Origin of the sequence: Collimonas sp., from assembly GCF_035566555.1 — a bacterium.
Taxonomy (GTDB): Bacteria; Pseudomonadota; Gammaproteobacteria; order Burkholderiales; family Burkholderiaceae_D; genus Collimonas.
Window position 1 is genome coordinate 1 of sequence record NZ_DATMRB010000111.1, and the last position, 50,951, is coordinate 50,951.

The following is a 50,951-nucleotide window of genomic DNA, read 5'->3' on the forward strand; positions in this document are numbered from 1 at the left end:
GAAGTAAGCGACGTCGAGCTGCTGCCACAGCGCTTCATGGGCGTCCGGCGGCAAGCCGTACAGGCGCAGGGTTTTCAGTGCTTCTTCCTGGCGGTTCTTCAGCTCGCGGTCGGCCGACGGCGTTTCGCCGCCCAGCACGCGCAAGGTCATGCGGTACAGGTCTTCCAGCAGCTTGCCTTTCCAGGCGTTCCATACTTTCGGGCTGGTGCCGCGGATGTCGGCCACGGTCAGCAGATAGAGAGCGGTCAGATGGCGCTCGTCCTTGACCGTGCCGGCGAAGTGCAGGATGACATCCGGATCGGATAAATCCTGTTTTTGCGCCACTTGCGACATGGTCAGGTGATGCTCCACCAGGAACACCACCAGCGCGGTGTCCTGCGGGGCCAGGCCATGGTGTTGGCAGAAATGCAGGGCGTCGGTCATGCCCAGCTTGGAATGATCGCCGCCGCGGCCTTTGGCGATGTCGTGGAACAGGGCTGCCACATACAGCAGCCACGGCCGTGGAAAATTGGCGATCAGCTGGCTGCAGAACGGATATTCGTGGGCGTGTTCGCTCATGGTGAAACGGCGCACATTGCGCACCACCATCAGGATGTGCTGGTCTACCGTGTAGACGTGAAACAGGTCGTGCTGCATCTGGCCGACGATGCGGCGGAAGTTCGGCAGGTAGCGGCCCAGGATGCTGGTCTGGTTCATGCCGCGCAGCGCATGGGTGATCCCTTGCGGGGCCTGGATGATCTGGATGAACAGCGAGCGGTTGACCGGATCGCGGCGAAAGGCGTTGTCGATCTTCACGCGCGCATGCCACAAGGCGCGCCGGGTGCGCGCGGTCATGTCGCGCAGTTCGCTGTGCTGGGCCAGCAGCAGGAACAGCTCCAGCATGGCCGACGGCGTGGTCTTGAACAGGTCGTCGTGGGCGATGTCGATCAGGCGGTTCAGGTGGTTGAAGCGCTCGTTGATACGCTGCGGCACCATCGGCTGCGGGAACAGCTGCACTTCGATGTTTTGCAGCAGAATGGTGTTGAGCTGGGTCACCGCCTTCGCGGCCCAGTAGTAGCGCTGCATCAGGTATTCGCTGGCGCGCCGCGTTTCGGTGGTCTGGAAGCCGAGCGCTTCGGCGATCGGCGTCTGCACGTCGAACACCAGGCGGTCTTCGCGCCGGTTGGTGTAAATGTGCAGACGGATGCGGATGTCCTTGAAGGCGCGCTCCTGGCGCGACAGCTGGCGCGCTTCCGCGGCCGTGATCAGGCCGTGCTTGGCCAGCTTGGGCCAGGACTCGCCCAGCCCGGCGGCCTTGGCCACCCACAGGATCACCTGCAAGTCGCGCAGGCCGCCCGGACTTTCCTTGCAATTCGGTTCCAGGCTGTAGGGCGTGTCTTCATACTTGACGTGGCGCTGACGCATTTCCAGGATTTTTTCCTGGAAAAAGGCGCAAGGGTCCATCGCCGCGTTGCAGCGTTCCTGCAACTGGTGGAACAAAGCGTGATTGCCCGTCACCAGACGGGCTTCCAGCAAGCTGGTCTGCACCGTGATGTCGGCGGCCGATTCGCTCAGGCATTCGTCGACGGTGCGGATGCTGTGGCCGATCTCCAGGCCGATGTCCCAGAACAGCTGGACCAGCTGCTCCAGGCGCGGTTTCAGTTCGGCGTCGGGCGCGGCACCGAGCAGTATCAGCACATCGACGTCGGAGTGGGGGAACAGTTCGCCGCGGCCGTAGCCGCCGACCGCCACCAGCGCTGCCGAGGCCGGCAGGCCGAGCATTTTCCAGGCCTGGGTGAGGGCGAGGTCGACGCTGCGCCGCAGCGCTGTCAGCAGTTCGCCGGGTTTGCCCTCCGCCAGGAAGGCAGAGATGATGACTTGCCGCTCGGTTCTCAGCTGTTGTTTCAGGGTCGCGGCAAGTGTCGTCATGTACGGCGTTCGGTGCTTAAGATAGGCGTGATCAGGCGGCAGCTGCTTGCTGGACGAATGCCGGCGGCGGCGGCGTACCGGCCGAGACAGTCAGCACTTCGTAGCCGGTTTCGGTCACCAGCACGGTATGTTCCCATTGCGCGGAGAGGCTGCGATCCTTGGTCTTGATGGTCCAGCCGTCGCCCATTTCGCGGATGTCGCGGCGGCCGGCGTTGATCATCGGCTCGACCGTGAAGATCATGCCGGCTTCCAGCCGCTCCAGCGTGCCGGGACGGCCGTAGTGCAAGACTTGCGGCTCTTCGTGGAATACCTTGCCGATGCCGTGGCCGCAGAATTCGCGCACCACGCTGTAGCCGGCTTTTTCGGCGTGCTGCTGGATGACATGGCCGATATCGCCCAGGTGCGCGCCGGGCTTGATCTTGGCGATCCCCAGCCACATGCATTCATAGGTGATGTCCCCCAGGCGCTTGGCCATGATCGACGGCTCGCCGACATAGAACATGCGGCTGGTGTCGCCGTGGTAGCCATGCTTGATGATGGTGATGTCGAGATTCACCACGTCGCCGTTCTTCAGTACCTTGTCGCCCGGGATGCCGTGGCAGATGACATCGTTGACCGAGGTGCAGATGGCTTTCGGATACGGGGTATAGCCTGGCGGGCAGTAGTTGAGCGGGGCCGGGATGGAATCTTGTACGTTTGTCATGAACTCATGGCACAAACGGTCCAGCTCGCCGGTGGTCACGCCGGCTTTGACAAAGGGCGTGATGTAGTCGAGCACCTCGGAGGCCAGCTTGCCGGCGATGCGCATGCCGGCGATGTCCTCGGCGGTTTTGATGGAAATAGTGGTCATAGGTAAGGAATAATTCTGAGAAATAAGGGCAAATCCGTGTTCAAGTGCGCAATAAGCGCACAAAACAGCCGTAAAAACAGGCGAAAACGGCCGGGATTCATTCAGGTAACGATTATAGACGAGCATCACAAGATGCGCTGAAAGATATGCCTGCCGGGACTTGAAGAAGTCCTGGGTTTTGGGTTACAATCTTGGGTTAGCTCGAATTGCTATCGGGCTATACCGTAGTTTCTAGTCTTAATTGTAAGTTTTAAAAACGCGAATCCGCTCGAAAAGGGTGCTGTTTCCGCCATCGGCAAAACAGTGACTGAGCAGATTCCAGACCCAACCCTGGAGAAAATTATGTCCGTAACAATGCGTGAAATGCTGGAAGCCGGTGTCCACTTCGGTCACCAAACCCGTTTCTGGAACCCAAAGATGGCGCCGTTCATCTTCGGTCACCGCAACAAAATTCATATCGTCAACCTGGAAAAAACCCTGGGTATGTACCAAGAGGCGATGAAGTACATTCGCCAATTGTCGTCCAACCGCGGCAACATCCTGTTTGTCGGCACCAAGCGCCAAGCGCGCGAAATCGTTGCTGCTGAAGCAGCACGTTCGGGTTCGCCTTTCGTCGACCAACGCTGGTTGGGCGGCATGCTGACCAACTTCAAGACCATCAAGACATCGATCAAGCGCCTGAAAGAAATGGAAGCTTCGATTGAAGACGGTTCGGTTGAGAAGCTGAGCAAAAAAGAAGGCCTGATGTTCCAACGCGAGCTGATCAAGCTGCAAAAAGCTATCGGCGGCATCAAGGACATGGGCGGCATTCCTGACGCAATTTTCGTGATCGACGTCGGCTACCACAAGGGCGCCATCACTGAAGCCGCCAAGCTGGGCATCCCGGTGATCGGCGTGGTTGACACCAACCACTCGCCAGACGGCGTGACTTATGTCATTCCTGGCAACGACGACTCGTCCAAGGCAATCGCTTTGTACGCTCGCGGTGTTGCCGATGCGATCCTGGAAGGCCGCGCCAATGCAGTCAACGACGTAGTTGAAGCCATCAAGGGCGCAGCTGGCGACGAATTCGTTGAAGTCAACGACCAGGCTTAAGCCCTGCATCTGAGGTTTCATACTCAGAAGAAAAAAAGGGGGCGTGGTTGCCCCTTTTTTTGTATCACTTGCACGTGTTTTACCCGAATTTATACTTGAATATATTTTGAATGATGGCGCTGGAAGGCCGGTTGCAGAATACTGTGGCGGATAGCTGTAAATAATCGCCAGTACTGCGCACCAGTACTGCGGCCGGCACGGCGCCACTTGTTAGGAGAATAGTATGGCAGCAATTACAGCAGCACTGGTAGGCGAACTGCGCGCAAAGACTGATGCGCCAATGATGGAATGCAAGAAGGCGCTGACCGAAGCCGGCGGCGACATGGACAAGGCAGAAGAAATCCTGCGCGTCAAACTGGGCGGCAAGGCTTCCAAGGCTGCTTCCCGCGTGACGGCTGAAGGCGTTGTGGCTGCCTACATCGCCGGCGGCGTCGGCGCCCTGGTGGAAGTCAACTGCGAAACCGACTTCGTCACCAAGAACGACGACTTCCTGGCCCTGGCGAATGCCTGCGCCAAGCTGGTTGCAGAAAAGAATCCTGCTGACGTGGCGGCCCTGTCGGCTCTGCCTCTCGACGGCAGCACCGTTGAAGAGACCCGTGCTGCCCTGATCGGCCGTATCGGCGAAAACATGTCGATCCGTCGTTTCACCCGTTTCGACACTGCCGCCAAGCTGGTTTCCTACCTGCATGGCACACGCATCGGCGTGATGGTCGAATTCGACGGCGCTGACGAGCAAGTCGGTAAAGACGTGGCCATGCACATCGCTGCGATGAAGCCTGTTTCGCTGTCGTCCGAGCAAGTGCCGGCCGATCTGATCGAAAAAGAGCGTTCGGTGGCAACCCTGAAGGCCGCCGAATCCGGCAAGCCTGCAGATATCGCTGCCAAGATGATCGAAGGTTCGGTGCAGAAATTCCTGAAGGAAGTTTCCCTGCTGAACCAGACTTTCGTCAAGAACGACAAGCAGACTGTTGAGCAGATGCTGAAGGCGACCAACACCAGCGTCAAAGCGTTCACCATGTTTGTGGTCGGTGAAGGCATCGAGAAGAAACAAGATGACTTCGCTGCAGAAGTTGCAGCGACAGTTGCTGCGGCCAAGCAGGCGTAAGCAAGAATACGGGCCGAAAGGCCCGTTTTTTTGGCTCTGCGGAATTTTCTTCCCAAGCCACGGACTAAGGAATGCCTTGCCGGATCGTTGCAGCCAAAAGGGTGTAACGAAAACGCAGGAGCCGGCTCCGATTATCCAAAAAAGAGCCTGATAGTAGATTTTGCTGCAGTTTGGCCTGACAATGGCGCTGCAGTGCTTCAGCTAGGCGTGAACAACACACATATCAATCGGAAGCCACAAGGGGCCCAGACCATGACAAAACCAGCTTACAAGCGTGTTCTCCTGAAACTCTCCGGTGAAGCCCTGATGGGCGATGACGCCTACGGCATCAACCGTGCGACGATTGAGCGCATGGTGGCCGATGTCGCCGAAGTCGCCAAACTGGGCGTCGAACTGGCGATCGTGATCGGCGGCGGCAATATTTTCCGCGGCGTCGCGCCAGGCGCCCAGGGCATGGACCGCGCTACCGCAGATTACATGGGGATGCTGGCGACGGTGATGAATTCGCTGGCGCTGGCCGATGCCATGCGCCAGATCGGCCTGACGGCACGCGTCATGTCGGCCATCAGCATTGAGCAGGTGGTGGAGCCATACGTGCGGCCCAAGGCGTTGCAATACCTGGAAGAAGACAAGGTTGTCATTTTTGCAGCAGGCACCGGCAATCCTTTCTTCACCACCGACACTGCAGCGGCCTTGCGCGGTTCGGAAATCGGCGCCGAGATCGTCCTCAAGGCGACCAAGGTCGACGGCGTCTACAGCGCGGATCCAAACAAGGATCCGACCGCGACCCGCTATTCGCACATCACTTTCGACGAAGCGATCACCAAGCACCTGCAGGTCATGGACGCTACCGCCTTTGCGCTGTGCCGTGACCAGAAGCTGCCGATCAAGGTGTTTTCGATCATCAAGCCGGGCGCGCTGAAGCGCGTCATCCTGGGCGAAGATGAAGGCACGCTGGTACACGTATAAAATATTTAGCCGATTTGTAAAAATTGTGCACATCTGTTGCGCAATTCCCTTACGTAGATAAGATTTAGTCAACTTAATACAATTTGTTTTAGTAGAGGAGAGCAGCATGAGCATTGCTGACGTGAAAAAGAATACCGATCAAAGAATGCAAAAGTCGCGGGAAACCTTGCGGGCCGACCTGGCCAAGGTACGTACCGGGCGCGCTCACACCGGCATCCTTGACCACATCACTGTCGACTATTACGGCAGCCCGGCCAATCTGAGCCAGGTCGCCAACGTCACCCTGATCGATGCGCGCACCATCGGCGTGCAGCCGTTTGAAAAGAAGATGCTCGCAGTGGTCGAAAAAGCCATCCGCGAATCCGATCTCGGCCTGAACCCGTCGACCCAGGGTGAACTGGTGCGCGTGCCGACGCCGGCGCTGACGGAAGAACGCCGCAAGGAAATGGTCAAGCTGGTCAAGGGCGAAGCAGAAGATGCTAAGATTGCAATCCGCAATATCCGCCGCGACGCCAACGAAGGCTTGAAGAAGCTGGTCAAGGACAAGGAATGTTCGGAAGACGACGAGCGTCGTGCACAAGACGAAATCCAGAAGCTGACTGACAAGTTCGTTGCCGAAATTGACAAGCAAGTGGTCGATAAAGAAAAAGAGATCCTGACGGTTTAAGCCATTCCCTGTGTAGGGTGGGCACAACGTGCCCACGCTGTCTGTACTCCGCTTATCGCGGTAACGCGTGGGCACGCTGTGCCCACCCTACGCATTCTTTCTTACTCATTATTTATGGCCCATTCAAGTTCCACGCAAACGCTGCCTGCCAGCCCGACAGTGCCGCGGCACGTCGCCATCATCATGGACGGCAACGGCCGCTGGGCGACCAGCCGCTTTCTGCCGCGCGTCGCCGGCCACGGCAAGGGCGTCGAAGCAGTGCGTGCAGCGGTGGAAGCCTGCGCCGCGCGTGGCGTTGAATACCTGACCCTGTTTGCCTTCAGTTCCGAGAACTGGCGCCGCCCGGCCGATGAAGTGTCGCTGCTGATGCGCTTGTTCATGGTGGCGCTGGAGCGCGAAGTAGGCAAGATGCACGCCAACGGCATCCGCCTGAAAGTGGTGGGCGACCTCAGCCGTTTCGACGACAAGCTGCAGCAGATGATCGACAACGCCGAGCGCAAGACCGCCGGCAATACCGCCATGACGGTCACCGTCTGCGCCAACTACGGCGGCCGCTGGGATGTCATGCAGGCGGTGCAGAAGATGCTGGCTGCGCGTGCCGCCAGCGGCGCTCCGGCGCTTGCCGGGGCAGACATGTTTTCCGAGGATGAGCTGGCGCAGTACCTGGCGATGGCCTACGCGCCCGAGCCGGATCTGTTCATCCGCACCGGCGGCGAGCAGCGCATTTCCAACTTCCTGCTGTGGCAACTGGCCTACAGCGAGCTTTACTTTACCGATACCTACTGGCCGGATTTCGGCGCCGACGAGCTGGACAAGGCAATTGCCTCTTATCAGCAGCGCGAACGGCGTTTCGGGCGCACCAGCGCGCAACTGGTTGAACAGGCTACCTGATGCTAAGAACACGTGTCATCACGGCGTTACTGTTGTTGGCGGTGCTGCTGCCAATCTTGTATTTCAATTATTACCCTGCCTTTGCCCTGGTCTCGACGCTGTTTTTCGGCGCGGCGATCTGGGAAAGCGCCCGCATATTCGGCGCCTCGGCCAAGGCCGCGCTGGTCTGGGGGCTGGCGGCGCTGATCCTGTTCGGCGCGGTGCTGTACGCCGGCAGCGGTCCCAATATCCGTTTGCTGTTTACGCTGTGCGTGGCAATCTGGTGCTTCCGTTTCGTGCCGGCCCTGGGATTCGGATTGCCGCCCCTGGCCAGCCTGGCTAACCGGCTGATTGCGGCGACTTACGCCATCGCCATATTTGGCTGTTTCCTCGCAATTGTCGTATTGTTCCATCATTCGCCTCTGTATCTGCTGTCGGTGCTGGTGATTGTCTGGGCGGCGGATATCGGCGCTTATTTTTCCGGCAAGGCTTTCGGCAAGCATAAACTGGCGCCGTCCATCTCCCCAGGCAAGTCCTGGGAGGGCGCCGTCGGCGGCTGGATCCTGGTGCTGCTCATGGCGCTCGGCTTCAGCTTCACACCGGCGCTGGCGGACACCTTCCCGATGCGCCTGCTGGCGACCTGGGGCTGGGCCGGGCTGTTGGCAGCCATGAGCGTACTGGTGGCGGCCAGCGTCGCCGGCGACTTGTTCGAATCCATGCTCAAGCGCCGCGCCGGCATCAAGGACAGCAGCAATCTGCTGCCCGGCCATGGCGGCGTGCTCGATCGCGTCGATGCGCTGATCCCGGTGCTGCCGCTGGCAGCCTTGTTGAGTTTCTGGTTCTAGGCTTTATGCAAAATATTACTATCCTCGGCTCCACTGGTTCGATCGGCATGTCCACCCTGGATGTGCTGGCGCGCCATCCCGAGCGTTATTCGGTGTATGCCCTGACCGCTCATAGCAGGGTCGAGCAGCTTGCGGAACAATGTCTGAAGTTCAAGCCGCAGGTAGCAGTGGTCGGCAGCGCCGACGCCGCCCTGCGCTTAAGCCGCCTGCTGCAGGAGGCGCCGCAGATCGAAGTGCTGCACGGCGCCGAGGCCCTATGCCAGGTTGCCAGTGCGCCGGCATGCGATGCGGTGATGGCGGCGATTGTCGGCGCTGCCGGGCTGGCATCGACCCTGGCAGCGGCCAAGGCCGGCAAGAAGGTGCTGCTGGCGAACAAGGAAGCGCTGGTGATGTCGGGCCAGCTGTTCATCGACGCCGTCAAGCAGAGCGGCGCGGTGCTGCTGCCGATCGACAGCGAACACAACGCGATTTTCCAGTGCCTGCCGCATAACTACGACCGTTCGCCGGCCGCGCTCGGGGTCGAAAAGATCCTGTTGACGGCATCCGGCGGTCCGTTCCTGACGCGGCCGCTGGACACCATGGATGCGGTGACGCCGGCGCAAGCCATCGCTCATCCGAAGTGGGTCATGGGACGCAAGATTTCGGTCGATTCCGCCACCATGATGAACAAGGGGCTGGAAGTGATCGAGGCCCACTGGCTGTTCGGCGCCGCCGCCAGCCAGATCGAAGTCGTGATCCATCCGCAAAGCGTGATCCATTCGATGGTGTCGTATATCGACGGTTCGGTGCTGGCGCAGCTCGGCAATCCCGACATGCGCACGCCCATCGCCCATGCGCTGGCCTATCCGGAGCGGATTGCCTCCGGCGTCGGCGCGCTCGACCTGACCGTGATCGGGCAGCTGCAGTTCAGCCGGCCCGACCTGCAACGTTTTCCCTGCCTGAAACTCGCGTATGATGCATTGTTGGCCGGCGGTTCGGCTGCAACCATATTGAACGCCGCGAATGAAGTCGCGGTCCAAGCTTTCCTGGATGAAAAAATCGGATTCGGCATGATTGCTCAATTAATCGCTCGCACTATGGACAGCCTGCCGCTGTGCGCGGTGACCGATATCGAGATGCTGCTTGAGCAAGACCGGCTGGCGCGCCAGACGGTCAATGCCCTGATATCCTGACCGAATTTACCGCACACACATATACGGCAATGGCCTTTCTGCAAACAATCCTCGCATTTGTCGTCGCCCTTGGCTCGCTGGTCATCATCCACGAGCTTGGCCACTATTGGGTCGCGCGCTTGTGCGGCGTCAAGGTGCTGCGCTTTTCGGTAGGCATGGGCAAGATTGTCTGGTCGCGCCGCTTCGGCCCCGACCAGACGGAGTGGGCGATTTCGATCTTGCCGTTAGGCGGCTACGTCAAAATGCTGGATGCCCGCGAGCAAGATATCTCCGGCATTTCCGCGCAAGACATGAAACGGGAATTCACCAGCCAGTCGGTATGGCGGCGCATCGCGATTGTCGCCGCCGGTCCGCTGGCGAATTTCATTCTTGCCATTTTGCTATTCGCAGGCTTGTACAGCTATGGCGAAATGGAGCCGACCCCGAGGGTGCGGGCCGTGCCGGAGAATAGTGCTGCCTACCAGGCCGGCTTGCGTGCCGATGACCTGATTACCGGCGTCAACGGCGAAGCGGTCCAGACCTGGAATGAATTGCGCTGGAAAGTGATGCAGGCGGTAGTCGACAAGGCGCCGGTGAGGCTTGACGTGCGCCATGCCAATCCAGCTGCCGCGGGCGGCGCACTGCTGGCTACGGTCAATTTGTCGACCGGCGGCGTGTCTACCAAGGATCTGGAGGGCGATTATCTCGGCAAGCTGGGCATCAAGCTGGCGCTGGGCAAGGCGATCCTCGGCAAGGTTCAGCCTGACGGACCCGCCATGAAAGCGGGTTTGCAGGATGGCGACCTGATCACTGCAATCAATGGCGAGACCATTGCCGATAGCGCGGCGTTCATCGCTAAGGTAAGCGCCTCGCCGGGCAAGCCTTTGACGCTGACAGGATTGCGGAGTGGCAATTCCTTTACCCTGAATGTCACGCCGGAGGCGCAGCAGTCCAAAGACGGGACGATCGGCCGCATCAAGGTTGAATTATTGTCTACGATGCCGGAAATGGTGCTGTCCAGCAGCCCGCCGCTGCAAGCGCTTGCCAAAGGGGCAAAACGGACCTGGGACAGCAGTGTCCTGACCCTGAAAATGCTGGGTAAAATGATTGTCGGCGAGGTTTCCTGGAAGAATATCACCGGTCCGATCACGATTGCCGACTATGCCGGCCAGACCGCGCGCATCGGTGCATTCAGCTATTTGAGCTTTATTGCCTTTATCAGCATCAGCCTGGGCGTCATGAATTTGCTCCCCATTCCGGTTCTAGATGGTGGTCTTTTGCTGTATTATTCGCTGGAAGTTTTGACCGGACGCCCCATTCCTGAACGGGTTGGTGCAATTGCACAGCGCGCAGGCATCGGCATTTTGATGACGTTGATGATGGTCGCCATGTTTAACGACATCGTTCGGCTCCTATTTTAAACTCCTTTAAGTTCGGCTCTCTTGTCTGACAATCGTGGCGGACAAGGACATTGATAAAAAACGATCGCTAATGAAATTACATTCCGAGCACTTCCCTTTGTCGATTCTTCCCCGTCGTTTGATTGCTGCCGCTGCCTTCGCCCTGTGTTCGGGCCAGGTCATGGCGGTGCAGCCGTTTGTGGTCAAGGATATCCGCATCGAAGGTATCCAGCGCACGGAGGCCGGTACTGTATTCAGCTACCTGCCAGTGCGCGTTGGCGAGCAGTTCACCGACGAAAAAGGGACCGCGGCGATCAAGGCCCTGTATGCGACCGGCTTCTTCAAGGATGTGCGGATCGAGTCTGAAGGCGACGTGCTGGTGGTGATGGTGGAAGAGCGGCCATCGATCGCCGCTGTCGACTTCTCCGGCATCAAGGAATTCGACAAGGATCAGCTGACCAAGGCGCTGAAGGAAATCGGCGTCGGCGAATCGCGCATTTTCGACAAGGCCCAGGTCGACCGTGCTGAACAGGAACTGAAGAAACAGTACCTGTCGCGCGGCCTGTACGGCATGAAAGTGACGACCACCGTCACGCCTATCGAACGCAATCGCGTCAACGTCACGTTTGCCGTGGACGAAGGCGAAGTCTCGCGCATCAAGGAAATCCGCTTCGTCGGCAACAAGGCGTTCTCCGACGGCGACCTGCGCGACCAGATCAAGCTGCGCTCGCCGGGCTGGTTCACCTGGTACACCAAGGCCGACCAGTACGCCAAGGAAAAACTGTCGGGCGACATCGAAACCCTGCGTTCCTACTACCTGAACCGCGGCTATATCGAGATGCAGGTCGAATCGACCCAGGTGTCGATCACGCCGGACAAGAAAGATATCTACATCACCATCAACATCAACGAAGGTGACAAGTACAAGGTTTCCGACATCAAGATGGAAGGCGAGATGTTCGGCCGTGAAGACGAACTCAAGTCATTGCTGGAATTGAAAAAGGGCGATGTCTTCAACGGCGAAAAGCTCAACAACAGCACCAAGAAGATGTCCGAGCGCCTGGGTAACTTCGGTTACGCCTTCGCTAACGTCAACGCCAATCCGGACCTGAACCGCGAAACCAAGGAAGTGGCCTTTACCATCCTGGTCGATCCGGGCAAGCGCGTGTATGTGCGCCATATCAACGTCGCCGGCAACACCAAGACGCGCGATGAAGTGGTGCGCCGCGAATTCCGCCAGTTCGAAGACTCCTGGTACGACGGTTCCAAGATCAAGCTGTCGCGCGACCGCGTCGACCGTCTGGGTTACTTCAAGGACGTCGGCATCGAAACGCCGGAAGTGCCGAACACTTCCGACCAGGTCGATATCAACATGGCGGTCACCGAGAAGCCTACCGGTAACATCCAGGTCGGCGCCGGTTTCTCGCAGACCGACAAGCTGAGCCTGTCCGGTTCGATCCAGCAGCAGAATGCTTTCGGCAGCGGCAACACCATCGGCCTCGATGTCAACACCAGCAGCTATTCGCGGGTGATTGCGCTGTCCCAGACCAATCCTTACTTTACCGATGACGGCATCAGCCGTACCTACAACGTCTATCTGCGTACCGTGCGGCCATCGCCATACACCACGGGTGACTATCGCGTCCGCACCATCGGCAGCGATATCAAGTTCGGCGTGCCGTTCTCGGAACTGGATACGGTGTTCTTCGGCGTCGGTATTGAAAATACCAATGTCCAGGCCGATAACTCCAGTCCGTTGCTGTACCAGCAGTATGTCAGCGATTTCGGCAATGGCCACCTGATCGACAGCGGTTTGACGCTGCCTAACGGTCAGCCCTATAACGTATTGGAAAATCCAGCCGCCGCCACCACCAACAGCTTCCCGCTGACCGCAGCCTGGCAGCGCGACAGCCGCGACAGCGCACTGGTGCCGACCAAGGGACGCTACCAGCGCGCCACGGTTGAAGTGTCGGCAGTCGGTACCCTGCGCTACTATCGCGCAAGCTACCAGCATCAGTACTTCCAGCCATTCTGGGGCAATGCGGCAACGCTGGCCTTGAACGGCGAGATCGACTACGGCCGCGGCATCGGCGGCAAGCCGTATCCGGTGTTCAAGAACTACTATGCCGGCGGTATCGGCACCGTGCGCGGTTATGAAGGTTCGACCCTGGGCGTCGGCACCAACGTCGACCAGTACGGCGATTCGATGGGCGGCGCGTCGCGCGTGTTCGGCAACATGGAATTGCAATTCCCGTTCCCTGGTTCCGGCAGCGACCGTACCCTGCGCTGGTTCACCTTCCTCGACGGCGGCCAGGTCTACGCCGACAAGGCGCCGATGCAGTTGAGCGAGTTGCGGTATTCTACCGGTCTCGGTTTGAGCTGGGTTTCGCCTATCGGTCCGTTGAAGATCAGCTACGGCAAGCCTTTGAACGCCAAGCCGACCGACAAGACGCAGTCCTTCCAGTTCCAGTTGGGTACGGGCTTCTAAACCCGCCGGGGTCTGCGCCGTGCAGATTCTGGCAAGAGTGGCATAATGCACAAGTTGCATCATTTGAATTGCGGAGAATAGTGTTGAAATCTCTAATTAAATCATTTACATCATTACCATCGGCTGCAGTGCTGGCTATGTGTGCGTTGTCGGCGGCAGCGCCGGCGCATGCGGATGACGGCTCGAAAATTGCCTTCGTCAGCAGCGAACGCATTTTGCGCGAGGCCAATCCAGCCAAAGCAGCGCAAAGCAAGATCGAAGCCGAGTTTTCCAAGCGCGACAAGGATCTGCAGGACCAGGCAGCCGCCTTGAAAGTCAAGGCGGACAAGCTGGACAAGGATTCAGCCGTGATTTCGGATTCCGAGCGCACCAAGCGCCAGCGCGAGCTGAGCGACCTGGACAAGGATTTCCAGCGCAAGCAGCGTGAATTCCGCGAAGACTTGAACCAGCGCCGCAACGAAGAGCTGGCTATTGTGCTGGAGCGTTCGACCAAGGCGATCAAGCAGATCGCCGAAGCGGAAAAGTACGATATGGTGTTTCAGGAAGGCGGCGTCTACGTGAGCCCGCGCATTGATATCACCGATAAAGTGCTGAAGATCCTCAATAAATAAAACTATTCTGTCAAGGCCAATCAGTATGAGCATTCGGCTAAAAGAATTGGTCGAAAGCTTAGGTGGCCAATTGATCGGTGATGCCGATACCCAGGTATCCGGCATCGCTCCCTTGAGCGATGCCACCGCATCACAGATCACCTTCCTCTCGAATCCAAAATTTCGGTCCCTGGTGCCGCAAACGCAGGCAGCTGCGGTCATCCTGTCTGCCGCGGATGATGCGGCGGTCGGCGCGGATTACCACGGCGCGCGCATTGTCGCCGCCAATCCCTATGCGTATTTTGCCCGGGCGGCGCAGCTGTTCGCGGCCAGGAATGCCGTTCCCGTGGTTGCCGGGATTCATCCGGCCGCCAGTGTCGATCCTGGCGCCCAGGTCGCGGCCAGCGCCTGCATCGGTCCTAATGTGGTCATCGGCAGCGGCGCGGTCATCGGCGACAACGTTCGCATCGATGCCGGTTGCGTGATCGGCGCCGGCACCCGGATTGGCGCCGGCAGTTATCTTTATGCTAATGTAACTGTCTACCACGCCTGCGAAATCGGTCAACGAGCGATCATTCATTCCGGGGTGGTGATCGGCGCCGACGGTTTCGGTTTTGCCAACGACGGCGGGACCTGGGTCAAGATCCCGCAAACCGGGCGCGTGCTGATCGGCGACGACGTCGAAATCGGCGCCAACACCACGATTGACCGCGGCGCCCTGGCCGACACTGTGATTGAAGAGGGCGTCAAGCTGGACAACCAGATCCAGATCGCTCATAACTGCCATATCGGCGCCCATACGGCGATTGCGGCGTGCGCGGGGATCGCCGGCAGCGCCCGCATCGGCAAATACTGCTCGATAGGCGGCGCCGCCATGATCCATGGCCATATCACCATTGCCGATCACGTGCATGTGTCAGCGGGAACGCTGGCCTTACGCTCAATTTCCGAACCGGGGCAATATACCGGGTTTTATCCGATCGCCAAGCATGGCGACTGGGAAAAATCTGCCGCCCTGGTACGCAATCTGAATACAATGCGTGAGAAAATCCGCTCTCTGGAAAAATCCGTTAAACAGTTAATGCCTCAGCTTACCCAAAAAGATAATGAATAGTCCAAACCAAACGCTAGATATCAATCAGATCAAAACCTACCTGCCGCACCGTTATCCGCTGCTGCTGGTTGATCGCGTATTGAATTGGGAAAGCGGCAAGTCGATCACTGCGATCAAGAATGTCACCATTAACGAAGAATTCTTCAACGGCCATTTCCCGAACAAGCCGGTGATGCCAGGCGTGCTGACGATTGAGGCGCTGGCGCAAACCGCCGCACTGTTGTCATTTTTGACAGAAGGCCGCAAGCCGGATGAAAATACCGTGGTCTATTTCCTCGGCATTGACAAGGCGCGTTTCCGCCGTCCGGTGGAGCCGGGCGACCAGATCAAGCTGCAGGTCGAAATCGTACGCGTGGTGCGCGGCATCTGGAAATACAAGGCGGTCGCCAGCGTCGACGGCGAACTGGCGGTAGAAGCTGAATTCATGTGCACCATGCGCGACGCAGTCAGCCCCGGCGCAGCGTCCACTCCTGCGGTGAACAGCGCCGACGTCACTCCATCAGCGTGATCCGATGACGCGCATTCACCCTACCGCCGTCATCGATCCCAAGGCGAGTATCGACAGTTCGGTCGAAGTCGGCGCTTACACAGTCATCGGGCCGGACGTCGTCATCGGCGCCGGCAGCAAGATCGGGCCGCATGCGGTCATCGAAGGCCATACCACCATTGGCTGCGACAATACGATTTTCCAGTTCGGCTCGATCGGCGCCGTACCGCAAGACAAGAAATATGCCGGCGAACCGACCCGCCTGGAGATCGGCGACCGCAACACCATCCGCGAATTCGTGACGCTGAACCTGGGCACCGTGCAGGACGGCGGCGTGACCCGCATCGGCGACGACAATTGGGTCATGGCCTATGTGCACGTGGCGCATGATTGCCAGATCGGCAGCAACACCACGATCGCCAACAATGCCACGCTGGCCGGCCATGTGCTCATCGGCGACTGGGTCCTGCTCGGCGGTTTCACCACCGTGCATCAGTTTTGCCGTATCGGCGCCCATGCCATGACGGCATTCACTGCAGCCGTCAGCCAGGACGTCCCGCCTTTCGTCACCGCCGCTGGCAATCGCGCCGCACCAGTCGGCATCAACAGCGAAGGCTTGCGCCGCCGCGGCTTCAGCAGCGAACAGATCATGGCTGTCAAGCGCGCCTACCGCACCATTTACCGCGCCGGCCTGCCGCTTGAAGAAGCACTGGCCGCACTGGCGCTGGAAGAAAGCAAGACGCCGGATTCCGCTGCCTACCTGAAGCTGATGCGCGAGTTCATCGCATCCTCGACGCGTGGCATCATCCGCTGACATGGCGGGCAGCAGCGCCAATGTGACCGTCGCCATGGTCGCCGGCGAAACCTCCGGCGACCTGCTGGCCGCGCGCCTGCTGTCGGGGTTGCGGCCGCATCTGCCGGATGCGCGCATGCACGGCATCGGCGGCGCCAGGATGGCCGAATACGGTTTCGTCAGCGACTGGCCGATGGAGAAGCTGTCGGTCAACGGCCTGTTCGAAGTACTTGCTCACTATCGCGAACTGAAGGGCATCCAGAACACGCTGCGCGACCGTTTGCTGGTGGAGCAGCCGAATGTCTTTATCGGCGTCGACGCGCCGGATTTCAATTTCGGCCTGGAACAGCAATTGCGCGAGGGCGGCATTCCCACCGTCCATTTCATCGGACCGTCGATCTGGGCCTGGCGCGGCGGCCGCATCAAGAAGATCGCCCGCGCGGCTTCGCACATGCTGGTGATTTTCCCGTTTGAGGCGGAGATTTATCGCAAGGCCGGCATTCCGGTGACCTATGTCGGCCATCCGCTGGCGCAGATGATTCCGATGGAACCGGATGTGGCCGCGGCGCGCATAGCGCTTGGCCTGCCGGCTGCGGGCCGGGTGGTGGCGATCATGCCCGGCAGCCGCATGGGCGAACTGAAGCATAATACGATCGCTTTTGTGCAAGCCGCCAGGATACTGGCGCAGCGCGATCCCGGCATGCGCTTCATCGCCCCCATGGCAGGTGAAAAGCAGCGCAAGTTCTTTAACGAACTGCTCATCGAGGCCGGCTTACAGGATCTGCCGCTGCAGATCGTCGATGGCCAGTCGCACACCGCAATGGCTGCCGCCGACGGCGTGCTGGTGGCCTCGGGCACGGCGTCGCTGGAAGTCGCGCTGTACAAGAAACCGATGGTGATCGCCTACAAGATGATGCGCGCCAGCTGGGAAATCATGCGTCACATGAGCTACCAGCCGTGGATCGGCTTGCCGAACATCCTGGCGCGCGAATTCCTGGTGCCGGAGCTGCTGCAGCACAATGCAACGCCACAGGCGCTGGCCGACGCACTCTGGAAGCAGCTGGAAGATCCGGCGCACCAGGCGATGCTGAGGCAGCGCTTTACCGACATGCACCATTCCTTGCTACGCGATACTGCCAGCGAGAGCGCGCAAGCGGTGCTGCAAGTCATCGAACAGCATAAGCGTTCATCTTAATTCTTGCCGGTCCGACAGACCGCTCACTTTTGTACTGAATGCCGTGACCCAATCCGATCCCAATCTCTCTCTCTTTACCTACGACGGCGAAATCATTTGCGGCGTCGATGAAGCCGGCCGCGGCCCCTTGGCAGGCCCAGTGTTTGCCGCCGCTGTCATACTCGATCCGGCGCGGCCGATCAGCGGCATGCGCGATTCCAAGAAGCTGAGCGCGGAACGCCGCGAGGCCCTGGCCGAGCAGATCAAAGCCAATGCACTGGCCTGGGCCATTGCCGAATGCTCCGAGGCGGAAATCGACCAGCTGAACATTTTGCAGGCGACCATGCTGGCGATGCGCCGCGCGGTAGAAGGATTAGCGATGCAGCCGACGCTGGCGCTGATCGACGGCAACCGCTGTCCGCAGCTCAGCATCCGCTCGGAAGCCATCATCAAGGGCGACGACAAGGTGCAAGCGATTTCGGCCGCCTCGATTCTCGCCAAGACGGCGCGCGACGCTGCGTTGCAGGTGCTGCATGAACAGTATCCGCACTACGCCTTCGATCAGCACAAAGGCTATCCGACTGCGCTGCACATGGAGCGGCTGCGCCTGCACGGCGTCTCGCCGGTGCATCGCAGATCCTATGCTCCGGTGCGGGCCTTGCTGGCGACTGTTCCCGGCGGAGCGGCATAATGAAAAGCATCACTTCGTCCGCCAATCCTTTGTACAAGGAACTCAAGCAGCTGGCCACCAGCGCCCAGGCGCGGCGCAAGGCAGGCCGCAGCTTGCTGGACGGGATCCATCTGACTGAATCGTATCTGCAGCATGGCGGCAAGCCGGAGCTGTGCGTCGCCAGCGAAACCGCGCTGTCGCATGCCGAGGCCAGCGCGGTGATCCGCTCATGCCAGGCCGCAGCGGTGCAATGCGTGGTGTTGCCGGACGGCCAGTACCAGGCGCTGAGCCAGGTCGAGCACGGCGTCGGCCTGCTGTTCGTGATCGAAACGCCGAAAACGGCGCTGCCGGCCGTACTGGCCCAGTCCGCGGTGCTGCTCGACAACTTGCAGGATCCCGGCAATCTCGGCTCCATCCTGCGTAGCGCTGCCGCCGCCGGCATCAAGCAGATCTATTGCTCGGAAGGGAGCGCATCGGCTTGGTCGCCTAAAGTCTTGCGGGCCGGGATGGGCGCCCATTTCATCCTGGATATTTTTGAAGGCGTTGACCTGGCGGCGTTGATGGCAAGCACGCAGGTACCGGTGTTTGCCACCAGCTCTTATGCCGCTCAGAGCATCTACCAGGCCGATCTCAGCGCGCCGCTGGCCTGGCTGTTCGGCCATGAGGGGCAGGGCGTCGCCGAGGACCTGCTGCAACTGGCCAGCCAGCAAGTCGTGATCCCGCATCGCGGGCAGATGGAATCTCTGAACGTGGCAGCCGCGGCCGCAGTATGTTTTTTTGAGCAGCTGCGTCAAACCAGTTAGTCCACTTGTATGACGGGCACAAAGTGCTGCCCGCTCTCCAGCCATATCAGGCAAGCAATGCTTGGTGTGATCGCCACGACAATTTCTCCATTTTTGTTGCAATAAAGGCAACTGCGCGCTAATATCAGCGAATGTTAATCTTTGCGCAAGTTTCTTGCGCGTTGGTTGCGGCCGCTGTGTGCCTCCGCGACAATGAATGGAGAGATATGATGAATTTGACCAAAAAGAAATCTACCGGGCGAACTCAAATCAATGAGTTCGGCAGCAGCACCGCTCTGGTGGATGCAGCAAAGTCCGATGCGCAGGCCGTGGCGGCTGAAGTGCATGCCGCGGCTGGCAACACCGATGCTGCATCCTCTTATTCTGCGGCGAGATCCGTGCTGGATGGAATGCATGGCGAGGCGCAGCTTGAAGTCATCCCGTTAAGTCCGGGTCTTGTTGTTGACAAGCTGGCCCCGTTGCCTGTGACGGCCGTCGACAACAGCTTGGACACGGGCAAATTGCTGAGTTCCGTTTATATCGATCAGTCAGGCGGCTGGGGGCTTCAGGTGGCGCCGGAAAGCGTCCCTGATGCAAGTGAGCAGGCAGTGGCGAGCGCCAATGAAAAGGCCTCGGAAGCGGAGGTTCTCGAGTTGGCCAGGCCGATCATCAATCTGGCCTTGGCCGACGCCGGTGCAATCGGCGAGATAGACAATGGCGGCACGACAGATGATGCCACGCCGACGTTCTCTGGTTATGGCGAACCGTTCGCCCGGCTGGAGATCTACGACAACGGCTTAGCTATCGGCGATACCGAGATAGGCGAAGACGGCATATGGTCGTTTACTGTCAGCGAATCATTGGCGCTGGGCGAACATTCGATCACGGTGGCTGTCGCGGGCGTGATGTCCGATCCGTTTGCGCTGACCGTCAGCTTCCCTGAAGCGGATGAGCCGGCGGCCGACGGTTTGGCGCTGGACGAGTTGCTGCAGCCGCCTGCGGCCGAACTCATGGCCGGCGACGAGGCCGGGATTTTGCCGGTTGGCGAAGCCGCTCACGCTCTCGATCTGTCGAGAGAAACATTCGGCAGCAGTGTGCTTGCCGACGGGCCGTCAGTTGCGGCGGCGGGTGCCAACGGAGGGGTTTTGCTGGCGCCAACGCCGATGCCGGCGGAATTGTGGCAACCGGATCCGACCTGACCTGGCTGTCATAGTCCTGTCGAGATTTTCTTGAGTGATGATAAAGCTTGCGTGCCCTGCGCTCTCGTAGGGTGAGCACCTGTGCCCACGCGGACGCGACGGGAATGATGCTGCGTGGGCACAGATGCCATCATGGGCGACCTCACCGTCCTGTTTACAAACAATGCCGGCGAACGCGCAGAGCACATGCCTGCGGTCAAACAAAAATCTCTGCTTGCTTCCATACGCCCGCCGACAGCGGGCACTTCTGCGTCATCCGCTCCTGCCTCAATATTCCACCTCAGCTAAAGCATGCTCAAAGTATTACGGCGAGCCTTTTCCGGTAATCCTATTTTGCCGGCTGCATTGCCGCCGAAGAGCCACATGTTTTTACGCAATTTACATTCAATTCTATTTATTAAGCCAGCGCGGGATATCAGTTGATTGTTTTTAAATTGGCGCGAATGTCAGGAATTTTTGTTACAAAAAATGAAGCTTTTAATATTGTCTTTTTTGTAATGATTTAAGCGTTGGCACGACTATGTCCAAGGCTGGGTAACAGTAAAAATATCGAAAAGTGCAAAAGCAGCTTGCTAGCCGTCCTTTCGGGATGGTCATGCATTTTGAGGTAAATGTCGCTTTTTAAACATCGCCGTTTTCATGTTGTCACTGCCAGCGTCCTTAAATTAATTTGTAGAGATTGAGAGAATGTATGGATTCCAATAAAAAAAATTCTGATGTGTCCGGTTTGTCCGATGCGTTGAACAGCGCGGCTGTTTTTGCCGAGACGTTAAAGTCTGCTGAACTGGTCAGTAGCGTGTCCCCTATGATCGGCAATGCAGTTTCCGAAGTGTCGGCAACGCCGTCGATTGACAGTATCCTTGACACGGCCGGCACCCAGACCGGCTTTGTCGATAGCGGCGCCACGATCGACGACGTGCGCCCCGGAATCCAGGGACATGGTGGCCAGCCCGGAACAACCGTCGAGATTTACGACCAAAAAGGTGAACTCGTCGCTGCTGCCAAGGTTGACAGATTTGGCGACTGGAATGCCAGGGTTTTTGAGAACCAGGCGCTGGCGCAGGGCGAGCACGTGCTTACCGCGGTCAGTGAGGATGGCGTGCGGTCTGAGCCGTTTACTTTGCATGTGGATATCCCGGCTTCTTCTAGGCCAACGATTGATGCCGCCATCGACAATGTTGGCGTCACCGGAGAGGTTGCCAACGGTGGCACGACGGATGATCGCACGCCGCAGCTGAGTGGCCATGGCATGGCGGATACGCAGGTGCTGATTTACATCGACGGTCAGCTGGTTGACAGTGCGCCGGTTGGCTCAGACGGTTCCTGGACCTACAACGTGAATAATGCCAAGCCTCTGGCGCCAGGCGAGCATGTGTTTAAAGTGAGCGGCTTGGGCATCGCGTCCGAGCCGTTTGTGCTGACAGTGGGCGATACCGAGCCGGTCTCCAAGCCGGTGATAGAATCAGCGTTCGACGACTTCGGCACTCCGGGATATGTTGCCAATGGCGGCAATACCGACGACACTACGCCGACGCTGCAGGGCCATGGCGCGGCGCCAGATGCCCAACTTGCCATCTACGATGGTGGCACCCGCCTGGGCTATGCGCTTGTTAACAGCGACGGCAGCTGGCGCTTCGATGTGAAGACGCCGCTGGGGCTGGGCGAGCATATGCTGACGGTGGCGTTCGTCACGCCATCGGGTATCGAGTCGCGTTCCGAGCCGTTCACGCTTACGGTGGAGGCCCCTGATTCCCCCAAGCCGATGATCGACTCGGCATTTGATGACTTCGGCACCCCGGGATATATCGCAAATGGCGGCAATACCGATGACGCTACGCCGAAGCTGCAAGGCAAGGGCGCGGTACCCAACACGCAACTGGAAGTCTACGACGGCAGCACTCGTCTGGGGTACGCGTATACCGATGGCGATGGGAACTGGACGTTCAATGTAAATAGTCCCCTGACGCTGGGCGAGCACGCGTTCACGGTGGTCGGTGCAGGGGTGAGTTCGGATGCGTTTGTGCTGAACATCACGGCGCCGGAAGCGGCCAAGCTGGTGATTGATTCTGCGTTCGACAATTTCGGCCAGACCGGTGCGATTGGCAATGGCGACACGACGGACGACGTGAATCCGAAGATCAGCGGCCATGGCCAGCCGAATACCCAGATCTTCCTGTATGAGGGAAATACCTATCTGGGGCAGACGATTGTGAAGGCTGATGGCAGCTGGAGCCTGTACCCGAACACTGTGCTGGCATCGGGTGAGCATGCATTCACGGTGCAGGATTACACCGGCGTGAAGTCCGAGCCGTTCGTGCTGCACGTGGCGCTGCCGGAAGCGGCCAAGCTGGTGATTGATTCTGCATTCGACAATTTCGGCCAGACCGGTGCGATTGGCAATGGCGACACGACGGATGACGTGAATCCGAAGATCAGCGGCCATGGCCAGCCGAATACCCAGATCTTCCTGTATGAGGGAAATACCTATCTGGGGCAGACGATTGTGAAGGCTGATGGCAGCTGGAGCCTGTACCCGAACGCCGTGCTGGCATCGGGTGAGCATGCATTCACGGTACAGGATTACACCGGCGTGAAGTCCGAGCCGTTCGTGCTGCACGTGGCGCTGCCGGAAGCGGCCAAGCTGGTGATTGATTCGGTGATCGATAATGTTGGCGGTGTGGAAGCCATCGTCAGCGGCGGTGTTACCGACGATGCACGGCCTACTTTCCACGGCCATAGCGATTACCCTGCCACCTGGATCTATTTGTTTGATGGCGATCAGGCAGTGGGTTCTTCTGTGGTGAATCCTGATGGCAGCTGGGATCTGGCCTCAGCGCATCGCCTTGAGGAAGGGCAGCACGAGTTCACGGTGCGTGGCACTGATAGTCAGGTTTCGGAACCTTTTCGGTTGACGGTAGCCGACGCGCCTGTAGAGCAAAAACTGGAGATCGATTCAGTTACTGACAATGTTGGTGTTACTGGCATTATTGGCAATGGCGGCACGACGGACGACGGTGCGCCGGTATTCCATGGCCACGGCGAGCCGGATGCCCCGGTCTACCTGTATATCGATGCTACTTATATCGGCAGTACGATAGTGCAATCGGACGGTAGCTGGGAGCTGGACATTGCCCATACCGACGCTGGAAATTTCTACTTGGGCAAGGGCGGCTACACGGCGACGGTGACTTCGGACGAAATACTGATATCTGACCCGTTTGTACTGCATGTCGCGGCCGATGAGCCGAATGCTGGTTTGGCCTCATTGTCAATCGGCGATTTGCTGCAAGCACCCGGCGAACTGTTCGCCGGCGCTGCCGACATCTCACCGGCTGGCCAGGACGCGCAAGTGTTCGACTTGAGCGCCGTCGAATTCGATGCGGATTCGGGCCATGTTGACACCTCGCGTGCCGAAGCTACCGGCGTCAGCGTCAGCCTGCCGACAGCGCCATTGTCGGAGCTGCTCGAGCTGCATGCCGCATAAGTCACGTTGCGGTCGTAAGGCAACCGGCCCAGAGCGCATCTACATTTCAGACAATGGGATTTGATGTGCTCGCGCTGATTGAAGCTTGACCTGGCTTGTTCACGAACCCACCGGTTTCCGGTGGGTTTCTTTTAGAACGTCCGTATCTCCGGCTTGATATCCTGCAGAATCGTCGCCGCAATTTCCTCAATCGACTTGGTGGTCGACGACATCCAGCGTATCCCTTCGCGCCGCATGATCTTTTCCGCTTCATTGACTTCATAACGGCAGTTCGCCAGCGCTGCATATTTGCTGCCCGGACGGCGCTCATTGCGGATTTCCGACAGCCGGTCGGCGGCGATGGTCAGTCCGAAAATCTTTTGCTTGAACGGCAACAGGCCGCTCGGCAGCTTGTCGCGCTCGAAATCCTCGGGGATCAAGGGATAGTTGGCGGCCTTGACGCCGAACTGCATCGCCAGGTAGAGGCTGGTCGGGGTCTTGCCGGAACGCGAGACGCCGACCAGGATGACGTCGGCGTCGGCCAGGTTCTTGTGCGACTGGCCGTCGTCGTGCGCCAGCGAGAAATTGATGGCTTCGATGCGGTTCTTGTATTCGTCGGTGTTGGCGGTGTTATGGCTGCGGCCGATGGTGTGGGTCGACTTCACGCCCAGTTCCTTTTCCAGCGGCTCGACAAAGGTCTGGATCAGGTCCATGTGCATCGCCTTGGCCTGCTGGATCACTTTCGACAGGTCGGCCTTCACCAGCGTGGAAAAGACGATAGGCAGCTTGCCGTCCGCGGCAAACGCCTCATTGATCTTGCGGGTGGCCTCGTAGGCCTTGTCCAGGGTATCGATGAAAGGCAGGCGCACCTGCTTGAAACGCAGCTCAAACTGGGTCAGCACCGAATGGCCGAAGGTCTCGGCGGTGATGCCGGTGCCGTCGGAAACGAAGAACACGGTGCGGTTGGCGGGGATCAGCGGGGCGGGAGCAGCATTAAGCATAATATTGTCAAGAAAATAACGAGCAAAATCAACGGGAAAATCAAGGCTAGCCTGGCGGCCAGGCCGGCGCGGAAACTTTTCACCGAGCCAGGGCTCTAGCTTACTGTGAAGCGGCTGCCGCCTTGTACGCCTTTTAACGTTAAATTGGCATAAAATGGCAGCCAACTGAATATTTAAAGCTGTCCGACGAAGAATAACAAAAAGCCAAGGATGGCGAAGGCAATTGTGAAGATTTCTTATCATCAAACTAGAGGTTGTTATGTCCAATGCAATACAGATGGGTGCTACCCAGGGGGCGGCTTACGTCATCTCCTTTGAAAATCTGCGGATGACGGATGTCGAATCCGTCGGCGGCAAAAACGCATCACTGGGTGAAATGATCAGCCAGCTGGCCGGCGCCGGAGTACGGGTGCCGGGCGGCTTCGCGACCACGGCGCAAGCATTCCGCGACTTCCTGTCGCATAGCGTCGACGGCGGACCGGCCTTGGCTGACCGCATCGCAGAACGCCTGGCCACGCTCAACATTGAAGACGTGCGGGCACTGGCGCAAGCCGGCGCCGAGATCCGTCAATGGATCGTGGAAACACCATTCCAGCCGCGCCTGGAACAGGAAATCAACGATTTCTACAAGCGCCTGGTGGCCGACTCCGCCAGCGAGATGTCGTTCGCCGTGCGTTCTTCCGCGACAGCGGAAGATTTGCCGGACGCTTCATTTGCTGGCCAGCAAGAAACCTTCCTCAACGTGGTCGGCATCGACAATGTGCTGGAAGCCATGAAGCACGTGTTCGCATCGCTGTATAACGATCGCGCCATCTCTTATCGCGTGCACAAGGGCTTTACGCACGCCGAAGTAGCCTTGTCGGCGGGCGTGCAGCGCATGGTGCGTTCCGATGTCGGCGCCGCCGGCGTCATGTTTACCCTGGATACCGAATCCGGCTTCAAGGATGTGGTCTTCATCACCTCCAGCTACGGCCTCGGCGAAACCGTGGTGCAGGGCGCTGTCAATCCGGACGAATTCTATGTCCACAAGCCGATGCTGGAACAGGGCAAGCTGCCGATCATCCGCCGCAATATCGGCTCCAAGCTGATCAAGATGGAATTCACCGGCGAAGCCAAGGCTGGCCGTTCGGTCAAGACGGTCGACGTGCCTATCGAACTGCGCAACCGTTACTCGCTCGACGATAAGGAAATTGTCGAGCTGGCCAAATACGCCACCATCATCGAGAAGCACTACGAGCGGCCGATGGATATCGAGTGGGGCAAGGATGGCCGCGACGGCAAGCTGTACATCTTGCAGGCGCGTCCGGAAACCGTGAAGTCGCAGGAAAAAGCCACCGATGCGCAGCAGCGCTTCAAGCTCAAGGGCGTCGGCACCGTGCTGACTCACGGCCGCGCCATCGGTCAGAAGATCGGCGCCGGTCCGGTGCGCGTGATCCACGATGCTTCCGAAATGGAAAGAGTGCAGCCGGGCGACGTGCTGGTTGCCGACATGACCGATCCTAACTGGGAACCGGTCATGAAGCGCGCTTCGGCGATTGTCACCAACCGCGGCGGCCGTACCTGCCACGCGGCGATCATCGCGCGCGAACTGGGCGTGCCGGCCGTGGTCGGCTGCGGCGACGCCACCGATGTGCTGAAGGATGGCACCCTGGTCACCGTTTCCTGCGCCGAAGGCGACGAAGGCAAGATCTACGACGGCCTGCTGGAAACTGAAGTGTCCGAAGTGGCGCGCGGCGCGCTGCCAGACCTGCCATTGAAGATCATGATGAACGTCGGCAATCCGCAGCTGGCTTTCGACTTCCAGTCGATTCCTAACGGCGGCGTCGGCCTGGCGCGCCTGGAGTTCATCATCAACAACAATATCGGCGTCCATCCGCGCGCGATCCTGGAATATCCGAACATCGATGCCGACCTGAAAAAGGCGGTCGAATCGGTGGCCCGCGGCCATGCTTCGCCGAAGGCATTCTATGTCGACAAGCTGGCCGAAGGCATCGCCACTATCGCTGCCGCTTTCTGGCCGAAGAAGGTGATCGTGCGCCTGTCCGACTTCAAGTCGAACGAATACAAGAAGCTGATCGGCGGTTCGCGCTACGAGCCCGACGAAGAAAATCCGATGCTCGGCTTCCGCGGCGCGGCGCGTTACCTGGCCAGCGATTTTGCCGAAGCGTTCGAAATGGAATGCCAGGCGATGAAGCGGGTGCGCAACGACATGGGCCTGACCAATGTCGAGATCATGGTGCCTTTCGTCCGCACCCTGGGACAAGCCGAGAAAGTCATCGGCCTGCTGGGCAAGAACGGCCTGGTGCGCGGCGAGAACGGTTTGCGAGTGATCATGATGTGCGAAGTGCCGTCCAACGCCATCCTGGCTGATCAGTTCCTGGAGTTTTTCGATGGTTTCTCGATCGGTTCCAACGACCTGACCCAGCTCACGCTGGGCCTGGACCGCGATTCCGGCATGGAATTGCTGGCCGCCGATTTCGACGAGCGCGATCCGGCCATCCTGGCCTTGCTGGAAAAGGTGATTGCAACCTGCATCGCCAAGGGCAAGTACGTCGGCATTTGCGGCCAGGGTCCATCCGACCATCCGGACTTTGCCGAATGGCTGATGAAGCAGGGCATCGAATCAATTTCGCTGAATCCTGATTCGGTGATCGATACCTGGCAGAAGCTGGCTGCGGCGCAATAAGTGCCTCCAGCAGGACAGTTGGCTGTTCTGCAATCATGAAAACGCGAGCCATGTGCTCGCGTTTTTGTTTTCCGCGCGAGATGTCAAGCGCTGTCCCTTGCAGAGCGGACAGGCTGTCAAAAAGATACTTGGATAATTGTATTTTTGATAAAATCAAGACGGCGCTGCTTTTTCAGGCAGCTGCGAGTCAGCGCGGCCAGCCGCATCTCCCTGCCGCTCCCGAGTTTGCTTTTTCATCATTGAAATGGCCTGAACATGATACTTACCCCAGTCGATTCCATCCGTGTCTACCAGGATGAGCTGACGGCAATCCGCCGCGACGTCCATGCCCACCCCGAACTGGGTTTTCAGGAAAACCGTACTTCTCAACTGGTGGCGGATTATCTGCAGAAATGGGGAGTCGAAGTGCATCGCGGGATCGCCAAGACCGGTGTGGTTGGCTTGGTCAGAGGACAGCAGGAAGGCGCTGCTGTCGGTCTGCGCGCGGATATGGATTGCCTGCCCATGACAGAGGCAAACTCCTTTTCTCACCGTTCCACGCATGAAGGACGAATGCACGCCTGCGGTCATGACGGCCATACTGCGATGTTGCTGGGAGCGGCCCGGTATCTGGCTGAAACACGGTGCTTTGCCGGCACTGCGGTCCTGATTTTCCAGCCGGCGGAAGAAGGCGGCGGCGGCGCCGAAGCGATGATCAAGGATGGATTGTTTGAACGATTCCCGGTCGATGCCGTGTATGCCTTGCACAACAACCCGAGCCTGCCGCCCGGCGTGATTGCGGTGCAGCCCGGGCCGGTGGAGGCCGCAGCAGATGAATTCGAACTGGTCGTCGCCGGGCGCGGTGGCCATGCCGCGATTCCCCATACGGCGATAGATCCTGTGCTGGTGACAGGTCATATCATTACAGCCCTGCAAAGCATCGTGAGCCGCAATCTGCATCCGCTGGATGCCGGCGTGGTCACCGTGGCCAGCATGCAAACCAGCCAGACTACGGCGTACAACGTCATTCCCGCTGCGGTCAGGATGATTGGCACGGCGCGCAGTTTTACCCCGCAGGCGCGGGATTTACTGGAGCTGAGGATAGGGGAGATAGCGCAGAATATCGCCGCAGCGTTCGGGGCGACTGTCGCCTACACCTATCGTCGCGGCTATCCGGCGACAGTCAATCACAAAGAGCAGGCATTATTTGCCGCACAGGTGGCCGACGGTCTGATCGGCGCCGCAAATGTCCGGCGCGACAATCCTCTCACTATGGGCGCAGAGGATTTTTCCTATATGCTGCTAGCCCGGCCCGGCGCCTACATATACCTGGGGCAGGGCGGCGCGGAAGCCTCGGATATCAGCGCTTGCGACTTGCACAACGACCGTTATGATTTCAACGATAGCGTCACGGCCTTGGGCGCCGGCATGCTGGCGTCGCTGGTGGAGCAGAGCCTGTTCTTAAGCAAACTGTAAGCAGGCCCGCGTCGCCAAGCGATAGTCCGGGTGCCGGTTTATGTATGCGCCGCTGCTTCCGGCTGCGTGTTGACGACGATGGCGATCCTGACGCCGAGCGAGTTGATCAGCTTGGCGATGGTTTCAAAGCGCGGCTTGGCCCCGGGCGCCAGCGCCTTGTACAAACTCTCGCGGCCCAGCCCAGCGTCCTTGGCGATCTGCGACATGCCGCGGGCTTTCGCTACGTCGCCGAGCGCGGCGATGAATACGTCAGGATTGTCGTCTGCCAGCGCTTCGGTGAGGTAGGCTGCGATGATTTCGTCGCTGTCGAGAAAATCCGCCGCGTCGAATGTTGAAAATACTGGTTTCATGACTTATTCCTTCAATGATTTGGCCATTTCCCTGGCGCGCTTGATGTCCTTCTTCTGCGAGGATTTGTCGCCGCCCATCAACAGCAGGATCAAGCTCTTGCCGCGCCTAGTGAAATACACGCGGTAGCCCGGGCCGGTGTGTATGCGTAGTTCGCTAATGCCGTCGCCAACCGGTTCAACGTCGCCAAGATTGCCAAAGCCTGCGGATCTGATGCGTCTCAGGATGCTGGCCTTTCCTTGCGCATCGCGCAGATCATGGAGCCAGCGTTTGAAGAGATCGGACAGCAAGATCTCGAACATGGGAATACTGTATCCAATTGGATACTTAAGTCAAGAGCATTCTACTTTTACGTCAACGATGTTTGTTGTCAAATAAATACGTGTAATTTAGCTGATTTTTAGAGAAACACTTAAAAAATCATTCAGTTCCTCGGCCACCCGCTGGATCAATCCATGCCAGTTTCCTGCTGCATCCTGCCGCAGCAGGCGAGCGCTCGGATACCATGGGCTGTCTTCACGATCCAGCAGCCAGCGCCAGTCAGGCACCCATGGCAAGAGTATCCACACCGGCACACCCAGCGCGCCGCTCAGGTGGGCGATGGAGGTATCGACGCTGATCACCAGGTCGAGATTGGCGATGATCGCGGCGGTGTCGTCAAAGCCATCGAGATCGGCCGCGGGCAGGCGCAGCTTTGGGTTCTGTTGCAGGAAGGCGAGGTCGCGTTCCCGTACTTCCTTCTGGATCAGGAAAAAATCGGCATCCAGTTGCAACAGCGGCGCAAAATCCTGCAGCGGCATGGAGCGTCTGTGGTCGTTGGTATTGCCCGGATTACCGGAGCAAACCAGGCCGATCTTGATTTTGCCGTTGGTAAAATCCTGGCGGCTTCTCCAGCGCTCCTGTTTGGCCCGATCGGCGTGCAGATAGGCCGGTCCGGCGGGGATGCTGGCCAGATCCGTCTTGAACACCAGCGGCAAACTCATCAGCGGCGTCTGGTAGTCAACTTGCGGCACGCTCTCGCCGATGGCGATGACCTGGAATCCGCCCAGGGTCTGGGCAATGGTCTTCAAGGCGGGATCGACTTCCAGGATTACCTCTGCGCCCAGCGCGGCCACCAGCGTCGCGTAGCGGCAAAACTGGATGGTGTCGCCCAGGCCCTGTTCCGACCACAGCAGAATCCGTTTGCCGGCGATGTCCGGCTGGCCTAGCCACAGGGGAAGGCCGGTGTGGCGAGGGGTATCGGCATTGCCTTTTTTCCAGCGGTATTCATAACTTTGCCAGCCGGCCTCGAATTGTCCCAGCACCAGCTGCGACAGCGACTGGTTGGAGAGGACGTCGGCATAACCGCTTTGCAGGCTCAGCGCACGGCCGTAGCTGGCGAGCGCCTGTTCATGGCGCTTCATGCGGCTCAGGGTCAGGCCGTGGTCGCCCCAGGCTTCGGCATTGGCGGGCGCCAGCGCCAGGCCCTGTTCATGGTCGCCCAAAGCCTCCTCATAACGTTCCAGCTTGTGCAGGATGACTGCGCGGTCCAGGCGGTAGGCGGCGCTGTGCGGCGCCAGGGACACGGCGCGGTCGGCGCAGGCCAGCGCCTCCGCATAGCGTTCCAGCTTGTCCAGCGCCAGGCTTTTCTTGTACCAGCCGTCCGCCATGGCCGGCTGCAGCGCCAGCGCCTTGTCCAGGCAGAGCAGCGCTTCGTCGTAATGCCGCAGCTGATAGCAGATCGCGCCCTTGTGCGCCCAGCCGTCGGCATAGTCGGGCCAGTGCGTCAGCGCTTGCTCCAGGCAGGCCAGCGCTTCCAGATGGCGTTGCAGGTTGACCAGGGCGGCGGTCTTGGCCAGCAGGATTTCCGGTTTGACGTAGCCAAGGGCGATGATGCGTTCATACGCCTGCAGCGCGGCGGCGAATTCGCCCGACTCGAACTGCACCCGGGCCAGCTTGTAGTGCAGCGAGACGTTATTGGCATCCAGCGCCAGCGCTTTCTGGAACAGGCCGATAGCTTGTGGACGCCGGCCGCTGGCGGCTTGGATCACGCCGAGAATATGCAGGGCGTCGAAATTCGCCGGCTGGCTTTGCAAGATGTTCGAGAGGACTTGTTCGGCTTGCCGGGTGTTTCCGTTCTGGAAATCCTTGTAAGCCTGTTGAATGAGATTGATTGTGTTCATGTACTTGCTGCCCGGATCAGGGGCGGTGCCTATGGGCGAGACCAGAGCATAGCATCTCGCCGGACTCGCGGCGGCCCGGCCAGCGCTGTATGTTGATTGTCTGCATCAAGAATTCACGTGTTTATTTATCAATTGGATTACACTATGTGCTCTACATAACGGAAAGCAATATATGGCTGGATGGGTGATGTGGATGTTGGCGGCCGGCGTGCTGGTCGTCGCGGAACTGGCGACGACCACGCTGTACCTGTTGATGGTGGCGATTGGCCTGGCAATGGGCGGTGTTGCCGCGCTGGCTGGGCTGGGCGTGGAGTGGCAGCTGCTGGTTGCTGCGGTGGTTGCGCTGGCGGCCACTTATCTGCTGCGCCGCAGCCGCTTCGGCAAGCGTTCGCGGGTCAAGGCCGAGCGCGACCCCAATGTCAACCTCGACATCGGCCAGTCCGTCACGGTCGATCAATGGCAGCACGATGCAGCAACCGACGGCGCCGGCGGCGAGTTCACCGCGCGCATCCGCTATCGTGGCGCCATGTGGGATGTCGAGCTGGCGCCGACGGCGACTGCCCGTTCCGGTCTGTTCTACATCCAGGAAATTCGCGGCAGCCGGCTGATTGTCGGTAACAGCCCGGAGCAGCACTAGAACGTCGCCCGCCTTCGGCGGACGCCCTTGTTCTCAATTCAAAAGGAAAAATCATGTTTGGAAGCGTCTCGTTAGTCCTGCTGGTGATCGTCGTCATCTTTATCGCCAAGACCATCAAGGTGGTGCCGCAGCAGCACGCCTGGGTGGTCGAACGCCTCGGCAAGTATCATGCAACCCTGGGGCCGGGCCTGAGCATCGTGGTGCCCTTTATCGACCGCGTCGCCTACAAGCACATCCTGAAAGAAATCCCGCTCGACGTGCCGCCGCAGGTTTGCATCACGCGCGACAATACGCAATTGCAGGTGGATGGCATCCTGTATTTCCAGATCACCGATCCGATGCGCGCATCCTATGGTTCTTCCAACTACATCGCCGCTATCACGCAACTGGCGCAAACCACCTTGCGTTCGGTGATCGGCAAGATGGAGCTGGACAAGACCTTTGAAGAGCGCGACCACATCAACACCACCATCGTCAACGCCATCGATGAATCCGCCGCCAACTGGGGCGTCAAGGTGCTGCGCTATGAAATCAAGGATCTGACGCCGCCTAAGGAAATCCTGCACGCGATGCAGGCGCAGATTACCGCGGAGCGCGAGAAGCGCGCGCTGATTGCTGCTTCGGAAGGACGCAAGCAGGAACAGATCAATATCGCCACCGGCGAGCGCGAAGCCTCGATCGCCAAGTCGGAAGGTGAAAAGCAGGCTTCCATCAATCGCGCCCAGGGCCAGGCGGCAGCAATCCTGTCGATCGCCGAAGCCAGCGCCGAAGCGATCCGCAAGACGGCGGCGGCGATCCAGTCGCCAGGCGGCTCGGACGCTGTCAACCTGAAAGTGGCGGAGCAGTATGTGGCAGCCTTCGGGCAATTGGCGAAGACCAACAACTCGATTATCGTACCGGCCAACATGGGCGATATCAGCGGCTTGATTGCCACCGCGCTGCAAGTGGTCAAGTCCCAGACCAAGTCTTGAACCAGGCATAAAAACGCGGCCCCGGCGAAATTCACATTTCGCCGGGGCCGTTTTTTATTGTAGCTGGCGGTGTGCCGGACTTGCTGTCCGGCTTAACGCCGGTGCTGTTTCATGGCTGCCTGCACTTCGCGCTCGCCGTCGCGCTGGCGTTCGGTATCGCGCTTGTCATGCTGTTTTTTACCCTTGGCCAGGCCGATTTCGCATTTGATGCGGCCGCGCAGGTAGTGCAGGTTGATCGGCACCAGCGTATAGCCGGAGCGCTCGACCTTGATGATCAGCTTCTTGATTTCTTCCGCATGCAGCAGCAGCTTGCGAGTGCGCACCGCTTCCGGATGCACATGGCTGGAGGCGCTGAGAAGGGCGCTGATATGGGCGCCGAACAGATAGATTTCGCCGTTGCGGACGATGACGTAGGATTCTTTCAGGTTGGCGCGGCCGGCGCGGATCGCTTTTACTTCCCAGCCGTGCAGTTCCATGCCTGCTTCGAAACGCTCTTCTATGAAGTAGTCGTGGAAGACTTTTTTGTTGTCAATAATGCTCATGTAGTAGGAAAATCGCGCAGGTCGGTTAAAATTTCAAGTTGTGATTCTATCAAACGGTTGATATTCAATGGCAGTAGTGCATAAAACGGTACTTTTGGGGTACAGCGCAGAGCAGATGTTTGCGCTGGTCGATCGGGTGGAAGACTACCCGCAATTCCTGCCGTGGTGCGGCGGGGTGGATGTGCGTGAACGCGCTGCCGGCAAGCTGGTGGCGACACTGAACATACATTACCACGGTATCAAGCAATCGTTTACTACTGAAAACAGCAACACGCCGCCCAGCGCGATGCAGATGCGGCTGGTGGAAGGGCCGTTCAAGCAGCTCGACGGCAACTGGAGCTTCAAGGCCTTGCGCGCCGATGCCTGCAAGATCGAATTCGATCTGCATTACGAGTTTTCCAACAGGATCCTGGAAAAGCTGATCGGCCCGGTATTCGGCATGATCGCCAACAGCTTCGTCGATTCTTTCTGCAAGCGCGCCGACGCCGTCTATGGCCACCATGAGTGAAACCGCAGCCAGCGCAGGGCAGATACGGATACAAGTCTGTTACGCCACGCCCGCGATCCAGGCGCTGAAAGAGCTGTCGGTGCCGGCCGGCACCTTGCTGCACGACGGCATCAAGCGCAGCGGCCTGCTGGAAGAAATGCGTGAAATCGACCTCAGCTGCTGGCGCGTCGGCATCTACGGCAAGCTGAAGACATTGGACACGGTGCTGCGCGACCGCGACCGCATCGAGATCTACCGGCCGCTGATCGCCGATCCGATGGAATCGCGGCGCAAGCGCGCCGACAAAAAAGCCCGCTAGATAGCGGGCTTTTTTTACGCCGTCCTGCGCGTCATTGGCAGTCGTTAAGGACCGCGCGGTTGTCGGCGTTCTGCTTGGCGCGCTGGTCATCGTTCATATAGGTGCGCTGGCCGTTGGCGTCGGTCTGGGCAATCCGTGTGCCGGAATCCAGGGTGCGCTGGTTGGCGCGGGCGCGGGCGCAGTTTTCTGCCTTGTCCGAGGCTTGCTTGGCTTCCTGCGCGGCTTTCTTGTTCTTTTCCGCCTGCTCGGCCTTGCGTTTTTGATAGGCGGCGTCCTGGTCAGCGATGGTCGGCGGCGCGGCCGGCGCAGCTTTCGCATCGGCGGCAGCATCGTCAGCCGTGCCGTTGCCGGCTTCCTGGCTGCCGGCGCCGCGCGCCAGGCTTTGACCCGGTGTCTTGAGAATCCGCTTGTTCGGCACCGAAGCCGGCGGCGGCATGTCTGAATACTGTTTCACTCCCTTTTCGTCCAGCCAGATGAATTGCGCCAGGGCGGAAGTCGCCAGGCCCAGCAAGACAACAGCCGCGGTGGCGGAGAAAACGTGTTTCAGACGCATTGCATTCATTGCTATTCCTTGAGGCAGTAAAACCGGATTGAAGGTTTATCGAATCGAAGCGCAGATTTCGCCATGATTCACCCAGCATGTCAATGAAACGATAGTGCTTTGTGGAAATATTTTATGCCGGGTGCGTAAAATCACGCAAGGTTAGGCGAGTTGCGCGGATTTCTGTATAATTCGCTTTTGCGCCTATAGGAAAAACTATGCGTCTACTTCAGAAAGCACTCACGTTCGATGACGTGCTGTTAGTTCCGGCTTATTCGGACGTCCTCCCCAAAGACACTACCCTCAAAACGCGTCTGTCCCGCAATATCGATATCAACATTCCGTTGCTGTCGGCTGCGATGGATACCGTGACTGAAGCGCGGCTGGCGATCGCCATGGCGCAAGAGGGCGGCATCGGCATCATCCACAAGAATCTGACTGCGCAGGAACAGGCGCGCGAAGTCTCCAAGGTCAAGCGTTTCGAATCCGGCGTGGTGCGCGATCCGATCACGATTCCGCCCAACATGCGTATCCGTGAAGTGATGGCCTTGTCAGAACTGCATGGCATCAGCGGTTTCCCGGTGGTCGAAGGCAATCGCCTGGTCGGCATCATCACCAACCGCGACCTGCGTTTTGAAGAAGAACTGGACGCTGAAGTCAGCGCCAAGATGACGCCGCGCGACAAGCTGGTCTACGTCAAGGACGGCGCCGACCTGTCGGAAGCCAAGCGCCTGATGAACAAGCACCGTTTGGAACGCGTGATGGTGGTTAACGACGCCTTTGAGCTGCGCGGCCTGATCACGGTCAAGGATATCCAGAAATCGACCTCGCACCCGCTGGCCTCCAAGGACAGCCAGGGCAAGCTGCGTGTAGGCGCCGCGGTCGGCGTCGGTGCCGATAACGAAGAACGCATCGAGCTGCTGGTGAAAGCCGGCGTCGACGTCATCGTGGTCGATACCGCGCACGGCCATTCCAAGGGCGTGCTGGACCGCGTCAAATGGGTCAAGCAGAATTTCCCGCAGGTGGAAGTCATCGGTGGCAATATCGCTACCGCGGCTGCCGCCAAGGCATTGGCAGACCACGGCGCCGACGGCGTCAAGGTCGGCATCGGTCCTGGCTCGATCTGCACCACGCGTATCGTCGCCGGTGTCGGCGTGCCGCAGATTTCCGCCATCTCCAATGTCGCGCAAGCGCTCAAGGGCACGGGCATTCCATGTATCGCCGACGGCGGTATCCGCTTCTCGGGCGACATCGCCAAGGCGCTGGCCGCCGGCGCCTCGACCGTGATGATGGGCAGCATGTTTGCCGGCACCGAAGAAGCGCCGGGCGAAGTGATCCTGTTCCAGGGCCGCAGCTACAAGTCGTACCGCGGCATGGGCAGCCTGGGCGCGATGTCGGACGGTTCCGCCGACCGCTATTTCCAGGACTCGGCCAACAAGGCCGACAAGTTCGTTCCTGAAGGCATCGAAGGCCGGGTTCCTTACAAGGGCAGCGTCCTGACGATCTTGTACCAGTTGATCGGCGGCGTGCGTTCTTCCATGGGTTACTGCGGTTGCGCCACTATCGACGAGCTGCGCGAAAGAGCTGAATTCGTGGAAATCACCTCGGCCGGCATGCGCGAATCGCATGTCCATGACGTCCAGATTACCAAGGAAGCGCCTAACTATCGCACCGATTGATAGTTGGATTTGCACCTTGATCTAGTCCAGGAACGCGCCACCTGCGGGAATACCGCCGGTGGCGCGTGCACTTTAAAGATTCTTTATTTTTGCTAAATCAGCCACCAGGCATCCACCATGCACTCAAAAATCCTCATCCTCGATTTCGGCTCCCAGGTAACCCAACTGATCGCACGCCGCGTGCGCGACGCTGGCGTGTTTTCCGAAGTGTTCCCCTACGATGTGTCCGATGAATTCGTCCGCAACTACGGCGCTTCCGGCATCATCCTGTCGGGCGGCCCGAACAGCGTTACCGACGGTGACACACCGCGCGCGCCGCAAGCGGTGTTCGAGCTGGGCGTGCCGGTATTCGGCATCTGCTACGGCATGCAGACCATGGCCGAGCAGCTGGGCGGCAAGGTCGAGATGGGCAAGGTACGCGAGTTCGGCTACGCCGAAGTGCGCGCCCGCGGCCACAGCGCGCTGCTGGAAGGCATCAGCGACTTCGTCACGCCGGAATCGCACGCTATGCTGAAAGTCTGGATGAGCCACGGCGACAAGGTCGACCACATGCCGCCCGGCTTCAAGCTGATGGCATCCACCCCGAACTGCCCGATCGCCGGCATGGCCGACGATGAGCGCCATTTCTACGCGGTGCAGTTCCATCCGGAAGTTACCCACACGCTCAAGGGCGAAGCCATCCTGAGCCGCTTCGTGATCGATATCTGCGGCTGCAAGCCGGACTGGAACATGCCGGACTACATCGCTGAAGCGGTCGAATCGATCCGCCAGCAGGTCGGCAGCGACGAAGTCATCCTCGGCCTCTCCGGCGGCGTCGACAGCAGCGTTGCCGCCGCCCTGATCCATCGCGCCATCGGCGACCAGCTGACCTGCGTCTTCGTCGACCACGGCCTGCTGCGCCTCGACGAAGGCAAGATGGTGATGGAAATGTTTGCCGAAAACCTCGGCGTCAAAGTGATCCATGTCGATGCGTCCGCACAGTTCATGGGCCACCTGGCCGGCGTCACCGATCCGGAAGCCAAGCGCAAGATCATCGGCCGCGAATTCGTCGAAGTGTTCCAGGTCGAATCCGCCAAGCTGAAGAACGCCAAATGGCTGGCGCAAGGAACGATTTATCCTGACGTCATCGAAAGCGCGGGCAACGGCAAGAATGCCGCGCACACCATCAAGAGCCACCACAACGTCGGCGGCCTGCCGGAAACCCTTAACCTGCAATTGCTGGAACCGCTGCGCGAACTGTTCAAAGACGAAGTACGCAAGCTCGGCGTCGCCCTCGGCCTGCCGCACGCGATGGTCTACCGTCACCCGTTCCCGGGCCCGGGCCTGGGCGTGCGCATCCTCGGCGAAGTCAAAAAAGAATTCGCCGACCTGCTGCGCCGCGCCGACGCCATTTTCATCGAAGAGCTGCGCAACACCAAGGACGATGACGAGCAATCCTGGTACGACAAGACCAGCCAGGCGTTCGCGGTTTTCCTGCCGGTCAAGTCAGTCGGCGTGATGGGCGACGGCCGCACCTACGAATACGTAGTGGCCTTGCGTGCGGTACAGACGCAAGACTTCATGACTGCGCACTGGGCGCATCTGCCGCATGAGTTGCTGGGACGGGTATCGAACCGCATCATCAATGAAGTGCGCGGGATCAATCGTGTGGTTTATGATATTTCAGGAAAGCCGCCTGCGACTATCGAGTGGGAATGAAAATACGTCTAGCACTCGCAAGTATACGAAAGTAGAAAATACCTCAAAGCCCGCGTAAATGCGGGCTTTTTTGCTTTTTGGCTCCGCATTGATTGGCAGGCCGATGTATACCCAAGTACTTATTCCAGATGGCATTTGTGATGGTATTATCCACGCCGATGCCATGAGGGCCACCCGATACCATGCCATGATTTTTTTTATCTTCATGGTATTGAAAATATCTAGATCATTGATTTGAAAGAGATATTTAGCAGAAAAAGCGGACGTGGAAATCATGGTATTTCTAACTAAAAAAGGAAGAAAGCCATGTTGACCGATACCAAGCTGCGCAACTTAAAAGCGGGTGAGAAGCTTTTCAAAGTAAACGACCGTGATGGCCTCTACGTGGCGGTTACCCCAGCTGGATCGATCTCCTTCCGTTACAACTATTCGATCAATGGTAGGCAGGAGACACTGACGTTTGGGCGCTATGGCTTAGGCGGTATCTCGCTTGCAGAAGCCCGGGAGCAGCTGGGAGAAGCCAAGAAGATGATTGCCGCCGGGAAGTCGCCGGCCAAAGAGAAGGCACGAGACAAAGCCCGAGTGAAAGGCGTAGAGACGTTCGGCGCCTGGGCCGACAAATGGCTACGTGGCTATCAGATGGCCGACTCGACGCGGGATATGCGCACGTCCGTATATGAGCGAGAGATCAAGCCCAAGTTCCACAATAAAAAATTGATTGAATTTACGCACGAGGACCTGCGTGCACTGACCGATGTGATTGTCGAGCGAGGGGCACCGGCAACCGCAGTACACGTTCGGGAAATCGTTTCACAGGTATTTCGCTGGGCAATAGAGCGCGGCCAGAAGGTGGCAAATCCGGCAGATTTAGTAAGGCCGACCACTATCGCCAAATTTGAGCCGCGTGACCGTGCGTTGACCCCCGAAGAAATCGGTATCGCTTATCGGTACATCGAGAGGATCGGTACGACGCCATCCATTCGTGCGGCGGCCAAGCTGCTTTTGCTGACAATGGTCCGAAAAAGTGAGCTAACAAATGCGACATGGGATGAAATCAATTTCAGCCAGGCCTTATGGACGATTCCAAAGGAACGTATGAAGCGCCGCAATCCGCATCTTGTTTTTCTCTCGCGGCAGGTACTGGATATTTTTATTGCGCTTAAGACTTTTTCTGGTGGATCGGCATATATCCTGCCATCACGCTACGATTCGGACCTCCCTATGAGCAGCGCGACTTTGAATCAGGTGCTTACGCTGACGTACCGTCTCGCACAGAAAGAAGGGCAGGCACTATCGAAGTTCGGACCGCACGATCTGAGGCGTACAGCAAGCACCTTGCTGCATGAAGCTGGATACAACACTGACTGGATTGAAAAGTGCCTTGCGCACGAGCAGAAGGGCGTCAGAGCTGTCTACAACAAGGCCGAGTACAGAGAACAACGCACGGCCATGCTGCAGGATTGGGCGGATATGATTGATGAATGGACGATCAGGGGCAAGCGGCTTGCGGCATAAATCCTGGTCGTGCTGCTTGGTCACCGGAAGATCTTCTTATTTCGATCCACTCTTCGATTTCCGATAGATCCCAGGCCACGTTTCTACTTGTTAGCACAATCCGCTTCGGGAAGTCGCCGCGTTTTTCCATGTTGTAGATCACGCGGTCGGATAGAGGGATCATTGCCAGTAAGGTTTTTCGGTTGATTAGCATTTTGCTTTTGCTCCTTGAAGTGGTATTCATTTGGTTATTTCTGAGTTGATTGCTTTTTTAGCGTTTACATAACGGCTTCGATGAACGCTTTGGCAGCTTCCGCGTTGATCGCGTTGCCGTAGGCGCGCAGTCGTCCCACTCGGGCGGTAGCCCCATGAGCCAGCGGGAATGTGCCGGGTTCAACTGGCCGGAATTTCTCGTCCCGGCATCCGAGCCAGTCAGCAGCTCTCCAGAAGCCGTTAGTCGGGCCGGGGAGCCCAACATCATTGCCATATCCCGCAGCATGAATCCTCCCGCACCTCTCGCTGCCTTTGCCTCCAAACTTTCCGCGCCCGTGGTGTCGCTGGTCGTACACGTTGGCCATCCGGCCAGATAGGCTTGCCGTGGTAATTGATCTACTCGATCCTTTCCATCGCGTTGAGCCACCATTCCAGGTGTGTCTTTGTGGTCCCGCACTGTCGGCGTTACCCACCCAGTAAATGCGGTCGCGGATGTGGGGAGCGCCGACGCCCGCAGACGGAAACGGGATCGCCCCGAAGGGGTAACCCAGCGCTTCCAAGTCAGCTTGTACAAGGTCGATCCAAGCATCTGCGTGTTTGCTCGCAACCTGCTCTCCAAAAATTGTTGGGGCTGGTCGCTTCTGTCGCTTACACCAGTTTTTGTGCTTGCTGATGAGATGATAAAAGGCAGGCCAAAGGTGGCGCTCGTCATCAAATCCAGTTCCTTTGCCTGCCGTGCTGAAAGGTTGGCACGGACAGGAACCGGTCCAAACAGGTCGATCATCAGACCATCCAGCGCGTCGAAGTGCATAGGACCATACGCCGACGCCGGCGAAGAAGTGGCATTGCGTGTATCCGTGAATGTCGTTTGGTCGTACATCTCTTATATCCCTTTCATCTACGTCGCCAGCAGCAATGTGCCCGGCTGTGATTAAATTGCGTAGCCATTGGGCTGCGCCTTTGTCATGCTCGTTGTAGTACGCAGCCATGTTCAGATTGCATCGACGGCTAATGGGGTGTTGAGATAGGCGGCGTAGGTTGCCCAATCCATCCCGATGTAGCAGGTCGAAGGGGGGCCAACTTTGTCAGAAGTCATAATGACCGAGACCGGCACGGCGCGGAAGCAGCCAGGCAAGCTGTGTTCCAGCTCAACCCAGGCGTGCAGTTCACCGTTGCCCAGGTCGCGCCGAAGGTCGTTGACGTAACCGGCCTGGATGCCTTCGTCGGTGTCGAATGTGACGCGGTCGCGTAGTTTCACGCTGACAGGTTGAATGGGCTTATTCATGGAAAGCCCCCGCGAGCAAGCCAACCACCAGGCAGAAGACAATGATTAGGGCCACGAAGGCCGACAGAGCGCCGTGGTAACGGATCTGGAAGCGTTTGAACGCTGGCTGGATGATTTCGGCGATGCCAAGCATGGCGAACGCCATGAGCGAATTTAGGCATGCGTGCATGAGTATTTTCATAGGTCGCTTTCAGTAATAAAAATTCGTGGGTAAGGGCAGGCGCCGAGGGCGGCCCAGGTCGTGACAAGGCGCTTGCGTGCCGTCATGTCGTTTTTTTCATACGCGGCCACTTCCTGCCGGCGCGCCTCTTCACACTGCGCATTCATCGCAGTGGCAAATTTGTCGGTTTCCCGCTCCAGGTCTTTCGACTTTTTATCAATTGCCGACCAGTCGGTCGGCTGATATGCCGGCTGCGGATTTTTTCTGATGAAATCAGCAAGCCGAACTGCTGTTGCTGCTATTTCTTCCGGCGATAAAACCGAAGTGGAAATTTTCTTTTTTAATTTTTTCGTACAGTTATTTACACCAGTCCAAGGTACGTCAAAAGCCACAGCCTTGGCGGCGCCGACGACTGTCCACTGATAGCGGACCGATTCGTACACCGCGTGAGGATTCCATGCGTGATAAATCCCGCATGGCTTGTCCATCTCATAGGTGGCGTACTTGCCTTCGACCACGGTGCTGCGCGTGGCGATTTTGACGAGACCCTTGCGTCCGACAGTGGGGCCGCCCTGGGCCAGCAGGTAATCGCGGTAGGAGGCTTGTTTGATGGTCTTGACGGTTTTGACACGCTTGCCATCGACCACATTGATTTCGGTGGCCTTGATGCTCTGTGCCGCCTGCCATGCCGATTTCACCGCTTCCGGCGCATGCAGGATGCTTTCGCTTTTGATGCGCCGTAACTCGCGCCAAGGGCCGACAGGTGCACCGCCGACCTGCTGAAACTGCCGGATGCCCCAGGTCTGCGCCCAATAGCAAACTCTCTGACTCGGCTTAATCAGTTCGTCGCCGACCAGGTCTTCCACCAAGATATGCTTTTGCCCATCTTCGATGACATGGTGTTCGCCCAAATTCTTGCCATCGGTGTTCTTGGTGACATACTTGATGATGTAACCAGCGGCTGTACCTTTGCCGGCTTCGATGCGCACCAGCTTGACCCGGTTCTTCTTGGCGCCGCGTTCGTCGCCGTCTTCGCGCATGGCATACGCCGTCATGACTTTCTCGTAACGCTCCAGGTGTTCGGGCGCGACGAACATCAGCATGTGCCAGTGCGGACAGCCGTCATGGTGTGGCTCGGCAATTCTAAAACCGTAGGCGTGGATGCCGTCGCGGTGTAGCTTGGAACGTATTTTTTTCCACACGTCGCACAGATAAGCTTGCGCATCGCGTGGCGTGGGTTCGCCAAATGCCTTGTATTTCGGGTTAGGTTCGCCGTTCTTGCTCAGGACGGCGTGATATTTACTCGGGGCAGTGATGGTGGCAAAGATGCCGACATGACCCAGGTCGAAGGCGATTTCTTCAAAGCCGCGTATCCGTGTCATCAATTCGCTGTGCCGAATGGACTTGTTAGCCGTACCGAGGGCGGCTAACGCTTCTAGGCTATAGACCTGACCGTTTTCATTCTGTATTTCTATGGACGCCAGCAGTTTGGCATTCTGCTTATTACGGCGCTGCTGGCGATAGGCAGTTTCGTTGCTGACATAAGCGCCGGCCTTGAAATGCGTAAAGCCCAGGCGGATCGCCATATGTTCGCAGCGGCGCGCATGGGCCTTGCGGATGCCTCGCAACCACCACGCCTTGTCCAAGGCCCGGCGGATGATTTCGGCTTCTTCCTTACCGGCTGGTGCGGCGACGCCGTGGCGGTCGCAGTGTTCACGAATGGCCGACACAATCGCGTCTAGCGATTGCAGGTTGGCACAGAACTGGTAACAGGCACGGGCGGCAGTGTCGGCGGCGCGATAGAGCGCTCCATCGGAAGCATCGGGTGGCAAAATAAAATGGTCGGCAGACCAGATCTCATCAATGACATCGACCTTGTGTTCGTGCTTTTCGTAACCGTCGCGGGCGAACAGATCGCGCAGGGCGCGGCCCATGCGCTTCGGCAGGCCAGTGATGCTCTCGGCGGAATAGAAGTGGTAGCTCATGCGGCTATGCCGTCCGATTCGTGACCCGCTGCCGGAAACTGGCAAGGCAACTCGCCGCCTTGCGCACAGCGCAGAACGATTTCAAGTTGCTTGATAAGCCGGCGGGCTTCGCAATGCAGCTTGCCGCGCTCCAGGGCGTTCAGCGATTGCAAGGTGGTGTCCCCCTTCTTGCTGCCAATGCCGGCCATGTGCGCCAGCATCTGGCGGTCACGCGGCGGGATGCCATTCCAGCGGCCAGCGCGTACACTTTCCTTGTCGCCAGCCAGCATGATGTAGGCGTGTGTCAGGTGTGTGTACGCAATGTCCTGGTGCGCCTGTTGAGAGTGGGTCGCCATGGCTTACCCTCCGATGATGCCGGTGGCTTGCAACAACGGGCCTGCCATCATCAGGAGGCAGCCAAGCGTAATCACGCCCAGATCGAGAAGAATGTTTTTCAATTTTTTCATGCTGTCGCCTCTTCATTGGTAATCAATTCACCCACTGCCAGCGCGTTCAGGCCGGCATCAAGATGAAGGCGCAGCGTGTGCTGGCCGGCGTCATGGAAATGGAAATTAACTTCTTGCGTGGTGTACATCCCTACGGTCGGATCTGGGTGCCGACGCGTCACTGCCGGATTCACCGTGATGCGCTTCAACATGGTGAGAGTCGTTTGCGCGGCCATGATCAGAGCGCCTCGGCTGGTTCGAAGATATATTTCGGCTGCCTGAAAATCGCCTTGTAGATGTATTTGCGGGCGTAGTGAACCAGCTTGCCCCGGCTGTTATTGGTGTGATTACAGGTTGGCATCGCACGGAGGTCATTGAAGCTCATGCCAGAAAATGCGACCAGAGGATCGATCTTGTAGTCTTGCAGGAAGATGAACCGGAAGCCGCCAACTGTGGCGCCAGCAAAGGCCGCTGAAAAATCATTTTCATCTGTCACCACAAGAGCCAGATTGCGCCTGCTTTCCAGCGGGATTTGCAGCCACTCATTGAATACGCAATCGTTCAACTGATCGACCTGGACACGGTCGGCGATGGTGAATCCGAGGCCGAGCCAAAGTAGCGTGATGGTGTTTTCCATAGTGATTTCCTTATTTCAGGGTGAGCGAATCCCGCATGCCTGAAATCAGGCATTGCAGGGAACAACGGGAGGAAGTAAAACGGACTAGCGGGGAATTACGGTGGAGCTAGGATGCGGAGGGTAGTCATATGTGCCTCAGTCATTTTTGAATAGCGCCAACTGATTGGCACAAGCATTGCGGACATGTTGGGAAACATGGATGCGAATATCAGGATTCGGGATTGCCGACATAGACAACGTGCGCAGCACTTCCAGGCTGGCGACGAAGCTATGACCGCAGTCAGGGTTCTGGCACATGTACGTGATCTCTTTCATCAGCTCGGACATAGTGCGGCTTTTAGCGGCGCGCACCCGGTGGCGGCAATGTGGACAGGGAATGCTGATGACTCTCATTGGGGATCGATTATCGAGATTTGCGATAAGTAAATTGGCTAATAATTGTTTTTTTTGAAATTAAACATGGGTGCCCAGGCGTTTTCCCCCATTCCTTTACGGAGCCATTCGGCACGAATTTGTTGTGCTGTAGTAGTATTCAATGGTTTTATATTCACTCTCATTTAGCTCCAATTGGAGCCAATAATATAGCTCCATTTGGAGCTGGTCAAGGTCTGTTATGAATATCGGGGAAAGAATTACGGAAGAGAGGAAGCGGTTGGACTACAGCCAAACAAAGTTTGCCTCTCTGGCAAAGGTCTCTTTGAGCAGCCAAAAGCGATATGAGTCCGGTGAGCGTGATCCTGACACCACATACCTAGAAAATCTTAAGCAAATTGGAGTAGACACATCCTATGTAATTACTGGGACCAAAAAAAATATCTGGCAAATCACATATGGCGAACATCTCTTGGACTTGGGACATGTCGTTGCCTCGGTACTCAATATTTCACCGGAGGAACTCGATATAGTGGTAAAAAAGGCTGGATTGATAGCAGATTCAGAGCCCTATAGAAAGATACCGGATTCCCGAGTAGACGAGAGGGTTGCCATTTTTGATGAATTTTTTTTCATAAACGCAAGCGCCTTAATAACGCAGAAAATAAATAAAAAATTTTCAGTAGATCAGCCTGTTGATTTTGAGCTGAATAGAGAGCTGCTGACTTTAATATTGGAGCGAATTGAGAGTTGTCTATCCGAAAAAAACTTAGAGATAACGGCTCGAAAGAAAGCTGCTGTAACCACCATGCTGTATCGCAGTTTCAGCGGTAATGGAAAAGTCGACACCTCAATAGTTGAGGAGGCCGTCGAACTGGCGTCTGGAATAGATCCATCTAATGCCGTAGGTGAAAAACAAGCGCAACTCGCGCACCCCATAACAGGGAAGAACCCTCAGATAAATTCGGGCAAAAAGAGCACCAATATTTCGGGTAACGCCACTGTTAAAATCGGCGGTAAAAAAAAGGACATCCTATAAAATTAGGCCGCGTCTATCCCTCCTGACATTCTCATACAAGGCTGTAGCCGATAAGAAAAAGCGCAAGAAGAAGTCGCGTTGCAAGGGGAAGGCCGGTAAAACAACCGGGAGCGGGATGATACAGGTTGCTGATCAGAAAATCACGCCTCGCTGGCGTTTTCCGCGATTATTTCCCGCCGTTCCTGAATCTTTGCCCACTCAAGTTTTGCTGAACGTACAGCCGATTGCTTACTTGCATAAATATGCACCAGTGTTGTTGGATGGGTTCGAGATTCTGCAAGCTGCTCCCCTTGTTTCTTGCTGACCTTATCGCGCCACGTCCACCGAGGGTCACGTAATTTCTGACCTCGCATCTAAGCAGCGATACTACTGACCGTCGCTGTTTTCTTTGATCACCTCGCGCCGCTCCTGAATTTTTCCCCATTCGAGTTTTGCGGCGCGTACGGCCGTTTGCTTGTTGGCGTAGACGTGCTGCAGTGTCTTTGTGCTGACCGTCGCGCCGACCGCCGGCGCCGTATGCTTGCCCTTGCCAGTGGAGGGTGCGAATTCCTGCCCGGTCTTCTTGGTGGCAAGGTTGCGCCACTTGGCGTACACGCCGGTAATTCCTGGATCTGGGTCGACCTCATCCTCGCGCTCAACTTCCGCTTCCTCGGTGCGCGTCTCCAGCTCGATGCTGCTGGTAAAGCCAGCATCGCTGATGCTGTGCCGGACCTTGGCCGTTAGCCACTCCTGATGATCAATATCGGTTTTGAATCCGACGACTTCCACCGGCGATTGCGGCATCAGCGCCGGGTCGCCAATTGCCAGCGACAATTCCAGAGTCGCGGCGCCGCGCTGGATGCGCTGCCACTCCGCGACGGCGGCGACGCGGGCGTCGGCCTCATTGGCATAGGTGGTGCGCAGCCGCTTGCTGTTGCCGGGCGCGCCGGCTACGACACTGCGGCGAAGGCCGTGCCGGTCGTCATGCCAGAACACGCGCACGCCGCTGTAGCTGTCGCGCTCGGCGCTATGGTAGCGGTGCCTGTCACCCAGGTTGCGCGTGATGCGGATCACAGGCAAGTCGCGGCCCGACGCCGTCTTGCTGCGGCCCGCCGGCATGAACAACAGCGTGTCATTTTTGACCGTCGCGGCAGCATCGTATTTCTTGCCCAGCCGGCGCAGGAATGCTGCGTCGCTCTCCCTGGTCTGGTCCAGATGTCCGATCTTTACACCCCGCAGCGCCTCAGCAATCCCGGCTTTTAGTTCCTGCTGAAACGCGATCACCTCGATCACTGCGCCCAGCGTGGTGTCGTGAAAGCTGCGCTCGACCGGCTGGCGGAACGTATCGATCAGGCTGGCCGTCCTGGCGCGCAGGGTCAGCAGATCCGGCGCGCCGCTGTGCTCGATCTCATCAACCGTAAAGACGCCCTTGTCAATCAAGCCGGATTCCTGCCAGCCGATCTGCACGTTGATCCTGGCGCCCTTGTTTGGTATCGCAAGCTGGCCGTCCGTGTCCGACAGGGTGATACTCAGTTCGTCGGCGCTGTCGCTGCGACACTCGGTTAGGTCGAGGCTGACCAGGCGCGGCGCGAATTTCCCCGTAATGTCCTGGCCGTCCAGCGTGATCTTGAAAGCAGGGATAGGGTAGTCCATCAGAACAGGCTCCGCATACTGTTGGCAACATTGTCAAACGTCGACATGCCGGTATTGATGGCATTGCTGGCGCTGTTGCTGATGCCCTCCAGGCTCAACATGTTCTTGATGCTGCCCAGGTCGCCCAGGGTATTGAGCAAGCCCAGCACGGATTCGTCGGTACGCTCCAGGGTGATGGTGAATTCGATCTTGCCGGCGTCGCCATCCTGCGCCAGCACCGTGCGGCCCTCAGTCATGCCGGTGATGACGTAGGACCCCAGGATGCGACCGGTCCCCGCAATCAGAATCCACGATTTTCCGGTGTCGCCCATCAGGCGCAAAGCGTCCAACGAATACACGCTGCCGGTCAGTTCCGGCGCGATCCAACCGGATAGCGTGATGGTGTCGTCGCCCTTGCCGGTGTACTGGCGTGCGTTACGGGCGCCGACCCGCGACGTACTCGGATGCTTCCAGTCGGTTTTGCGTTGCAGCTCCTGGTAAGCCAGGGTCGGTAAGCTGAAGACGAACATGCCCAGGGTCATCATCATGATAATAAAATCCTTAAAAGTGATTGTCGGACAGGCTGGAGCGCGTGCGCGCTGCCTTCTGTCTGTCTCGCTCTTCCATCGCCAGCATGACGGCGCGGGCAATCGCTTGTTCGTCCATGCCAGGCATGGTCTGCACGGTGATCTGGATCGTGTCGCCCTGGACAACGACGCCGGCGCCGGTGGCACGCGGCGCAATGGGCGGGCGCGTATCGAAGGACAGCGCCGGCATGGCTGTTGCGCCGATGGCAATCCCGGCGCCGAGCTGGGTCAAGCGCTTGGCAAGACCGCTGACCTGGTTGATCGGCGCATCCTGTCCGTTCTCGATACCCAGCGCCAGCCCCTCAGTGATAAAGCCACCGAATCGGCTAAAGACACGGCTAGGGCTGTGGATCTCCTGCTCCTTCGCAAAGGTCATGCCGACCATGGCCCCCAGTTGCTTGATTTTGTCTTTCAAGAAACCAAAGCCCGACGAGATTCCATTGACCAGGCCCTGGACGATGTTGGCGCCGAACTCGGTAAATGTCCCCGGCAGCTCAACACCGAACCAGCTCATGACCCCGGCGAATGCCTTATAGAACAGTCCCAGCGGCGACCAGTTCACGATTAACGCGCTGACGCCGCCAATACCGCCATCGAATGCTGTTTTCACATCCGCCCACAAGCCGCCGGCAAAGGTCTTGATGGTTTCCCATACGCGACTAAACCGCTCGGTGATGCCGTCCCACAGATCGCTAAAGAAAGCCTTCAGGGGTTCCCAATTTTTATAGATCAGGAAAGCCAGCACCGCAATGAGGGTAATCAGCAATACAATCGGGTTCGTCAACAAGGCGCGGCCTAACCACAGAACAGTTTTACCGATCGCCATGAAGCCGCCGCCAATACCGCGCAGGATCGGAGATAACACGCCACCACTAACGCCCATTTTGGCGAACAAGACATGCAACATGGCATAGGGTCCGATCAAGGCGGCCAGGCCCAGCATCAGCGGCCCTAGCACCACCAGAATGCCGGCCAGGATGCCAAAGCCCACAATCATCGCTTTGGCCGTGGCCGGGTTGCGCTCCATGAAGCCATTTAAACCTTCCAAGGCGGCGGTCACGTTGTCGATAGCGCTGGAATACAGCGGCAAGATCTTCTCGCCCATGGTCAACTGGAGGTTGACCAGCTTGGCGTGCGCGTCCATTTCCTTGCCGGCGGCCTGTTCGCGGGCCAGCGGTTCGAGCTGGTCCACATCGTAAGCGCCTTCGTTCAGCTTCCGGTTTTTATGGATCTGGGCGCGCTGCAAGTACATGTTCGCCATCAAGTCGCCAGCCTTGCGATTGGTGAACAGGCTGCCGATGGTATCCAGTACCTTGGTGGGCTTGGTGATACCGTTCTTCGCCAACTGAGGCAACAGGACTTGTTCCATCCACTCGAATTGGCTTTTCTTGAACAGGTCGGACCCCAAGAGTGCACCAGGATCAAGCTGCGCAGTCTGACCGACCTTGTCATGTTTCACTTTGGTGTGATCGCCAATCAGCCCCAGCTTGTCCAGGTTCATCGCGGCCCGTTTGCTGGTGCGTCCCTGGTATAGATTGTTATAGCTCGACATCAGGCCGTTACCGACGCCAAAGCCGCCCAGCTCCTGCACCAGTGGTTCCAGCTCATAGTAAAACGACTTTTCATCCATGCCCTTGGCAGCGATGCCGCCGGTCTTGATGAGGTTTAGCCATTCGGTCGGGCCGACCCGCCCGCCGGTGGCGGAAATGACTTTCTGCACCATGTTGGCTTGTTCGTTGAATTTCTCCGAGCTGGCCGTGCCGCCACGCACCTCGATGACTTTCAACATGTCCATGAACTTGCGCTCATTTTCGCCGCCGGCTTCCTCGCCATAAAACGCCTTGTTGGCGAATTTCATCTTCGCCAGCATAGGCGCCACCATCTGCGCATGCGGCAGATCACCGAACACGGACATGCTGTCGCGCACCAGTTCCAGGTTTTCGGCGTGGCTGGTGCCGTAGGTCTTCATGTTGCGGGCGTAGCTCTCGGCGTCGGCGCTGACCTTCGGTCCCAGGCCCAAGGCAGTAATGCGGCCCTTCTCGGTCTGGTAGTGCTTCGCCTCTTTCAAGCCTGTAACCAAGGGGGCGCCCACGGCGGCGCCGGCGACAGTCGCGCCGATGCCGGCGGCCGCGACATTGCCGGCGGTGGTGCGCAGCTTGTCGGCATGCTGGCGGGCGCCGGCCACCTTCTGCTGTTGCGCGCCGACTGCTGCCAGCTTCTTCTGCTGGGCGGTGAGTTCGGCGTTGGTAAAGGCGATGCTGTCTTTCAGCCAGGTCTGTGCGCTGCCCAGCTTGCGCGTATCGATGCCGGCGCCGGACAAGCGCGTGCGCAGGATCTGCATTTGTTCGCCTTGCTGTTGGCCGGCCTGTTTTAACGCGCTGGCCGACTTCACGGCGGCGTTAAATTCGCGGGTCATGGCACGCGTGGGCGTCGTGGTCTGCTGCATTCGCTGCGCCAGGGCGGCAATCTGCTGTTGCGTCTCGCGCAGCTTGCCAGAGCTGATCTGCAAGCCGGCATTCAGTTCGCGGAAGCGCCCAACATCTTTTTGCTGGGCGTTCAGTTCCTTCAATCTGTCATTGTTGGCCTTGATGGCTTTGCCCGGGGCGGACGATTCGCCGGTGATCTTTTTCAAAGGGCCGGTCAGCTTGTCCAGCGCCGCGAAGACCACCTGTAACCGCAATTGCTTGTCGCTCATATTGAGAAATCCTATTCTTCCGCGCCGCTGCGCACCCTGGCGCGTTCGCGCCAGGCCATCAATTCCGATACTTCCAGCTCATCCATGGCCTGCGGCGGCCAATGAAACACCACCGCAATATCGGCCATGGGGTCTTCTACTCGGTCCGGAAGGCCGCCAGCCGATCCGCTCTCTTCACCAAAAAAATGGCAACCTCCGCGCCGATCTCGGTCAGATCCGCCGGGTCCATGCCGGCGACTTCGTGCGCGGTCAGGGTCGGTTGCGTGATACGCGGCAAGACGGTCTGCAAGGCGGCCACGCTC

General features: G+C 58.3%; 49 protein-coding genes. 28 read left to right on the forward strand and 21 right to left on the reverse strand.

The genetic code is table 11. The features are described 5' to 3' along the window. Both VNZ65_RS14265 and map read right to left on the reverse strand, forming a co-directional pair. A partial coding sequence (locus VNZ65_RS14265; protein WP_325670086.1) for a [protein-PII] uridylyltransferase occupies positions 1 to 1,908 on the reverse strand: 1,908 nt, incomplete at its 3' end. Positions 1,909 to 1,939: 31 nt separating this feature from the next. Continuing rightward, positions 1,940 to 2,758 (reverse strand): type I methionyl aminopeptidase, encoded by an 819-nt coding sequence (map, locus tag VNZ65_RS14270; RefSeq protein ID WP_061942280.1) that lies wholly within the window; start codon positions 2,756 to 2,758, stop codon positions 1,940 to 1,942. Positions 2,759 to 3,100: 342 nt separating this feature from the next. On the opposite strand from map, the gene rpsB reads away from it, so the two are divergent. The 18 genes from rpsB to VNZ65_RS14360 all read left to right on the forward strand — a co-directional run bounded on the left by rpsB (position 3,101) and on the right by VNZ65_RS14360 (position 23,641). After that, the gene (gene rpsB, locus VNZ65_RS14275) at positions 3,101 to 3,853 is read left to right on the forward strand and encodes a 30S ribosomal protein S2 (RefSeq protein WP_014005317.1); all 753 of its coding nucleotides are present in this window, start codon (positions 3,101 to 3,103) and stop codon (positions 3,851 to 3,853) included. 223 nt (positions 3,854 to 4,076) lie between these two features. Further along, positions 4,077 to 4,958 carry a translation elongation factor Ts gene (gene tsf, locus VNZ65_RS14280; RefSeq protein WP_061942278.1) on the forward strand — a complete coding sequence of 294 codons (882 nt, stop codon included), beginning with the start codon at positions 4,077 to 4,079 and terminating at the stop codon, positions 4,956 to 4,958. A 252-nt stretch (positions 4,959 to 5,210) separates the two neighbouring features. Next, entirely contained in the window at positions 5,211 to 5,927 is a 717-nt protein-coding gene (gene pyrH / locus VNZ65_RS14285) for a UMP kinase (RefSeq protein ID WP_038491057.1), read from the forward strand. Positions 5,928 to 6,033: 106 nt separating this feature from the next. Beyond that, positions 6,034 to 6,594 (forward strand): ribosome recycling factor, encoded by a 561-nt coding sequence (gene frr, locus VNZ65_RS14290; RefSeq protein WP_325670091.1) that lies wholly within the window; start codon positions 6,034 to 6,036, stop codon positions 6,592 to 6,594. A 114-nt stretch (positions 6,595 to 6,708) separates the two neighbouring features. Next, positions 6,709 to 7,485, forward strand: coding sequence for a polyprenyl diphosphate synthase (uppS, locus tag VNZ65_RS14295; RefSeq protein WP_325670092.1), 777 nt, complete (start codon positions 6,709 to 6,711; stop codon positions 7,483 to 7,485). Beyond that, positions 7,485 to 8,309 (forward strand): phosphatidate cytidylyltransferase, encoded by an 825-nt coding sequence (locus VNZ65_RS14300; protein WP_325670094.1) that lies wholly within the window; start codon positions 7,485 to 7,487, stop codon positions 8,307 to 8,309. Before uppS ends, VNZ65_RS14300 begins: the two co-directional genes overlap by 1 nt. A 5-nt stretch (positions 8,310 to 8,314) precedes the next feature. Beyond that, complete coding sequence (gene ispC, locus VNZ65_RS14305; protein WP_325670096.1) at positions 8,315 to 9,481, forward strand: 1-deoxy-D-xylulose-5-phosphate reductoisomerase; 1,167 nt, start codon at positions 8,315 to 8,317, stop codon at positions 9,479 to 9,481. A 29-nt stretch (positions 9,482 to 9,510) separates the two neighbouring features. Then, positions 9,511 to 10,881, forward strand: coding sequence for an RIP metalloprotease RseP (rseP, locus tag VNZ65_RS14310; protein ID WP_325670098.1), 1,371 nt, complete (start codon positions 9,511 to 9,513; stop codon positions 10,879 to 10,881). Positions 10,882 to 10,951: 70 nt separating this feature from the next. Further along, on the forward strand, positions 10,952 to 13,348 hold the full coding sequence (bamA, locus tag VNZ65_RS14315) for an outer membrane protein assembly factor BamA (protein WP_325670100.1): 2,397 nt from the start codon (positions 10,952 to 10,954) through the stop codon (positions 13,346 to 13,348). A gap of 68 nt (positions 13,349 to 13,416) precedes the next feature. After that, a complete protein-coding gene (locus VNZ65_RS14320) occupies positions 13,417 to 13,959 on the forward strand; it encodes an OmpH family outer membrane protein (RefSeq protein WP_325670102.1) in 543 nt (180 codons plus the stop codon). 25 nt (positions 13,960 to 13,984) lie between these two features. After that, positions 13,985 to 15,052, forward strand: coding sequence for a UDP-3-O-(3-hydroxymyristoyl)glucosamine N-acyltransferase (gene lpxD, locus VNZ65_RS14325; protein ID WP_325670104.1), 1,068 nt, complete (start codon positions 13,985 to 13,987; stop codon positions 15,050 to 15,052). Further along, positions 15,045 to 15,560, forward strand: coding sequence for a 3-hydroxyacyl-ACP dehydratase FabZ (fabZ, locus tag VNZ65_RS14330; protein ID WP_325670106.1), 516 nt, complete (start codon positions 15,045 to 15,047; stop codon positions 15,558 to 15,560). Before lpxD ends, fabZ begins: the two co-directional genes overlap by 8 nt. A gap of 4 nt (positions 15,561 to 15,564) precedes the next feature. Beyond that, on the forward strand, positions 15,565 to 16,353 hold the full coding sequence (gene lpxA, locus VNZ65_RS14335; protein WP_325670108.1) for an acyl-ACP--UDP-N-acetylglucosamine O-acyltransferase: 789 nt from the start codon (positions 15,565 to 15,567) through the stop codon (positions 16,351 to 16,353). A gap of 1 nt (position 16,354) precedes the next feature. Then, on the forward strand, positions 16,355 to 17,527 hold the full coding sequence (gene lpxB, locus VNZ65_RS14340; protein ID WP_325670167.1) for a lipid-A-disaccharide synthase: 1,173 nt from the start codon (positions 16,355 to 16,357) through the stop codon (positions 17,525 to 17,527). Positions 17,528 to 17,570: 43 nt separating this feature from the next. Next, entirely contained in the window at positions 17,571 to 18,197 is a 627-nt protein-coding gene (gene rnhB / locus VNZ65_RS14345) for a ribonuclease HII (RefSeq protein WP_325670110.1), read from the forward strand. Further along, a complete protein-coding gene (locus VNZ65_RS14350; protein WP_325670112.1) occupies positions 18,197 to 18,979 on the forward strand; it encodes an RNA methyltransferase in 783 nt (260 codons plus the stop codon). Before rnhB ends, VNZ65_RS14350 begins: the two co-directional genes overlap by 1 nt. Positions 18,980 to 19,185: 206 nt before the next feature. After that, entirely contained in the window at positions 19,186 to 20,157 is a 972-nt protein-coding gene (locus VNZ65_RS14355) for an Ig-like domain-containing protein (RefSeq protein WP_325670114.1), read from the forward strand. 691 nt (positions 20,158 to 20,848) lie between these two features. Continuing rightward, positions 20,849 to 23,641, forward strand: coding sequence for an Ig-like domain-containing protein (locus VNZ65_RS14360; protein WP_325670116.1), 2,793 nt, complete (start codon positions 20,849 to 20,851; stop codon positions 23,639 to 23,641). Positions 23,642 to 23,772: 131 nt separating this feature from the next. On the opposite strand, the gene ppsR is transcribed toward VNZ65_RS14360, so the two are convergent. After that, positions 23,773 to 24,621, reverse strand: coding sequence for a posphoenolpyruvate synthetase regulatory kinase/phosphorylase PpsR (ppsR, locus tag VNZ65_RS14365; RefSeq protein ID WP_325670118.1), 849 nt, complete (start codon positions 24,619 to 24,621; stop codon positions 23,773 to 23,775). A 277-nt stretch (positions 24,622 to 24,898) separates the two neighbouring features. Between ppsR and ppsA the strand changes: the two genes are divergently transcribed. Both ppsA and VNZ65_RS14375 read left to right on the forward strand, forming a co-directional pair. Further along, the gene (gene ppsA, locus VNZ65_RS14370; RefSeq protein WP_414649136.1) at positions 24,899 to 27,307 is read left to right on the forward strand and encodes a phosphoenolpyruvate synthase; all 2,409 of its coding nucleotides are present in this window, start codon (positions 24,899 to 24,901) and stop codon (positions 27,305 to 27,307) included. 255 nt (positions 27,308 to 27,562) lie between these two features. Next, a complete protein-coding gene (locus VNZ65_RS14375) occupies positions 27,563 to 28,762 on the forward strand; it encodes a M20 aminoacylase family protein (protein ID WP_325670120.1) in 1,200 nt (399 codons plus the stop codon). A 38-nt stretch (positions 28,763 to 28,800) separates the two neighbouring features. Here VNZ65_RS14375 and VNZ65_RS14380 read toward each other — a convergent pair whose 3' ends face one another. From VNZ65_RS14380 to VNZ65_RS14390, 3 genes are all read right to left on the reverse strand, one after another. Beyond that, complete coding sequence (locus tag VNZ65_RS14380) at positions 28,801 to 29,112, reverse strand: addiction module antidote protein (RefSeq protein WP_325670122.1); 312 nt, start codon at positions 29,110 to 29,112, stop codon at positions 28,801 to 28,803. A 3-nt stretch (positions 29,113 to 29,115) separates the two neighbouring features. Further along, the gene (locus VNZ65_RS14385) at positions 29,116 to 29,412 is read right to left on the reverse strand and encodes a type II toxin-antitoxin system RelE/ParE family toxin (RefSeq protein WP_325670124.1); all 297 of its coding nucleotides are present in this window, start codon (positions 29,410 to 29,412) and stop codon (positions 29,116 to 29,118) included. Between the two features lie 87 nt (positions 29,413 to 29,499). Then, positions 29,500 to 31,272, reverse strand: coding sequence for a tetratricopeptide repeat protein (locus tag VNZ65_RS14390; protein ID WP_325670126.1), 1,773 nt, complete (start codon positions 31,270 to 31,272; stop codon positions 29,500 to 29,502). Positions 31,273 to 31,444: 172 nt separating this feature from the next. Here VNZ65_RS14390 and VNZ65_RS14395 point away from each other — a divergent pair, with 172 nt between their 5' ends. Continuing rightward, complete coding sequence (locus tag VNZ65_RS14395; RefSeq protein WP_325670127.1) at positions 31,445 to 31,909, forward strand: NfeD family protein; 465 nt, start codon at positions 31,445 to 31,447, stop codon at positions 31,907 to 31,909. Between the two features lie 53 nt (positions 31,910 to 31,962). Then, the gene (locus VNZ65_RS14400; protein WP_325670129.1) at positions 31,963 to 32,880 is read left to right on the forward strand and encodes a stomatin-like protein; all 918 of its coding nucleotides are present in this window, start codon (positions 31,963 to 31,965) and stop codon (positions 32,878 to 32,880) included. A 92-nt stretch (positions 32,881 to 32,972) separates the two neighbouring features. Here the strand turns inward: VNZ65_RS14400 and smpB are convergent, their stop codons facing one another. Beyond that, on the reverse strand, positions 32,973 to 33,422 hold the full coding sequence (smpB, locus tag VNZ65_RS14405; RefSeq protein WP_061942239.1) for an SsrA-binding protein SmpB: 450 nt from the start codon (positions 33,420 to 33,422) through the stop codon (positions 32,973 to 32,975). 67 nt (positions 33,423 to 33,489) lie between these two features. Here smpB and VNZ65_RS14410 point away from each other — a divergent pair, with 67 nt between their 5' ends. Then, positions 33,490 to 33,930, forward strand: a complete 441-nt coding sequence (locus VNZ65_RS14410) for a type II toxin-antitoxin system RatA family toxin (RefSeq protein WP_325670131.1) — start codon at positions 33,490 to 33,492, stop codon at positions 33,928 to 33,930. Then, entirely contained in the window at positions 33,923 to 34,228 is a 306-nt protein-coding gene (locus tag VNZ65_RS14415) for an RnfH family protein (protein ID WP_325670133.1), read from the forward strand. Before VNZ65_RS14410 ends, VNZ65_RS14415 begins: the two co-directional genes overlap by 8 nt. 31 nt (positions 34,229 to 34,259) lie before the next feature. Here the strand turns inward: VNZ65_RS14415 and VNZ65_RS14420 are convergent, their stop codons facing one another. Further along, positions 34,260 to 34,790 (reverse strand): DUF4124 domain-containing protein, encoded by a 531-nt coding sequence (locus tag VNZ65_RS14420; protein WP_325670135.1) that lies wholly within the window; start codon positions 34,788 to 34,790, stop codon positions 34,260 to 34,262. A gap of 197 nt (positions 34,791 to 34,987) precedes the next feature. Here VNZ65_RS14420 and guaB point away from each other — a divergent pair, with 197 nt between their 5' ends. The 3 genes from guaB to VNZ65_RS14435 all read left to right on the forward strand — a co-directional run bounded on the left by guaB (position 34,988) and on the right by VNZ65_RS14435 (position 39,661). Next, a complete protein-coding gene (gene guaB, locus VNZ65_RS14425; protein WP_061942233.1) occupies positions 34,988 to 36,448 on the forward strand; it encodes an IMP dehydrogenase in 1,461 nt (486 codons plus the stop codon). Between the two features lie 117 nt (positions 36,449 to 36,565). Then, positions 36,566 to 38,146, forward strand: a complete 1,581-nt coding sequence (guaA, locus tag VNZ65_RS14430) for a glutamine-hydrolyzing GMP synthase (protein WP_325670138.1) — start codon at positions 36,566 to 36,568, stop codon at positions 38,144 to 38,146. Positions 38,147 to 38,452: 306 nt separating this feature from the next. Next, complete coding sequence (locus VNZ65_RS14435) at positions 38,453 to 39,661, forward strand: tyrosine-type recombinase/integrase (RefSeq protein ID WP_325670139.1); 1,209 nt, start codon at positions 38,453 to 38,455, stop codon at positions 39,659 to 39,661. Here the strand turns inward: VNZ65_RS14435 and VNZ65_RS14440 are convergent. From VNZ65_RS14440 to VNZ65_RS14480, 9 genes are all read right to left on the reverse strand, one after another. Next, the gene (locus tag VNZ65_RS14440) at positions 39,636 to 39,884 is read right to left on the reverse strand and encodes a helix-turn-helix transcriptional regulator (protein ID WP_325670141.1); all 249 of its coding nucleotides are present in this window, start codon (positions 39,882 to 39,884) and stop codon (positions 39,636 to 39,638) included. The two genes, VNZ65_RS14435 and VNZ65_RS14440, sit on opposite strands and share 26 nt — an antisense overlap. A gap of 34 nt (positions 39,885 to 39,918) precedes the next feature. Then, on the reverse strand, positions 39,919 to 40,842 hold the full coding sequence (locus VNZ65_RS14445) for a DNA cytosine methyltransferase (RefSeq protein WP_325670143.1): 924 nt from the start codon (positions 40,840 to 40,842) through the stop codon (positions 39,919 to 39,921). A 2-nt stretch (positions 40,843 to 40,844) separates the two neighbouring features. Continuing rightward, entirely contained in the window at positions 40,845 to 41,138 is a 294-nt protein-coding gene (locus VNZ65_RS14450) for a hypothetical protein (RefSeq protein WP_325670145.1), read from the reverse strand. Further along, positions 41,131 to 41,307, reverse strand: coding sequence for a hypothetical protein (locus VNZ65_RS14455; RefSeq protein ID WP_325670147.1), 177 nt, complete (start codon positions 41,305 to 41,307; stop codon positions 41,131 to 41,133). The genes VNZ65_RS14450 and VNZ65_RS14455 overlap by 8 nt, the downstream gene beginning before the upstream one ends. Before the next feature lie 8 nt (positions 41,308 to 41,315). After that, positions 41,316 to 43,283 carry a replication endonuclease gene (locus tag VNZ65_RS14460; RefSeq protein ID WP_325670149.1) on the reverse strand — a complete coding sequence of 656 codons (1,968 nt, stop codon included), beginning with the start codon at positions 43,281 to 43,283 and terminating at the stop codon, positions 41,316 to 41,318. Then, entirely contained in the window at positions 43,280 to 43,618 is a 339-nt protein-coding gene (locus tag VNZ65_RS14465; RefSeq protein WP_325670151.1) for a hypothetical protein, read from the reverse strand. Before VNZ65_RS14465 ends, VNZ65_RS14460 begins: the two co-directional genes overlap by 4 nt. A 107-nt stretch (positions 43,619 to 43,725) precedes the next feature. Then, on the reverse strand, positions 43,726 to 43,944 hold the full coding sequence (locus tag VNZ65_RS14470) for a hypothetical protein (protein WP_325670153.1): 219 nt from the start codon (positions 43,942 to 43,944) through the stop codon (positions 43,726 to 43,728). 2 nt (positions 43,945 to 43,946) lie between these two features. Continuing rightward, positions 43,947 to 44,345, reverse strand: a complete 399-nt coding sequence (locus VNZ65_RS14475; RefSeq protein WP_325670155.1) for a hypothetical protein — start codon at positions 44,343 to 44,345, stop codon at positions 43,947 to 43,949. Between the two features lie 135 nt (positions 44,346 to 44,480). Continuing rightward, a complete protein-coding gene (locus VNZ65_RS14480) occupies positions 44,481 to 44,738 on the reverse strand; it encodes an ogr/Delta-like zinc finger family protein (protein ID WP_098495405.1) in 258 nt (85 codons plus the stop codon). Between the two features lie 220 nt (positions 44,739 to 44,958). Here VNZ65_RS14480 and VNZ65_RS14485 point away from each other — a divergent pair, with 220 nt between their 5' ends. After that, positions 44,959 to 45,756 (forward strand): helix-turn-helix transcriptional regulator, encoded by a 798-nt coding sequence (locus VNZ65_RS14485; protein WP_325670158.1) that lies wholly within the window; start codon positions 44,959 to 44,961, stop codon positions 45,754 to 45,756. A 366-nt stretch (positions 45,757 to 46,122) separates the two neighbouring features. Here the strand turns inward: VNZ65_RS14485 and VNZ65_RS14490 are convergent, their stop codons facing one another. Genes VNZ65_RS14490 through VNZ65_RS14505 form a run of 4 tightly spaced genes read right to left on the reverse strand, consistent with a single transcriptional unit; the run spans position 46,123 to position 50,777 of the window. Next, positions 46,123 to 47,388 carry a contractile injection system protein, VgrG/Pvc8 family gene (locus tag VNZ65_RS14490; protein ID WP_325670160.1) on the reverse strand — a complete coding sequence of 422 codons (1,266 nt, stop codon included), beginning with the start codon at positions 47,386 to 47,388 and terminating at the stop codon, positions 46,123 to 46,125. Continuing rightward, positions 47,388 to 47,915, reverse strand: coding sequence for a phage tail protein (locus VNZ65_RS14495; protein WP_325670162.1), 528 nt, complete (start codon positions 47,913 to 47,915; stop codon positions 47,388 to 47,390). The genes VNZ65_RS14490 and VNZ65_RS14495 overlap by 1 nt, the downstream gene beginning before the upstream one ends. 13 nt (positions 47,916 to 47,928) lie before the next feature. Further along, on the reverse strand, positions 47,929 to 50,649 hold the full coding sequence (locus tag VNZ65_RS14500; RefSeq protein ID WP_325670164.1) for a phage tail protein: 2,721 nt from the start codon (positions 50,647 to 50,649) through the stop codon (positions 47,929 to 47,931). Positions 50,650 to 50,660: 11 nt separating this feature from the next. Continuing rightward, positions 50,661 to 50,777 carry a GpE family phage tail protein gene (locus VNZ65_RS14505; RefSeq protein ID WP_082793033.1) on the reverse strand — a complete coding sequence of 39 codons (117 nt, stop codon included), beginning with the start codon at positions 50,775 to 50,777 and terminating at the stop codon, positions 50,661 to 50,663. Positions 50,778 to 50,951: the final 174 nt, after the last annotated feature.

Excerpts from the sequence above, each read along its gene's own strand:
- map (WP_061942280.1), bottom strand. The coding sequence starts at position 2,758 with ATGACCACTATTTCCATCAAAACCGCCGAGGACATCGCCGGCATGCGC.
- rpsB (WP_014005317.1), top strand. The coding sequence starts at position 3,101 with ATGTCCGTAACAATGCGTGAAATGCTGGAAGCCGGTGTCCACTTCGGT.
- tsf (WP_061942278.1), top strand. The coding sequence starts at position 4,077 with ATGGCAGCAATTACAGCAGCACTGGTAGGCGAACTGCGCGCAAAGACT.
- pyrH (WP_038491057.1), top strand. The coding sequence starts at position 5,211 with ATGACAAAACCAGCTTACAAGCGTGTTCTCCTGAAACTCTCCGGTGAA.
- frr (WP_325670091.1), top strand. The coding sequence starts at position 6,034 with ATGAGCATTGCTGACGTGAAAAAGAATACCGATCAAAGAATGCAAAAG.
- uppS (WP_325670092.1), top strand. The coding sequence starts at position 6,709 with ATGGCCCATTCAAGTTCCACGCAAACGCTGCCTGCCAGCCCGACAGTG.
- VNZ65_RS14300 (WP_325670094.1), top strand. The coding sequence starts at position 7,485 with ATGCTAAGAACACGTGTCATCACGGCGTTACTGTTGTTGGCGGTGCTG.
- ispC (WP_325670096.1), top strand. The coding sequence starts at position 8,315 with ATGCAAAATATTACTATCCTCGGCTCCACTGGTTCGATCGGCATGTCC.
- rseP (WP_325670098.1), top strand. The coding sequence starts at position 9,511 with ATGGCCTTTCTGCAAACAATCCTCGCATTTGTCGTCGCCCTTGGCTCG.
- bamA (WP_325670100.1), top strand. The coding sequence starts at position 10,952 with ATGAAATTACATTCCGAGCACTTCCCTTTGTCGATTCTTCCCCGTCGT.
- lpxD (WP_325670104.1), top strand. The coding sequence starts at position 13,985 with ATGAGCATTCGGCTAAAAGAATTGGTCGAAAGCTTAGGTGGCCAATTG.
- fabZ (WP_325670106.1), top strand. The coding sequence starts at position 15,045 with ATGAATAGTCCAAACCAAACGCTAGATATCAATCAGATCAAAACCTAC.
- lpxA (WP_325670108.1), top strand. The coding sequence starts at position 15,565 with ATGACGCGCATTCACCCTACCGCCGTCATCGATCCCAAGGCGAGTATC.
- lpxB (WP_325670167.1), top strand. The coding sequence starts at position 16,355 with ATGGCGGGCAGCAGCGCCAATGTGACCGTCGCCATGGTCGCCGGCGAA.
- VNZ65_RS14350 (WP_325670112.1), top strand. The coding sequence starts at position 18,197 with ATGAAAAGCATCACTTCGTCCGCCAATCCTTTGTACAAGGAACTCAAG.
- VNZ65_RS14355 (WP_325670114.1), top strand. The coding sequence starts at position 19,186 with ATGATGAATTTGACCAAAAAGAAATCTACCGGGCGAACTCAAATCAAT.
- VNZ65_RS14360 (WP_325670116.1), top strand. The coding sequence starts at position 20,849 with ATGGATTCCAATAAAAAAAATTCTGATGTGTCCGGTTTGTCCGATGCG.
- ppsR (WP_325670118.1), bottom strand. The coding sequence starts at position 24,621 with ATGCTTAATGCTGCTCCCGCCCCGCTGATCCCCGCCAACCGCACCGTG.
- ppsA (WP_414649136.1), top strand. The coding sequence starts at position 24,899 with ATGGGTGCTACCCAGGGGGCGGCTTACGTCATCTCCTTTGAAAATCTG.
- VNZ65_RS14375 (WP_325670120.1), top strand. The coding sequence starts at position 27,563 with ATGATACTTACCCCAGTCGATTCCATCCGTGTCTACCAGGATGAGCTG.
- VNZ65_RS14380 (WP_325670122.1), bottom strand. The coding sequence starts at position 29,112 with ATGAAACCAGTATTTTCAACATTCGACGCGGCGGATTTTCTCGACAGC.
- VNZ65_RS14385 (WP_325670124.1), bottom strand. The coding sequence starts at position 29,412 with ATGTTCGAGATCTTGCTGTCCGATCTCTTCAAACGCTGGCTCCATGAT.
- VNZ65_RS14390 (WP_325670126.1), bottom strand. The coding sequence starts at position 31,272 with ATGAACACAATCAATCTCATTCAACAGGCTTACAAGGATTTCCAGAAC.
- VNZ65_RS14395 (WP_325670127.1), top strand. The coding sequence starts at position 31,445 with ATGGCTGGATGGGTGATGTGGATGTTGGCGGCCGGCGTGCTGGTCGTC.
- VNZ65_RS14400 (WP_325670129.1), top strand. The coding sequence starts at position 31,963 with ATGTTTGGAAGCGTCTCGTTAGTCCTGCTGGTGATCGTCGTCATCTTT.
- smpB (WP_061942239.1), bottom strand. The coding sequence starts at position 33,422 with ATGAGCATTATTGACAACAAAAAAGTCTTCCACGACTACTTCATAGAA.
- VNZ65_RS14410 (WP_325670131.1), top strand. The coding sequence starts at position 33,490 with ATGGCAGTAGTGCATAAAACGGTACTTTTGGGGTACAGCGCAGAGCAG.
- VNZ65_RS14415 (WP_325670133.1), top strand. The coding sequence starts at position 33,923 with ATGAGTGAAACCGCAGCCAGCGCAGGGCAGATACGGATACAAGTCTGT.
- VNZ65_RS14420 (WP_325670135.1), bottom strand. The coding sequence starts at position 34,790 with ATGAATGCAATGCGTCTGAAACACGTTTTCTCCGCCACCGCGGCTGTT.
- guaB (WP_061942233.1), top strand. The coding sequence starts at position 34,988 with ATGCGTCTACTTCAGAAAGCACTCACGTTCGATGACGTGCTGTTAGTT.
- guaA (WP_325670138.1), top strand. The coding sequence starts at position 36,566 with ATGCACTCAAAAATCCTCATCCTCGATTTCGGCTCCCAGGTAACCCAA.
- VNZ65_RS14435 (WP_325670139.1), top strand. The coding sequence starts at position 38,453 with ATGTTGACCGATACCAAGCTGCGCAACTTAAAAGCGGGTGAGAAGCTT.
- VNZ65_RS14440 (WP_325670141.1), bottom strand. The coding sequence starts at position 39,884 with ATGAATACCACTTCAAGGAGCAAAAGCAAAATGCTAATCAACCGAAAA.
- VNZ65_RS14445 (WP_325670143.1), bottom strand. The coding sequence starts at position 40,842 with ATGGCTGCGTACTACAACGAGCATGACAAAGGCGCAGCCCAATGGCTA.
- VNZ65_RS14450 (WP_325670145.1), bottom strand. The coding sequence starts at position 41,138 with ATGAATAAGCCCATTCAACCTGTCAGCGTGAAACTACGCGACCGCGTC.
- VNZ65_RS14455 (WP_325670147.1), bottom strand. The coding sequence starts at position 41,307 with ATGCACGCATGCCTAAATTCGCTCATGGCGTTCGCCATGCTTGGCATC.
- VNZ65_RS14460 (WP_325670149.1), bottom strand. The coding sequence starts at position 43,283 with ATGAGCTACCACTTCTATTCCGCCGAGAGCATCACTGGCCTGCCGAAG.
- VNZ65_RS14465 (WP_325670151.1), bottom strand. The coding sequence starts at position 43,618 with ATGGCGACCCACTCTCAACAGGCGCACCAGGACATTGCGTACACACAC.
- VNZ65_RS14470 (WP_325670153.1), bottom strand. The coding sequence starts at position 43,944 with ATGGCCGCGCAAACGACTCTCACCATGTTGAAGCGCATCACGGTGAAT.
- VNZ65_RS14475 (WP_325670155.1), bottom strand. The coding sequence starts at position 44,345 with ATGGAAAACACCATCACGCTACTTTGGCTCGGCCTCGGATTCACCATC.
- VNZ65_RS14480 (WP_098495405.1), bottom strand. The coding sequence starts at position 44,738 with ATGAGAGTCATCAGCATTCCCTGTCCACATTGCCGCCACCGGGTGCGC.
- VNZ65_RS14485 (WP_325670158.1), top strand. The coding sequence starts at position 44,959 with ATGAATATCGGGGAAAGAATTACGGAAGAGAGGAAGCGGTTGGACTAC.
- VNZ65_RS14490 (WP_325670160.1), bottom strand. The coding sequence starts at position 47,388 with ATGGACTACCCTATCCCTGCTTTCAAGATCACGCTGGACGGCCAGGAC.
- VNZ65_RS14495 (WP_325670162.1), bottom strand. The coding sequence starts at position 47,915 with ATGATGATGACCCTGGGCATGTTCGTCTTCAGCTTACCGACCCTGGCT.
- VNZ65_RS14500 (WP_325670164.1), bottom strand. The coding sequence starts at position 50,649 with ATGAGCGACAAGCAATTGCGGTTACAGGTGGTCTTCGCGGCGCTGGAC.
- VNZ65_RS14505 (WP_082793033.1), bottom strand. The coding sequence starts at position 50,777 with ATGGCCGATATTGCGGTGGTGTTTCATTGGCCGCCGCAGGCCATGGAT.